Origin of the sequence: Microbacterium sp. LMC-P-041 (genome assembly GCF_030209555.1) — a bacterium.
Taxonomy (GTDB): Bacteria; Actinomycetota; Actinomycetes; order Actinomycetales; family Microbacteriaceae; genus Microbacterium.
Genome location: NZ_JARVRV010000004.1, coordinates 166,790 through 222,109, shown reverse-complemented (window position 1 = coordinate 222,109; position 55,320 = coordinate 166,790). Strand labels below are relative to the sequence as shown.

Sequence of the window (55,320 nt, the reverse complement as noted above, 5' to 3'; positions counted from 1 at the left end):
CATCCCCATGGGGATCCCCCAGGACGACTCGTCACTCCTCCGGTTCGTCGACCTCGGCGGCCTGTGCGAAAGCCTGCACCCGGAACGCGTGACCGGAATATCGCGGGTACCGCCGACGGCATCCGGCTCCTACACTGAGGTAACGCTCCACCATCGACGATCGGAGACGCCCGTGGTCGCGTCGTGGCAGGTGTCACGTGAAGGGCCGCCTGAGGCCTCTCGTCTTCTGATCGAGCGTGCACACGAAGAGCTCATCGCCGGCAATCTCGATGACAAGCGCCTGCAGGAGGTGCGACCTCTCGTCCGCGAATCGTGGGTGCGATCCTGGCGAGGGCGCGTCGGCCCCGAAGGGGCCCCGCAGATCGAACTCGTGAGCGAAGAGCTCGAGGCCTATCGACTCGCGCATCCGCTCGCGTCCGCGATGGACATGATCCGAGCCCTGCTGCTGCCGGGAACCGAGGGGGACTCCGGTGTCGTCGTCGCCGTCGGAGATCAGGCCGGACGGCTGCTGTGGATCGAAGGCGATCGCAAGCTGCAATCGCTCACCGAGGGCATGGGCTTCGTGGCCGGCGCGAACTGGGCCGAGGACGCCGTCGGCACGACAGCTCCCGGCACAGCGCTGGCGCTCGGACAGTCGGTGCAGATCCGCGGTGCTGAGCACTACAACAGGCTGGTGCATCCGTGGTCGTGCACGGCGGCTCCGGTGCGAGACCCCGAGACGCGGCGTGTCCTCGGGGTCATCGACATCACCGGAGGAGACGAGGTCGTCTCGATGCAGGCCAGGCTGCTGGTCGATGCGACAGCGCGCGCGGTCGAGTCGGAGTTGCTCGTGTCGAGACTGCGGGCCCGCAGCGAGTCGCAGCGTCCGATCACCATCTCCTCGCGAGCCAAGCCCACGACCCGGGCGACGCTGCACGTCCTGGGGCGCGATCGTGCGCGCCTCGAGACCGAGACAGAACTCGAGGAATCCGTGATCGAGCTCAGCGCTCGTCATGCCGCGATCCTCCTGATGCTCGCCGTGCATCGCCAGGGGCTGTCGGCCGAGAGACTCAGCGAACTCGTCTACGGACCGGACGCGTCGGCCGACACGCTGCGGCCGGAGATGGTGCGTCTGCGCAAGGTGCTCGAGAAGCACGCCCCCAGCCTCGTCCCCGAGTCGCGGCCGTATCGGCTGCCGGTGGTGCTCGAGACGGACGCGCACGACGTCCTCTCACTGCTCGACCGAGGTGCCCATCGGGTCGCCCTCACCGCATACCGAGGTCCGGTCCTTCCCGAATCCACATCGCCGGGAGTCGAGGAGTTCCGCGAGTCCGTCAGAGCGGCGCTGCGCGAGACGATGCTGTCGGAGGCAAGCCTCGACGTCCTCCTGGAGTACGCCGAGATCCCGGAGGGACAGAGCGATGCCGCGGCCCTGCGCCTCGCACTGGAGATGCTTCCGGCGCGCTCGCCGAAGCGCGCCGGGCTCGTCGCCCGCATCGAACGCATCGAGGAGAGCTGAACCGTCCGGTCTGTCTCGGACATCTCGCGACGGCGTGCAACCATCCGCAACGTTGCGCATCGGGGCGCAACCTCTGCCGACCTACCTTCGAGACACAGCCCGCAGCACCGACGCCGCGGCCCGTCGAAGGAGTCCCGATGACCATCGTCGAAGAAGACGTGTCCACCGCCTACGCCGCTCCCGGTCAGCCGGGCGCCCTCGCTACCTACCGTCCGCGGTACGGCCATTACATCGGCGGAGAGTTCGTGGATCCCGTCAAGGGCCAGTTCTTCGACAACGTGAGCCCCGTCAACGGCAAGCCCTTCACCGAGGTGGGCCGCGGCACCGTCGAGGACATCGACCGCGCGGTCGACGTCGCCTGGAAGGCCTTTGCCAGCTGGGGCAAGACCAGCCCCGCGGAGCGCTCCGTGATCCTCAACAGGATCGCCGACCGCATCGAACAGCATCTCGAGGAGATCGCCGTCGCCGAGACCTGGGAGAACGGGAAGCCCGTGCGCGAGACGCTCGCCGCCGACATCCCACTCGCTGTCGATCACTTCCGTTATTTCGCCGGAGTGCTCCGGGCGCAGGAGGGCGGCATCAGCCAGCTCGACGAGAACACCGTCGCGTATCACTTCCACGAGCCGCTCGGCGTGGTCGGACAGATCATCCCGTGGAACTTCCCGATCCTCATGGCCGTGTGGAAACTCGCGCCGGCGCTCGCCGCAGGCAACTGCGTCGTCATCAAGCCGGCCGAGCAGACGCCGGCATCCCTGCTGTTCCTCTTCGACATCATCGGCGATCTGCTGCCCGCCGGCGTCGTGAACATCGTGAACGGCTTCGGCATCGAGGCGGGTGCACCGCTCGCGCAGCACAAGCGCATCCGCAAGGTCGCGTTCACGGGTGAGACCACGACGGGGCGTCTGATCATGCAGTACGCGTCGCAGAACCTCATTCCGGTCACCCTGGAGCTGGGAGGCAAGAGCCCGAACGTGTTCTTCGAGGACGTCGCACGCGACACCGCCGACCCGTTCTACGACAAGGCGCTCGAGGGCTTCACGATGTTCGCTCTCAACCAGGGAGAGGTCTGCACCTGCCCGTCGCGGGCGCTCATCCAGCGCTCGATCTACGACGGCTTCCTCGCTGACGGCCTCGAACGCGTCGGCAGGGTCGTGCAGGGCAACCCGCTGGATCCGGCCACGATGATCGGAGCGCAGGCATCGAACGATCAGCTGGAGAAGATCCTCAGCTACATCGACATCGGCAAGCAGGGAGGCGCGCGACTGCTCACGGGTGGCGACCGCGTCGATCTCGGCGGCGACCTCAGCGAAGGCTTCTACGTTGCGCCGACCGTGTTCGAGGGCACGAACGACATGCGCATCTTCCAGGAGGAGATCTTCGGCCCGGTGCTCTCGGTCACCTCGTTCGATGACTTCGACGATGCGATCTCGATCGCGAACGACACCCTCTACGGACTGGGTGCGGGAGTGTGGAGCCGCAGCGGCGACACGGCCTATCGCGCGGGACGGGCGATCGAGGCCGGTCGTGTCTGGACGAACACCTACCACCAGTACCCGGCGCATGCGGCGTTCGGCGGGTACAAGCAGTCGGGCGTCGGTCGCGAGAACCACAAGATGATGCTCGACCACTACCAGCAGACCAAGAATCTCCTGGTCTCGTATGCAGAAGGCCCGATGGGCTTCTTCTGAGCTCGACCTCCGGGCGGGCGCTGCACCGGCAGCGCCCGCCCGGAACCACCTGCAGGAAGGCTCGGACCATGGTCAGCATCGGCACCTATCAGCGGGTCGACGTGACGGATGCCGCGGCATCCCTCATCCGCGATCTCACCGTGCAGCACGGACCCCTGATGTTCCATCAGTCGGGTGGATGCTGCGACGGCTCGTCACCCATGTGCTACCCGGTCGGCATGTTCATCACCGGGCCGAGCGATGTGCTGCTCGGCGCCCTCGATGTGGGGCTCGACTCCCCGGTCGAGGTCTTCATGTCGGAATCGCAGTTCGAGTACTGGAAGTACACCCACCTCACGATCGATGTCGTGCCGGGCCGCGGTGCCGGCTTCTCGGTCGAGGGTCCCACTGGAATGCGGTTCCTGATCCGCTCGCGGATGCTGAACGACGCGGAGCTGCAGTACTTCGGCCTCGCGCCTTCGGGGAGCTGAGGGAAATGTGGCCAGAAGTATGCCTCTGTTGGCAGCGCATCGGACTAGAAAGGCGAGATGCAGCGCGTATACAGGAGTGAGTTGAAGGACTGCGTATCGCCTCTCGTCGACTTTTGGTTGTCGCAGCCAGGCATCGGTCAGGATATTGAAGACGCACGAAGGCAGTCAGCGGCCGGTGAGTTGCGCACGATTGAGGAGACGATGAAGCGATACGGATTTCAGCCCCGGTGAGTGGAGTCGATTTCGCGGATCCATCCGGGCGAAACCGCGAAAGGCTGCCGGAGCAACCAGCCAAAGCATGGCCGGGATGCCGTGAGTTCTACCGTGGCCGCCCTCGCGCTTGTTTACTATGGGCCGATGTGGTGGACGGATGAGGAGTGGGCCGAACTCGTGGACCCGGAGGTCTGCGGTATGTGTGCCGACGCACATCTGCCGGAGAACGAGCACAGCATCCTGGTGGCCTCGACCGAGATGACTCACGTCCGACTGGTGCGCAACCAGGCGCATCCCGGCTACACCGTCGTGATCCTCCGCGAGCATCTCACTGACCTCGGTCAGTTGGATGCCGGTCAGCTCAGCGCGTTCTGGCGCGATGTCCAGCGCGCAGGCCGGGCCGTCGATAAGGCATTCGACCCGCGGAAGATCAACTACCTGGTGATGGGACATCGGGCCCCGCATCTCCACTGCCATGTGTTCCCGCAGCATCTGGCGGATGACCCGCTTCAGAACGTGGACATCTCCGATGGACCTGTGCATCTCCCTGACTCGGACATGACCCATTCTGTGGTCGCACTCCGAGAGGCCTGGCACGCGTCAGCCTGACACCACGGAGTCGTCTGCGGCCACCCTGCTAGACGATGTCGGCTGGCTGTAGACACCCCGACGGTCGGGCAGCCATCCGCGAAACGGCCAGCCATCCATGACGAGCGACTGCCGCGACTCAGCGGAGGAGTCGCGGAACCGCGTCGACCAGCGCCCGGGTGTACGGGTCCTGCGGTGCGTGCAGCACGGATGCGGTGGCGCCCTGTTCGACGACGCGGCCGTTCTGCAGCACCACGGTGCGGTCGCAGGCTGACGCGATCGCGGTGAGATCGTGCGACACCATCACGAGCGACAGGCCGTTCTCTCGACGCAGGCGGTCGAGCAGCTCGAGCACCTGCACGCGCGTCGTCACGTCGAGGGCGCTCACCGGCTCATCGGCGAGCAGCACGCGCGGGCGCGAGACCACGGCGCGGGCGATCGCGATGCGCTGACGCTGGCCGCCCGAGAACTCGTGCGGGTATCGGCGGGCGGTGTCGGCGAGAAGCCCGACCGACTCGAGGGCCTCGGCGATGCGGCGCTGCGCGTCGGCGCCGGAGGCGAGGCCGAGTGAACGCAGGGGCTCGCCGATGATGCGGTCGATGCGCTGACGGGGGTCGAGCGACGAGTACGGATCCTGGAACACCGGCTGCACGCTCGCGCGGAAGCGGCGCATCTGCGCACGGTCGCGCAGCGACAGGGGAGCACCGTCGAAGAGCACCTGTCCATCGCGTGGTGCCGAGAGCCCGAGCATCAGCCGCAGGATCGTGGACTTGCCCGCACCCGACTCGCCCACGAGGCCGAGCGAGTCTCCCTCGTCGAGGCTCAGCGAGATGTCGTCGAGCACCCGGCGCGATCCGTAGGCGAAGCCGGCACTGCGCAGTTCGAGGAGGCTCATACGTCAGCCTCCTTCGCATCGAGGAACGCATCGAGCGCGCGAGCGCTGTCGACCAGCATCCGCGTGTACGGCTCCGCGGGGCGCCGCAGCACCTCGGCGACCGCCCCCTCCTCGACCACCAGACCGTCGCGCAGCACGACGATGCGGTCGACCATGCGCGACACGACGGCGAGGTCGTGGCTGATGAACAGCAATGCCATGCCGCGTTCGGCGACGAGCCGCTCGAGCAGCGTGAGCACGGCATCCTGCACGGTCACGTCGAGCGCGGTGGTGGGTTCGTCTGCGATGAGCAGCTGTGGCCGGGCGGCCAAGGCGATGGCGATCGCCACACGCTGGCGCTGACCGCCCGACAACTCGTGCGGGTAGGCGCGCGCGAATCGCGGCTCCGACAGCGACACCTCATCGAGCGCCGCCGTGACGGCCGACCGCAGTTCCGCGCCGCGCAGGCCGAGATGACGACGCAGCGGCTCGGCGATCTGGCGACCGACCCTCATCAGAGGGTCGAGCGCCGTGAGCGGCTCCTGGAACACGATCTGGGCGACGGGTCCGCGCAACGGCCTCAGGTCGGCATCCCGCGCACCGACGACCTGGTGCCCGTCGAGCAGCACCGACCCGGACGAGACGAGAGAATCCGGCAGCAGGCCGGTGACCGCGAGCGAGGTGAGCGACTTGCCCGACCCGGACTCGCCGATCAGCCCCAGGCGTTCGCCGGGCTGCAGCGAGAACGAGACATCGCGCACGAGAGCCCCGGATCCGGAGCGGACGGTGAGCCCTGCGACCTCGAGAATGCTCATCGGCTCCTCCTGCGGGTCGGGTCGGCGAGATCGCGCAGGCCGTCGGCGAGGAAGTTGACCCCGAGCACGAGGGCGATGATCGCGATGCCGGGGGCGATCGCGCCGATGGGAGCGGTGAGCACGGTGCCCTGCGCCTCCTGCAGCATCCGACCCCACGAGGCGTTGGGCGGCGGGGCACCGAGCCCGAGGTACGACAGACTCGCCTCCGCGAGCACCGCGGCACCGAACTGCAGCGCCAGGCTGACCGCGAGGGTCGGTGCGATGTTGGGGAGCACGTGCTGGAACACGATGCCGAGCACACCCGTGCCGCTGGTGCGTGCGGCGGTGATGTACTGCTCCTGCAGCACGCGGCGCGAGAGGATGCGGGTGAGACGCGCGACGACCGCCGACATCGCCAGTCCGATCGCAAGCACCGCCGACCACAGCGACGCTCCCTGCACCGCGACGACGAGCATCGCGAGCAGCAGCACCGGGAAGGCGATCACGACGTCCAGTCCGGCGGAGAGCGTGTCGTCGACCCATGGTCGCGAGAAGGCGGCGATCAGTCCGACGATCACGCCGAGAACGGCGGCGATAGCGACCGAGCAGATGCCCACGATCAAGGCGATCCTCGCACCCCACATGAGCTGCGAGAGCAGGTCGCGGCCGAGCCGATCGGTGCCGAGCAGGTGCATGGCGCTCGGCCCCTCGAGACGACTTCCACTCGTGTCGGCGAGCGGATAGGGGAGCCAGAACAGCGACACCAGCGCGATGAGCACGATGATGCCGGTGAGCACGAGCCCGATCAGCAGGGTCGCCTTCGGCCGCCTCCGCACGGGGACGGATCCGGTGATCAGCTGCTCGGCGACGCGGCTCATCGGTTGCCCGAGACGCTCGTGCGCAGTCGCGGATCGATCAGGCGCTGCACGATGTCGGCGGCGAACCCGACGAGCAGCACGAAGAGCGTGCTGACGACGAGGACGCCCTGGATGACCTGGAAATCATGCTGTTCGATGGCCGACAGCAGCAGACTGCCGAGACCGGGAAGAGTGAAGACGCTCTCGACGACGACCGCGCCGAGCAGCGTGGTGGACAGCTCGATGCCGAGGACCGCGACGACCGGCACCGAGCCGTTGCGCACTCCGTGACGCAGCAGCGCCTCGGACATGCCCGACCCGCCGGCGCGCGCGGTGCGGAGGTAATCGCTGCCGATCACGTCGAGGGTGGCGGAGCGCACGTAGCGGCTGAGGGATGCACTCATCACGATCACGATCGTCGTCACCGGCAGCGCGAGAGACCGCAGCGCGTCAGCCGGATCCTCCCAGCCGTCGCGCGGGAATCCGCCGGACGGCAGCAGGCCGAGGCCGAGTGCGAAGATCCAGACGAGCACGACGCCCACCCAGAACACCGGCACGGCAACACCCAGCTGCGCGAATCCCGAGAGCGCGATGCCGTACCAGCGGTCGGACTTCACGGCGGCGGTGATGCCGATCACCAGGGAGACGAGAAGGGCGGCGGTGAACGCGATGAGTGTGAGTGGGAGGGTCACGGCGAGGCGATCGGCGATGTCGGGGCCGACCGGACGCGAGCTCAGGAACGACTCACCGAGGTCGAAGCGCAGGAGCTGACCGGCCCAGGTCGTGAACTGCTGCAGGAGGGGCTGATCCGAGCCGACCTGTGCGCGGGCGGCGGCGATCTGCTCGGGTGTCGCATTCACCGAGAGCAGGGCGTTAGCCGGGTCGCCGGGGAGCAGCCGCAGCAGCACGAAGATCGCGATCATCGCGACGACGAGCGAGACCACGAGGAACGCGAGGCGGCGCAGCAGGTAGGCGAGCATGGCTTCTCAGGATGAAAGAGGGGGATGCCGACACGCGGCATCCCCCTCGCGCGTCAGGACTTGACGATGTCGTAGGCGAAGAACTGCGAGTTCAGGCCGTTGACCGGGTAACCGCTGAGGTCGCTCGAGGCGACCACGATCTGCGGGTACAGGTACAACCATACGCTCGCGGCATCCTCGGCGATCTTCTCGTTGACCTGCTTCAGCAGAGCTGTCTGCTCGTCGGTCGTGGCGGCCTGTTCGGCCTCGGCGACCCACTGCTGCACCTGGGCGTCGTCGTAGCCCCAGTAGAAGTCGGGGTTGCCGTACCAGACCACGTCGCGGTCGTTCACGTGCTCCTGCAGGGTGGCCTCGAAGTCCTGCTCCTTGAAGACCTTGGTGTACCACTCGTCGGCGCTGATCGTGTTGATCTCGACCGTGATGCCGACCTCGGCGAGCTGCGACTGCAGGAACTCCGCGACGGCGGGGTGCGGGTCGTAGCTCGGGGTGTCGAGCGTGAAGGTGAAGCCGTCGGCGTAGCCGGCCTGCGCGAGCAGATCCTTCGAGAGGTCGACGTCGTACGGGTTCACCTGGGTGAGGTCCTCGTACCAGGGGTCGGTGGGCGGCACCATCGATCCGATGAGCGTGCCGTAGTCGCCCCAGATCGACTCGAGCAGCTTCTGGGTGTCGATGGCCGAGTAGATCGCCTTGCGCACGAGGGCGTTGTCGAACGGGGCGACCCGGTCGTTGAAGGCGAGCAGCTCCTTGGTCGTCGAGGTGCCCTCGCTGATGACGTAGTCGTCGCTGTCGAACTGCGCGAGCGAGTCCGGGCTCTGCACGCTGGTGATCACGTCGATCTCGCCGGTGGCCAGAGCGTTGTTCTCAGCGGTCGCGTCGGTGAAGTACGTGTAGACGACCTCGCCGTTCTTGGCGGGCTCGCCCCAGTAGTCGTCCCAGCGCTCGAGGGTCAGGGTCGAGCCCTTCTTCCACTCGTCGAGCGTGTAGGGGCCGGTGCCGTCTTCCGTGCCGGTGATGTCACCGGCCTCGTCGTTGACGATCCAGACGTAGCTGAGGTTGTAGAGGAACGAGATCGACCGCTGCGACAGCGTGAAGACGACGGTCTGGTCGTCTGGCGTCGCGATGTCGGCGATGGTCGTGAAGCTCGACTTGCGCGCCGACACGGAGTCCTCGGCGGTGACGGCCTCGATGCTCGACTTCACGTCGGCGGACGTGAGCGGGTCACCCGAGTGGAACGTCACGTCGTCGCGCAGAGTGATCGTGTAGGTCAGGCCGTCATCCGACACCTGGGCGTCTTCGGCGAGAAGCGGCTCGACCTCTCCGTCGTCGGTCAGGCGGTAGAGGCCCTCGTAGACGTTGCCGGTCAGTGCCTCGGTCACACCCTGTCCGCCGCCCTGCGTGTTGCTCAGGTTGGTGGGCTCGTACAGCGACCCGATGAAGATGGTGGCGTCTTCGCTCGCGGCGTCGTCGGTGGCGCCCGACGCGCAGCCGGCCACGAGGGCGAGCGTGGCGACGGCGCCGAGCGCGCCGAGGATGCGGGTTCTTCTCATGAGTGCTCCAGGGTGAGGGTGCGCGGCGTCACGCCGCGTAGATGTCGAAGCCGTCGCGGAAGACGACGTTCTTCTCGCCTGCTCGGATAGGCAGGGGGAAGCGGTTGGATGCCGGCGGCAGCGGGCAGTTGTACTGGGCGCTGAATCCGCACGGCGGCACGAAGGCGCGGTTGAAGTCGAGCACCACGGTGCCCTCGTCGTCACGGAGCTCTACGAAGAGGAAGCGGCCGGATCCGTAGGTCTCAGAACCGTTCGTCTCGTCGCCGAAGACGAGCAGCAGCGTGCCGCCGTCGTCGAAGGCCGCAAGGTCGTACGCGCGGCCGTCGAGCACGAAGTGGATGTCGCCGGGGACGACGAGCTCACGCGTGCCGCCGTTGTCGCGGATGTGCTCGAACGACACCCGACGATCGCCGGAGACCGGCGTGAAGTGTCCCTCGAGAACCCATGCCGGGTCGTACTCGTATGTGTCGATGCGGTCGAAGGCGCGGATGGCGGGGGACTCGGCATCCCACACGCGCAGCCCGTGCTCGGCCTCCCCGGTCTCGATGTTCGTGCGCTGGATCGGCGTCACGGTCACCGTGTCGGATGCGGCCTGCCGCTCGGCATCCAGATCGGGAGCCCCGCCCGTCCAGCGGGTCTCGATCAGCGCGAGGTTGCCGGTCGCAGAGGTGACGGAGGCGCGGCGATCGGCCTGCCACTGGGTGTGATCTTCGAGTTCAGACATCACCTTCCATTCTCTTGCATGCAGACGGGGGTGGGGCCGGACGCGTCACTCTGGGTAACGGAGATCACGGTGCCAGGAGGGCATGCACGAATGCGGTGTCGGAAAGGCGCCCCAGACCCTCATTTCGCACGTTTCTGGACCGGATGCAACGTGTTCGGTCGAGTCTCTCGGACGCAATGGAATGCAACGTATACCGGTATACCATTACTCATATACGCGCAGAGTCGTCAGTCCCCAGCTGACCCGCGCGTGGACGGTTCGACCGTCCTGCGGAGGGAGAGTCAGATCTTCTTCTGATCCCGAGGGGGGATGGGGTGGGAGCGCTGATCCCCAGTCAGCACCCACCCCCACAACCCACCCTCGGGGGTTCCCTCAGAACGACCTGAACCAGAACCAGATCAGTGCGAAACCGACGAGGAACACGATCGGCACCCACTGGAAGCTGCGCTTCAGCCGGCGTCCCTCACGCGCGACTCCTGGCGGGGGAGCGAGAAGACCGGCCGGCGGAGCGAAGGGCAGGCTCGCGGACGCGCCCACCGGTGCGAGGGCGGGCGACGGAGATGCCGGAGCCGCACTCTCGAGCCGCAGACGCTCATCGCGCCAGCGCTCCCACTGATCGAGCTTCGTCATCAAGGCGCCGACGGCTCCGAACAGCCACGCCCAGGTCGCAGGGTCGAGGGTCGACGCCGTGCGCTGTGTATAGAGGAACATCCAGTCGTCGACGATCTCGACATCGAGCTCGGCGGCATTGTCGATGAACCTGGCCATGATGTCGGGCGTGAACAGATACAGCGCGTCACGCTCGTACCCCTCGGGGCAGTACAGGGTGAAGTACTGATCGAAGTCGCCCTCCAGCGAGAGGCGCTGCTCGCGCTGGAACGACGCGGGCAGATTCGACCCGAAGCCGTTGTTGCCCTTGGCGTCGAGCACGATGTTCGGCAGGGGCACATCGAGCTTGACGGCGACGTAGCCCCAGCGGTGGGTGGTCGAGTTCTTCCCCGACCCGGTCGTGTATCGGTAGTTGCCGAACTCGACGAAGCGAGGCTTCGCGCCTCGCACGAGATCGGTGGCTTCTCGGGAGCGTCCGAGGCCGAACAGAATGCCCGGAAGGGCAGGGTCGGCGACCCTGGCCTCGTACGTCATCCCGTTCGCCCGGGCGAATGCGTCGAGGCGGTACCGCGCGATGCGGGATCGGCGCCAGCCGACGGTGGCGATCGTGATCCCGACGACTGCGGCGACGAGGATCCCGATGCCGGCGAACGACGACGACCCTGCATCGGTGAGCAGCGAGACCATCGTCGTGCCGACGACCGTCATGGCGGCGAGGAACACGATGCCGAAGATCACGAAGGCGACGATCGTCGTGGCCGAGCCGCCCATCTTGCCCCGCGAGCGCAGCTCGGCGTTGAAGGTGCTGACGGCCCGGGCGTCGACGGGATCGGTGAGCGGGCGGGCGTCGAACGATGCGGCCGGCTGCGGTGCCGTCATCGGTTCACCTCGTCGGAGTCCCACGTGAGTTCGGCGTTCTCGGGGATGGCGAAGACCTCGAGGAGGTCGTCGGCGATGAGCTCGGCGATCAGCTCGGCGGACCCCGCGATGATCGTCGAGTCGTAGTCGACCTCGGTGACGAGCACCCAGGCGTGATCGTCGGGCCACAGGATGCTGGGGCTCTGCGCGGCCGGCGCGAACCCGTGCTCCTCGGACTCGCGATCCCGCCACGGCACGTCGAGCACCCAGTCCCGACGCGCGAACGTGCTCGGCGCACCACGGAACAGCACGTGATCGCGGTCCCGCAGCTGCAGCCGAGGACCCTCCGAGACCTCGCGCGACAGGATGCCCTCCTGCCACGTCGGCTTGCGGAACGCGTTGTTGAGCGGATCGCGGATGCTGCGGTCGAGCATCGCCCGGTGGTTCGGGTCGTCGTCGAACGTGAGGAAGGTGCGCGAGGGGCCGTGTCCGAGGTGACCCAGCAGCCCGCCCGTGCCCTCCCAGAGCGCGGCGAATCCGGCATCCGGCGTCGCGGTGTGCGAGACGAGATGACCCACGAGGGTCGCGAGCATCTCGGACGAGACGGCGCCGTCCATCGGCGCGGTGAACTCGCGCCCGTCGGGGGAGATCCGCGCGTTCCAGTCGGTCTCCGGCGGAGTGCGCACGATCCGCTGCCATTGAGCGAGAGGATGCAGCGTCGTGCCGAAGGCGGCGGCCGTCTGCGCCCATGTCGCCGGTTCATCGATGAACCGATCGAGGAGCGACTGTCGCTCGGCCTCCGGCATCCGGTCGTAGTCGTCGTAGGTCGGCACCGGTCGGTCGGGGAGCGATCGCACGATCGCAGGGTGCAGGATGCGCGCATACGCGGGGAAGCCGTGCGGCACCACGGCGTGCATCGTCGAGTTCCAGGGGTCGTCGAGACGCTCGCGCAGCCAGTCTCCGGCAGAGGTGTCAGGCATCCAGTGCATGCGACCCACGGTACCCGGGGGCCTTCCCGACTCCCGAGGTCTCGACGGCGATGCGGCACCTCGACCCCGATCGTGTGGTCAGACGAAAGGGCGCGCCGGGGAGCCTCTCTGCGGAATTCGTCTCGCTCCGCGCGCCCGTCCGGCGGCCGACCCAGACGGTTCACGAGGCGAGATGAGAGTCGCCGCCACCCCCTCCATAATCGGAGGGTGAGCACGACTGCAACCATCCCCTCCCTCGACGGCCGCCGGTTCCTGATGGTCTCGTCGACCACCTCGGCCGTGGATCCCGAATCGCCCAGCGAGTTCGTGTACTGGGAGAAGGACGGGGCGATCTGGGGCGACTACTCCGGTGACACCGTCACCTTCGGGCGCTTCGTCGGCACCCGCACCGGCGACACCATCTGGGTCTCGTTCGTGCACGTGCTCGTCTCCGACGGCACCGTCGTGACCGGAGACGGGGAGAGCCGGCTCGAGCTCACGGATGACGGTCGCATCCGCCTCGTCGAGCACTACGAGATGCACGGACTGCCGCAGCTCAGCGTCTGCGAAGAGCCCGCAGCCGCCTGACGGCTCGTTCCGCCGCGGGTCAGCGTGGCGGGAGCATGTCGCGGCCCGGCGTCGCCGGCGTCCACCGCGTCATGCCCAGCGGCGTGGCCAGGTCGCGCTCGGGCAGGTCGCTCGGCAGCAGGAACGACCGGCGGATGACCTCGTCGAGCACGACCACGCTGACGACCGTGCGCACCTCGGGCAGCTGCGCGATGACACCCGTCGTGAACTCGTGCACGCCGCTCACGTCGACCGCACGGATCAGCAGCATGGCGTCGTGCTCGCCGGTGGTGATGGCGCACCACTCGACATCGGGCATCTCGAGCACGCTCTCGCGGAACGACGCCCAGGCCTGCGGGTGCACGGTGACGAAGACCAGCGCACCGATCGACAGCCCGGCCTTCGACTGGTCGACGCGGGCGCTGAATCCCGTGATCACTCCGTCCTGCATGAGCGTCTCGACGCGGGTATAGGCGTTGGCCCGCGAGATCCCGACGGTCTCGGCCAGTGCGGCGATCGAGATACGACCGTTATCACGCAGCGTCTCGAGGATTCTGTATCCGATGTCGTCCAGTGGGGCGGCACTTCGTCCAGATTGCCTCGTGGCTTCGTCGCTCTTGGTGGACACAATGCTCCTCACGGGCGGGGTCTTGGACAGACTGTGATGACGTCTGCATTCTTGCTGGACACATAGTCCCATACAATGCGAATCTGATCACCGGTCGTCCACCCGGCGTCGACCGAACCCGATGAAACTCCTCGCCCCTGGAGGCCCATATGTCGTCACGTCGCAGCACGTCCGTCATCGCGATCGGAGCCGTCGCTCTCTTCGCCCTCGCTGGTTGCTCCGGTGGCAACTCGGCGAACAACGGCGGAGAATCCTCCGGTTCCGATTCGCTCGTCATCGACACCGCGTTCTCGATCGAGACCGCCGACCCGGGTCACACCTACGACCCGACCGGCAACATGATCGCCAAGGCGCTCTACGAGACGCTCGTCGACTTCGAGGGCTCCGACGTCTCGACCCCCGTCCCCGGCCTCGCATCGTGGGAGCAGAACGACGAGGCGACCGAGTTCACGTTCACGCTCGAGGGGGACCGCGTCTTCTCCGACGGCTCGCCGATCGAGGCGAAGGACGTCGTCTTCACCCTGCAGCGCATCCAGGGCATGACCGATGCCAAGCCGAACTTCCTCCTGGGCGGTCTGACCATCACCGAGGTCGACGAGAAGACGATCTCGATCACCTCCGAGACGCCGCTGCTGCAGCTGCCCGCGATCCTCGCGAACCCGGCGCTCGGCATCGTCAACTCCGACGTCGTGATCGAGAACGGCGGAACCACCGACGGCACCGACAGCGCACAGGAGTTCCTCGACGGAACCTCCGCCGGCTCTGGACCGTTCGTGCTCGACACCCTCGACCTCTCGTCGCAGGTCGTGCTGACCAAGAGCGACGAGTACAACGGCGACGAAGAGTCCGAATACGGCCGTGTCGTCGTGCGCAACGTCTCGGAGAGTGCGACGCAGCTCGCGAACCTCAAGGGCGGCGACTCGATGGTCGCGATGGACCTCAACGGCGACCAGGTCTCGGGCCTCGGCGACGGACTGAACGTCGAGTCGGTGCCGTCGGGCCAGACGATCTTCCTGCTGCTCAACCAGTCCGAGGCCGTCGCGGGCGAGCTCGCGAACGTCAAGATCGCCGAGGCGATCCGCTACGCGCTCGACTACGACGCGCTGCTCGAGCTCGCGGGTGCCGGCGCCGTGCAGGCGACCGGAGTGATCCCGCCCGGATTCGAGGGCGCCCTCGACAGCGGTGTGGAGCAGGACCTCGACAAGTCGAAGGCTGCTCTGGCCGAGGCCGGCTACACGGGTCAGACCCTGAAGCTGCAGTTCCCGAACGACTACCCGGTCGGCGGTGTGGAGTTCACCCCGCTCGCCGAGCGCGTCCAGGCTCAGCTCGAGGATGCCGGCATCGCCGTCGAACTCGCGCCTGCCCCGTTCGCCACCGAGCTCGACGCGTACGTCAACGGCACCGAGGGCTTCGGCCTGTGGTTCTGGGGCCCCGACTACGCCGACTCGGCGAACTTCCTTCCGTTCGCTCCCGGTCTGAAGGTCGGCCTGCGTGCCGGCTGGGCGGCTGAGGCGAACCCCGAGATCGCAGGCATCGCAGCCGGTGCTGCCGCCGCTACCGATGAGGCCCAGCGCAGCGAGGCCTTCACCTCGTTCGCCGAGGCGATGCAGACCGAGGGTCCCTTCGTTCCGCTGATCGTCCCCGGTCGCAACATCGCCACGGCGGATGCCGTCACCGGCGCCGTGTACAACTCGGTGTGGGAGATGGACATCGCCGAGATCACGCCTGCCGGCTGATCGGAGCTGACTCATGACGACGGTGGCCGTGCGACGGCAAGCACAGCGTCGCAGGTCGCCGCTCGTCGGATACCTGCTTCGCCGGATCGGCACTTCGCTGCTCCTTCTCGTGGGGGTCACGATCGTGACCTTCGCACTGACGAACCTCGTGCCCGGCGACCCCGTGTCGGCGGCACTGGGTGAGGGAGCATCGCAGAATCCCGAGACGCGCGAGGCGTTCATCAAGGCTCAGGGCCTCGATCAGCCGCTGTTCGTGCAGTACTTCATCTACATGGGGAATCTCCTTCGCGGAGACCTCGGCACATCGCTGGTGACCGGGCGACCGGTCACCAGCGACCTGGCCACCGCGGTGCCGGCGACGATCGAGATCGCGATCGGTGCCATCATCCTCAGCCTCGCGGTCAGCGTCGTGCTCGGCACCCTCGCCGCCTACCGGCGAGGACTCGTCACCGATCAGGTGATCCGCATCGTGACGCTGATCGGTCTGAGCGTGCCGACGTTCTGGCTCGCGCTGGTCAGCTTCTACGTGTTCTTCCTCGAGCTGCGCATCGCCCCCGGCTCGGGTCGCATCTCGCCGTCGATCACGCCGCCGCCCCGCATCACCGGGCTCTACACGGTCGACTACCTCCTCAACGGAGACGGCGTCGGATTCGCCGACGCGCTCGCCCACCTGGCGCTGCCGGTGATGGTGCTGTCGCTCGTGACGATCGGCCTGCTCACCCGCTTCATCCGCACCTCCGTGCTCGAGGTGCTGGGCAGCGACTACGTGCGTGCTGCCCGGGCCAAGGGCCTTCCGGCGATGCGTGTGATCCTCGACTACGTCCTGCGCGGGGCATCCCTCCCGATCCTCACGGTCGTCGGCGTCGCCTTCGGATCCCTGCTCTCGGGCACCGTGCTCGTCGAGTCGGTGTTCGCCTGGCCAGGCCTGGGCACCTACGCCTACAACTCGGCGGCCAACCTCGACCTGCCCGGCATCATGGGAGTCGGCCTGGTCGTCGGGTTCATCTACCTCCTCATCAACTTCGTCGTCGACCTGCTCTACGGCGTCCTCGACCCGAGAGTGAGGATCGCATGAGCCGCATCGACTCGGCATCCGGCCCCTGGCGGTTCCGCTTCCGCTGGCCGCGCGCCTGGCGCACGCCCCTCGGCGTGATCGGCACCGTGATCGCGGGCGCCTGGATCATCGTCGCCTTCACCGCGCAGTGGTGGGTGCCGTACGGCCCCAACGCTCAGGTGCTGCCACGACTGCAGGCGCCGGGCATCGACACTCTGCTCGGCACCGACGGCAACGGCCGCGACATCTTCTCGCGTCTGATGACGGGTGCGACGGTGAGCCTGCCGCTCGCGCTCATGCTCGTGATCGCCGCGATGATCATCGGCACCGTGGTCGGCGCCGTCGCCGGGTACTTCGGCGGCTGGGTCGACGAGACGCTGATGCGCATCACCGACCTGTTCATGGCGTTCCCGACCGTCATCCTCGCGATGGTGGTGGCGGCATCCCTCGGCCCGTCGCTGTTCAACGCGGTGATCGCGGCGATCGTCGTCTCGTGGCCGCAGTACTCGCGAGTCACCCGCAGCATCGTGCTGGGCCTCCGCGGCCAGAACTACGTGATCGCGGGCCGCCTGCTCGGCCACTCGCCGCTGCGGACGCTGTTCATCGACATCCTCCCGAACATCGCCGGCCCCGTGCTGGTGCTCGCGACGCTCGACATCGGCGCCGCGATCCTGCTGCTGTCCGGACTCTCGTTCCTCGGTCTCGGCGCGCAGCCGCCGACCGCCGAATGGGGCTCCATGATCTCGGCGGCCATGCAGAACTTCGACGCGTGGTGGCTCGGAGTCTTCCCGGGACTCGCGATCCTCACGGTGGTGCTGGCATTCAACTTCCTGGGTGATGCGATGCGCGACATCCTCGACCCGACGGCCGAGGTCACCCACGAGAAGCAGGCCGAGCATGTGGCCTCCGCGAAGGGAGCGGCAGCATGAGCGCTTCGGCCCCCACGAGTGCTCTGAGCATCCGCGACCTGACGATCGACATCGGTCGTCCTCTCGTGCACGGCATCTCTCTCGACCTCGAGGCCGGACGCATCCACGGTCTCGCCGGCGAGTCAGGATCCGGCAAGACGCTCACCTCGTTGGCCGTCCTCGGACTCCTGCCCCGGCAGGCACGCACGGGCGGATCGATCACGCTCGCGGGGGAGGAGCTGGTGGGCATGCGCCGGCGGGCGCTCAACCGCATCCGCGGCAGGCGCATCGCGATGATCTTCCAGGACCCCTCGGCGTCGCTGCACCCGCAGCTGCCGATCGGCCGCCAGCTCACGGATCACATGCGCGTGCACCTCGGACTGCGAGGCGAGGCGGCGAAGGCTCGGGCCATCGAACTGCTCGAGACCGTGCAGGTGCCGAACCCGGATGCTGCGCTGAAGCGCTATCCGCACCAGTTCTCCGGCGGACAGCGCCAGCGCATCGCGATCGCGTGCGCCCTCGCGTGCGACCCCGAGGTGCTGCTGGCCGATGAGCCGACCACGGCACTCGACGTCACGGTGCAGGCCGGCATCCTGCGGCTGCTGCGCGACCTCGCGACCGAGCGCAACCTCGCTGTGCTGCTCGTCACCCACGACCTGGGCGTCATGAGCGCGATCGCCGACGACGTCGCCGTGATGAAGAACGGGCAGATCGTCGAGCGGGCCGACCGCGAGACGCTGTTCCGCGACCCGCAGCACGAATACACTCGCACGCTGCTCGCGGCGCTGCCGGGGTCGAAGATCGCGACCGCCGACGCGGATCCCGCGCTGCTCGATCCGGTGCTGCCGGAGTCGGCCGTGCAGGATGCCGAAGAGGAGGCCCGAGATGAGTGAAGTCGCCGTCCTCGACGCGCAGGGCGTCGTCGTGCGCTACCCCGGGAGTCCTCCGGTGGTCGCCGTCGACGGCGTCTCGCTGACCGTCGCCCCCGGAGAGACCGTCGCGCTCGTGGGCGAATCCGGCAGCGGCAAGTCGAGCCTCGCCCGCGCGGTCGTCGGCATCGAGAAGCTCGCCGGGGGAGAGGTGCGCTTCCGTGACGCTCCTGTGAAGCCGCTCGGCATCCGTCGACGCGACCTGGCGCTCACCGGCATCCAGATGGTGTTCCAGGATCCGTCGACCTCGCTGAACCCTCGTCGCCGCGTGGGCGATCAGATCGCCGACGGCATCGCCACGGCTCGGGCTCGGGGTGCCGAAGGGTCGACGGTCGCCGAGTGGCTCGAACGCGTCGGCCTGCCGACCGAAGTGGCGACGCGATTCCCGCACCAGTTCTCGGGCGGGCAGAAGCAGCGACTCGCGATCGCACGAGCGCTCGCCGCGCGGCCGTCGCTTCTCGTCGCCGACGAGCCGATCTCGGCCCTGGACGCATCGACCCAGACCAGCGTCGCGGGGCTCATGCGAGACCTCGTCGCGGAATCCGGCGCGGGGATGCTGTTCATCTCGCACGACCTCGCCGTGGTCCGCCGCATCGCGGACCGCACCTTCGTGATGTTCGCCGGGCGGGTGCTCGAAGCCGGGGCCACCGACCGTGTGTGGTCTGCGCCGCAGCATCCGTACACCCAGGCCCTGCTCGCTGCGATCCCCGAGCCCGACGGTGCGGGCCGCATCCCGGTCGCCCCCTCGACGAACGAGCGGACCGTCTGGTCGGAGATCGCCCCCGTCCTCGACTGAGCCGCGCTGTCGGCTCAGTCGTTCGGGAGGAGATCCGCTGGCGGGAGGGTGCTCCGAGCCGGATGCTCCTCCCGATCGCAGATCTCCTCCGAATCGCCGACCCCATCGCCGGCCCGGAGTCGACCCGGAACGCACTGCGGGCCGAGGCGCCAGCCCCGGCCCGCAGCATCCGCTCGTGGTTCAGAGCGGGGCGACGATGTCCTGCTCGACGTCCCACTCGGTGATCTCGAGAGAGGTCTCGATCATCTGGCCCGCGGCCTCGGTGCTGCCGCTCGTGGCCAGCACGACGTAGTCCTCGGTGACCTCGAAGACGACGTCGACGGCGACGCCCTGCGCCTCGGACGTGCCGCTCACGAGGTACACGTCCTGACCCAGGCGCGTGCCGGTCCCGGTGACGGTGAACTCGCCGGTGAGGGCGCCGGCGGCGGTGGCCGGGTCGGTGCCCGCGGCCGTGGCGGCACCGCTGCTGAGAGCAGCGACGATCGGGTCACTCGAGTTCGGGTCGGCGACCTGCCACTCGGTCGTCGGCGTCTTCACCCATGCGTCGTCGCCGATCAGGATGAGCGAGCCCATAGGCGTGATCGTCTCGACGGCATCCGTCTCGGGGTTGAACCGGGCGGTGGTGTCCATGCCCAGGATCGACGTCTTGGCGGCATAGCCGGCGGTGTCGGTCATCGCCTCGGTGATGCAGGCGCCGAGCTCGGCTCCGTCGACCGTCGCACCCTCCGACAGCTCGGGGCAGTCGGAATCGGATGCGGCACCGTCGGTCGCAGGCGTCTCCTCGGCGGCCGACGTCGGCTCCGAATCGGCGGGCTCTTCGGCACCCGCGGTGCACCCGGTGAGCAGTACGGTGGCGGCCAGGACGATGCCGACCCCCCACTTGTTGACGCGCATGGCGTTCCCCCTTCGGTCGTGTGCGCACTGAGAGTCAGCACGCACGCATTCCAGCATGCCAAGTGCGAGGTGATGCGCGTGGGGGCACTCCGAAGGTTTCTCCGCTACACTGTCAAGGTTGTCTGCCATCAGGCACCCACTCGGGTGGCTCGGCGGATGACGTGCACACACCCTCCTGCTTCCGGGAAAGTCCCGGAAGCCGTTCTAGTCCGAAGGAGGTGGGTAAGTGACGCACCAGTACGAACTCATGGTCATTCTGACCCCCGAGATCGACGAGCGCCAGGTCGCCCCTACGCTCGACAAGTTCCTGAAGGTCATCACCAACGATGGTGGCTCGATTGACAAGGTCGACATCTGGGGCAAGCGCCGTCTGGCTTACGAGATCCAGAAGAAGAACGAGGGCATCTACGCCGTCGTCAACTTCACCGCCACCAGCGAGGCCACGCAGGAGCTCGACCGTCAGCTGAAGCTGAACGAGCAGATCATGCGCACGAAGGTCCTTCGCTCTGAGGAAGCTCAGGCGATGGTCGCTTCGGAGGCCAAGCGCTCTGAAGAGAAGGCTGCCCGCAAGGCCGCCAAGGCTGCGAAGGCCTGAGTCCGATGGCCGGCGAAACAGTCATCACCGTGGTGGGCAACCTCACGGCCGACCCCGAGCTGCGCTACACGCAGAACGGACTGCCGGTGGCGAACTTCACCATCGCTTCGACGCCTCGGAACTTCGACCGCGCCGCCAACGAGTGGAAGGACGGCGAAGCGCTGTTCCTCCGCGCGTCGGTCTGGCGCGAGTTCGCCGAGCACGTGGCGGGTTCGCTGACCAAGGGCATGCGCGTCATGGCGCAGGGCCGTCTGCGTCAGCGCTCCTACCAGGACCGCGAGGGCAACCAGCGCACTGCGATCGAGCTGGAGGTCGACGAGATCGGCCCCTCGCTTCGGTACGCGACCGCGCAGGTCACCCGTGCGGCGTCGACCGGTGGCGGCGGCGGTGGCGGACAGTCCCGTCCCGCACAGCAGCAGCAGGTGTCGGAAGAGCCGTGGTCTACGCCCGGCTCGTCGACCAGCGCAGATGCCTGGAGCACTCCGGGCAGCTTCGGTGACGACACCCCCTTCTGAAACAGGATCTCCGGATGCTTCGGCATCCGACTCATAATTAAGGAAAAACAATGGCTGGAAAGTCGAGCGGCGACCGCCGCAAGCCGCGGAAGGGTGGCAAGCCCACCGCTCCCGCGAAGTCGATCCGGGTCGGAGTCATCGATTACAAGGATGTCTCCACCCTCCGTAAGTTCGTCTCGGAGCGCGGCAAGATCCGTGCCCGTCGTATCACCGGTGTTTCGGTGCAGGAGCAGCGTCTGATCGCCACCGCGATCAAGAACGCGCGCGAAATGGCACTCCTGCCCTACGCTGGCGCCGGCCGGTAAGGGGTAACGAGATGGCAAAGCTGATTCTCACGAACGAGGTCGCCGGGCTTGGTAGCGCCGGTGACGTGGTCGAGGTCAAGAACGGGTTCGCCCGCAACTACCTCATCCCCCAGGGCTTCGCTACGGCGTGGACCCGCGGTGGCGAAAAGCAGGTCGCTTCGATCCAGGCTGCTCGTCAGGCTCGCGCGATCCACGACCGCGACGAGGCCGTGGCACTGAAGAACTCCCTCGAGAACACCAAGGTGCGCCTGGCCGTCAAGGCCGGCAACGAGGGTCGTCTCTTCGGTTCGGTCAAGACCGATCACATCGCGGATGCTGTCGCAGCCGCGGGTCTCGGCTCGATCGACAAGCGCAAGGTGCACATCCCGTCGGCGATCAAGACGACCGGTGAGCACGAGGCCACGGTTCGTCTGCACGACGACGTGACCGCAGTCATCACGCTGCAGGTCGTCGCCGCCAAGTAAGGCGCGACGCTCTCGAACGCCCCCTGTCCTTCGGGACAGGGGGCGTTCTGCGTGTGCGGGGCTGTCGGGGCGCACTCGCTCGGGGGAGTGGCGGGGCACGACGGATGCCCCGCGCTGGGGACGCGGGGCATCCGTGAACTGTGCGGCATCGCCGACGCGGGCAGGTCTGGGGAACCTGCGCGGGGCGTCGCGGGACCCGCACACCGACGGTGTCGCATCTCCTCCCCCGAGGACGTCGACACCGCCGGGGTCTGCGGCTACGCCGTCACACGGCGGCGGCGCAGCATCCCCGCTCCGAGGAGGAGCAGGAGAGCGGCGAGCGACACGAAGGCGATCGAGGACGAACCACCTGTGGCGGCCAGTCCCTCGATGGGCTCGGATGCCGTCGCAGCTGTGCCGCTCGCGGCAGCGGCTGCTGTGGCGCCCGTGCCGACGGCTGTCACCGTTCCGGGATTCATGCCGATTCCGGGGGTGGTTCCGGGATCAGTTCCGGGGTTCGTTCCGGGTTCGGTGCCCGGGTCCGTTCCCGGGTCGGTGCCGGGGTTCGTGCCGGGGTCGGTGCCGGGGTTCGTGCCGGGGTCGGTGCCGGGGTTCGTGCCGGGGTCGGTTCCCGGGTTGGTTCCCGGGTTCGTTCCCGGGTCCGTTCCGGGATCAGTTCCCGGGTCCGTCGTCGGCGGCGTCACCGTGCTCTCGCCGACCACGGAGATGGCGTTGCCGCCGATCGTGATCGGTGCGGTGATGGGTGCGGTGACCTGGGTGCCGCCGAGGATTCCGTCGTCTCCGGCGGTGGTGCTGCCGGTGGTCGGGGTTCCTGCGGTGCCCGTGCTGCTGGTACCGCCGGTGGATTCGCTGTCTCCGAGGACGGCGATGGCGTTGCCGGTGACGTCGATCGGTGCGGTGATGGGTGCGACGACCTGGGTGCCGCTTGCGATTCCGTCGTCTCCGGACGTCGCCGCTCCGGTGCTGCTGCCTCCGGACGGGGTGCCGGTGCTGGTGCCGCCGGTGGATTCGCTGTCTCCGAGGATGGAGATGGCGTTGCCGGTGACGTCGATCGGTGCGGTGACGGGTGCGGTGACCTGGGTGCCGCCGAGGATTCCGTCGTCTCCGGACGTCTCCGCTCCGGTGCTGCTGCCTCCGGACGGGGTGCCGGTGCTGGTGCCGCCGGTGGATTCGCTGTCTCCGAGGATGGAAATGGCGTTGCCGGTGACGTCGATCGGTGCGGTGACGGGCGCGACGACCTGGGTGCCGCTTGCGATTCCGTCGTCTCCGGACGTCTCCGCTCCGGTGCTGCTGCCTCCGGACGGGGTGCCGGTGCTGGTGCCGCCGGTGGATTCGCTGTCTCCGAGGATGGAGATGGCGTTGCCGGTGACGTCGATCGGTGCGGTGACGGGCGCGACGACCTGGGTGCCGCTTGCGACCCCGTCGTCGCCCGAAGTGGTCGGCTCAGTCGATCCCGCGCCGCCGCCGTCCGAGGATGCCGGTGCTGCAGCATCCTGGCCCGTTGCCTCGCTGTCCCCGAGCACGGTGATCGCGTTGCCTGAGACGGTGACCGGAACGTCGACGTCCAGCAGGGCCTGGGTACCCGAGAGGACGCCGTCGGCGCCGTTCGTCGTGATCGCGGGAGCGGGAGCGGGAGCCGGAGCGGGGGCCTGGGGAGCCTCAGCCGGAGCAGCCGCCGTGTCGCTCGACGAGTCTCCGAGCACGGTGATCGCGTTGTCGGTCACCGTGACAGGCACGACGACGTCCACGACGGCCTGAGTGCCCGATGCGGTGCCGGAATCTCCACTCGTGGTGGCGGCCGGTGCGGGAGCGGGAGCGGGAGACGAAGCGGGCGCCGAGGTCTGCTGGGCGGAGGTGTCTCCGAGCAGTGAGACCGCGTTGCCGACGACCGTCACGGGCACCGAGATCGGCGCATCCGCTTGGGTGCCCGAGAGCAGCCCGTCTTCTCCTGAGGTGTCTGCCGCGTTGGCGGCTGTTGCGCCGAGCAGGGTGATCCCGCCGGCGAGAAGCGTGCCCCACAGGGCCCGCTTGATGTATGTACGCATGATGACCTTCTCCTGACTGGAAGTGGGTGTGTCTGGATGGGTGCACGCGAAGAGCATGTGCGCGCGCAGCACGGCATCTGTCGTTCACGAGGAACGACCGGACAACCCGTCAGTCAGGAGAGACGTCGGTGTCGGCGACCAGAGACGTCGGAAGGACGTCGTCGGATGCACCGGAAGTGCGCTCCACAGTGCGGAACGCAGAAACCCCCGCATCGCTGAGGCGCGCGGGGGTGAATGAGGATGCTCCGCTCGAACCGGCGGAGGAAGTAGGCGCGGAGGGGGCTCCGGCGGGCGGTGCAGAGGGGGACTCCTCGACGTCGGCTGCCGGCTCGTTCACCTCGGATGCCGCGACGGACACCGTAGGCGGGAGGTCGGACCCGGCCGACGGAATCACCGGCTGGCGCACCGCGGACGTGGAGAAGTGACCGCGTGTCGGCTCATCGGCCGGGGGGGAAACCGTTCCGAGCGGCGCTGTTCCGATCGGACCGGGGTCGGGGTCCGATCCGGAGGATCCGGGGCGTGCGGGGGTGATGGCCTCGAGTACCGGCGGGAGAGTGTTCTCAACCACCGTGCCGACAGTCGGGGTGGTCGCGTCGATGACGCCGACGACATCGTCGATCACCGGCGGCACTCCGAGATCGTCGACCAGTTCTCCGACGATCGGCAGCTCGGCGATCAGATCCTGCACAGGGGCCACGATCTCGGCGACCGGGGATCCGTCGAGCAGATCGGTCACGGGAGTGATGACGGCCCCGGCGGTGTCGGTGGCGGCGTCGACGATCGGCGACGCTGCAGGGCCGACGACGGGCACCTGAGCGATCGTCTCCGCGACGTGTTGGACGACCGGAGGTGCCACCTGCTGCACGGGCTCGACGACGTGAGTGACGACGGGCTCGACCACCTCGGTCTCGACCGGCTGGACGACGGGCTTGACGACCTCGGTCACGACCGGCTGGACGACCTGGGTGACCACAGGCTGGACGACCTCGGTCACGACGGGCTCGACCGGCGCGACGATCGGCGAGGTCACCGACGTCACGGTGTCTTCGACCGATGAGACGGTCTCGCTCACGATCGAGGAGACGCCGTCGAGCAGCGAGTCGTTCGATCCGTCGTCCGCGCTCGCGGACGAACCGCCCGTGAGGATCGTGATCGCGGCCCACGCGATCGCGCCCACGCCACCCCAGAGAGCGACGGCAGGTAGGCCGCGGCGGGTTGCCTGAGCGTTCACGTCGACTTCCCTCCCCCGAGAGCGATCGTTCGTCCTCGACGCACAGTACGTCGATAGCGGGTGACGATACTCCCGGTATATCGCCGTGTCTAGAGGGTTCCGCTCGGAAACGATGACATATCGCGCACATTTCGGAGGGTTGCGCACTGTGACGCGCCCGGTGGAATCTCGGCTTGACTTTCCCCAGGTTCTACACATCCCATCCCGGATTCGATGAACCTTCAATGCCCGGTTGAACCACGATCTCATCCACAGGGTGGGGAAACTCTAAATACCAGATCAGGTGCAAAAAGAAACTTGTGTTTCGAGGTACTCCACCGACTTATCCACATGCGTTCTGCACAGACTCTCCGGACTTGTTCGCACGCTTTCCACATAGTTATCCACAGGCCGTGTTGCGACCGAAAACCCCCGCTCGTAGCGTGGTCCAGCGACCCGATGTCGGAAGTGCCTGGTTTGCTGTGCGGACGGCCCTTCTCGAGCTGATTCGCATCGCGTGACCGACGCAGTCGGCACCGAGCACACCGGAAGAACCGTCGCATCGAAGGGAGCAGCGTGTCGATCGCCGACATCTCAGAGGAGCGCCTCGGAGGCAAGCGTCCGCAGGAGCGAACGCCTCCCCACGACACGCTCGCCGAACAGAGCGCCCTGGGGGGAATGCTCCTCTCGAAGGATGCTGTCGCCGACGTCATCGAGACGCTCAAGGGTGCCGACTTCTACATCCCCAAGCACGAGCTGATCTTCGAGGCGATCCTGTCGCTCTACTCGCACGGCGAGCCGACCGACGTCGTCGCCGTCACGGACGAGCTCATCAAGACGGGAGAGCTGAGCCGGGCCGGCGGTGCCGACTATCTGCACACGCTCACCTCGATCGTCCCCACCGCCGCCAACGCCGGCTACTACGCGGGCATCGTGTCGGAGCGGGCGATCCTGCGTCGTCTGGTCGATGCGGGAACGCGTATCGTGCAGCTCGGCTACGACGGACAGGGCGACGCGACCGACCTCGTCAACAACGCCCAGGCTGAGATCTACTCGATCACCGGCTCCGAGACCGCAGAGGACTACGTGCCGCTGCAGATCGCGGTCGACGCCGCGCTCGAGGAGATCGAGGCCGCCAGCGGTCGCGACGGGTCGATGACGGGTGTCCCGACCGGCTTCAAGGAGCTCGACGAGCTCACCAACGGCCTGCACGGCGGGCAGATGATCGTCGTCGCCGCTCGTCCCGCCATGGGTAAGTCGACGCTCGCGCTCGACTTCGCCCGCGCTGCCTCCATCGGCCACAACCTCCCCTCGGTCTTCTTCTCGCTCGAGATGGGCAAGAGCGAGATCGCGATGCGTCTGCTCAGTGCCGAGGGGCAGATCCCTCTGCAGAACATGCGAAAGGGAAACCTCGACCCGCGGGACTGGACCACGGTCGCCGCGACCCGCGGACGTATCAACGACGCTCCGCTCTACATCGACGACAGCCCGAACATGACGCTGGTCGAGATCCGGGCGAAGTGCCGTCGACTCAAGCAGCGTGAGGGTCTGCGGATGGTCATCATCGACTACCTGCAGCTGATGACGTCAGGCAAGCGCGTCGAGTCGCGTCAGCAGGAGGTCTCGGAGTTCTCGCGAAGCCTCAAGCTCATCGCCAAGGAGCTGCAGGTTCCGGTCATCGCTCTGTCGCAACTGAACCGTGGTCCCGAGCAGCGCACCGACAAGAAGCCCGCGATCAGCGACCTGCGTGAGTCCGGCTCGATCGAGCAGGACGCCGACATGGTGATCCTGCTGCATCGCGACTCGGTCTACGACAAGGACGTGCGTCCGGGCGAGGCCGACCTGATCGTCGCCAAGCACCGTAACGGCCCGACCGCGACGATCACCGTGGCCTTCCAGGGCCACTACTCGCGCTTCCACGACATGGCACCGGGCGGCGACTTCAACTGAGTCGCGCTCGCTCGCCAGGTCGGGGGAGGACGGGACGCCCCCACCACGGGGGAGGTAGCAGAAAGGGCGCCCCATCCGATGCCGCCGATGAGCGGCACCCCAGCTGTCGCGTTACAGCGCGACAGAGCTGTCACGCAAGCGTGACACCGGCCGACGCGCCGCGCAAGACCTATTGTCGACCGGTATGCCGCCGCTACTCGCGAGGCGGGTTCAGCGGCAGCCACTCTTCGAGAGTCGTCTCGAAGATGTGCGCCCCGTCGACCGGGATGAGGGTGCGCTCCTCGATCTGCGCACCGTAGTACGGCGCAGCGTCATCACGCACGACCGTGCGAGGATCGCCACGGAAGGCCAGGGCGCGGCGCGCGAACTCGTCCATGCCGAAGGCCTCCGGGCCTGCGATCTCGATGTCGCCGGTCGGCTCACCGGCCGCAGCACGGGCCACTGCCGTGGCGACATCCTCAGCGGCGATCGGCTGGATCAGCGCCCCGGGCAGCGTCAGTGTGTCGCCGTCGGTCGAGATGTCGGCGATGCTTCCCACGAACTCGAAGAACTGCGTGGCGTGCACGAGGGAGTATCGGATCCCGGAGTCACGAATCAGCGTCTCCTGCGCGACCTTCGCCGCGAAGTAGGGGATGTTCTGCGGGCGGTTCGTGCCGACGATCGTGAGAGCGACGTGGTGGGTGACACCGGCCGCGGCCTCAGCGGCGAGCAGGTTGCGAGTCGACGTGGTGAAGAACTCCAGCACCTCGTCGGGGGCGAACGAGGGGGAGTTCGACACGTCGACCACGGTGTGGGCTCCGACGAGAACCTCCGCGAGGCCCTCGCCGGTGAGCGAGTTCACGCCGGTGTTCGGCGATGCGGCGACGGCGTCGTGGCCGTGCTCCGTCAGCTTCGCGACGACCTTCGAGCCGATGAGGCCGGTGCCTCCGATGACGACGATCTCTGCCATGTCCAAACCTTTCTTCGGTGACGACGCCCGGGTGGCGTCTGCCAGGTATGACCGCTGAGTGCCCGAAGATGTGACGCCTCGGGTTCTCAGATGCTGGCGGGCGTCTTCACCCTCCAGTCGTGATACCTCGTCGGAGCGATCGTCGCGGTCATCTCCGGCAGCAGGTCGCGGGCGGCGAGATGCGCGCCGAAGTACGTTCCGAGCGGATCCGGGACGACCTCCCGATCGTCCTGTCTCGCCCGCAGGTCGAGTGCCGCGAGTTCCGTCAGGCTGAACACCTCGGGGCCGCCGAACTCGATCATCCCGACACGGGGTTCTCCCAGCGCTGCCGTTGCGACCGCGTTCGCGACGTCGTCGGCCGCCATCGGCTGCACGAGCACATCGGCGATGTGCGCGGCTCCCTCGCGCAGGGCGTGGTCGGTGATGCTGCGGATGAACTCGAAGAACTGCGTCGCATGCACGAGGGTGTACGGGCGACCGGATGCCGCGATGAGGCGTTCCTGCTGATGCTTGGCGATGAAGTATCCGCCCTGCGCGCGTGCGAGGCGGTCGGTGCCCACGACCGACAGGGCGACGTGATGGGAGACGCCCGCGGCTTCGCCGTAGGCGAGCAGGTTCATCGTCGAGGTGGAGAAGAACTCCTGCGCACCGGCCTCGTCGGTGTACGACGAGTTCGACACATCGACCACCGCGGATGCGCCGGCGAGAGCGTCGTCGAGCCCCTCGCCGGTGAATGAGTTCACCCCCGTGGCGCGGGACGCGACGACGACGTCGTGTCCCGCGCCCTTCAGGACGCGCGTGACGCGGGTGCCGATCAACCCCGTGCCGCCGATGACTGTGATCCTCATGCCGCTCCTCCGATCGAGTGATGCGGACGAGCCCGCATGTACCTGGTTGACCGGCCGGCGGACCCGGCTGTGACGGAATCGCCAGGATTCGTCACAGATCGCGTCGCTCTCCGGTCAGAGCTGTGAGTGGGAGCGCCGACGGCGCGGAAAGGGGAGTGCGCATGCGGCGACCTCTGGTGCAGAGTGAAGACGTGACCGCGACACGTGACGAGCACAGCGGGTCGATCCGAGACCTCGGCACCGCAGTCTCGGTGTTCGCCGCCCAGCGCCGCCGACTGTTCGGCATCGCCTACCGGATGCTGGGCACCGTGGCCGACGCCGAGGACATCGTGCAGGAGACCTGGATCCGCTGGCAGAACACCGACCGGACCCAGGTGCAGGAACCCGCCGCTTTCCTCACGACCATCACGACGCGTCTGTCGATCAACGTTCTCCAGTCGGCTCGCGTGAAGCGGGAGACCTACATCGGGCCGTGGCTGCCTGAACCGGTCAACACCGACGACGATCCCTCGCTCGGCGCCGAGCGCGCCGAGGCGCTGCAGTTCGCGATCCTGCTGACGCTCGAGAAGCTCACCCCGACCGAGCGTGCGGCGTACATCCTCCGCGAGGCGTTCGACTATCCGTATCCCCGCATCGCCGAGATCATCTCGTCGAGTGCGGTGAGCGCTCGACAGCTGGTGAGCAGGGCTCGCGCGCACCTGGCCTCGGCGAAGCAGATGACCGTCGAGCCCTCGCATCAACGTCACCTGCTCGAGGCCTTCCTCGCCGCCGCGCGGAAGGGCGATGCCCGGGAGCTCGAAAAGCTCTTCGCCGCCGACGTGGTCAGCTACACCGACGGCAACGGGGTGAAGCTGGCGGCGCGGATCCCGGTGATCGGTCGTGGCCGCGTGGCGCAGTTCGTGGCTGCCTTCGCGCACCACTTCTGGACGGGCAAGTCGATCGGGTGGGTGGAGGTCAACGGTCAGCCCGCCGCGACGCTCGTCGAGAACGGTGAAGTCACCACGATGGTCACCGTCACGGCGTCCGACGAAGGGATCGAGCAGTTGCTCTGGGTGATGAGTCCCCAGAAGCTCGGACACATCACCGCGGTCGCGACATGACTCGCGGGCGGCATCCGGCTCGTCTGGGCCGGCGACCTCGGGATGCCTCCGAACCGATCGCTGTGGAAGAACTCCGGCTGGCGCTCGCCGCGGGCGACCGCGCCGGCATCCGCTCGATGCTGCACCCTGACGTGGTGATGATCATCGACAGCGGAGGTCGCATGCCGCAGTCGTCGACCGCCGTCGACGGGACCCACACGGCATCCGCGGAGCTGGCGGCACTGGTGGCGACCGGCCCCACGGTCTCGATCGCGTCGATCAACGGCTCCGCTGGACTCGTGCTGGAACGAGACGGCGCAGTCGTCGCGGCGGTGTCGGTCGAGAGCAGATCAGGGCTGCTCTCGCGCATCTGGGTCGTCTGCAACCCCGACAAGCTCACCCACTGGAACCGACGCCGCGACGGCTAGAGCGTGATGTCGGATGCCGAGGCGAGCGCCCGCCACTCGGTCGATCGGGCGCTGCGCCGGTCGAGCACATCGGCATCGAGCAGCGGGCCGACATCCAGCCCCGTCACCCGGATGATCTCGGTGATCGGAACCTGGAAGGTGCGGAATGCGCCGAGCGGCGGAACCGCGAAGAGACCGTCCGGTGACTCGACGAGCTCTGACTGATCGAGCACGAACCCGGCCGCTGACAGACCGTCGGGGCCCTGCCACGCCGCGATCTTCCAGAACAGAAGAGGGATGCGGATGCCGCGGTACGGCGGATCGTCGTCTGCCAGCACAGGGGCCGTGAACACCGAGATCCGCTGATCCGTCGTCTCGGCATACTCGAGCACGTGGTCTTCCAGACCGAGCCAGAGCTCTGCGGACTGATTGAAACCGGCGGCCTGCGGGGCGGCGTTCGGATAGAAGAACGTCGCCTCGGTCGCCGCCCGAGCGTCGTCGACATCACCCCAGCCGGGGTCGCGTCGGCGCACGAGGTGGCCGCGATCGAGGTCGTTGCGCGCATACACCTCGGGTCCGGTCTGCAGTGCTGCATCGACTCGGGGGTCGAGCTGCCAGTCCCCGGTGCGGGGCAGCTCGCGCAGCAGCGCCCCGTCGATGTTCACGCCCGTCACGGCGGCCAGGCGGCGCTCGCGGTCGAGCAGCACGCTGAAGTGGGGGTAGGTCAGCTCCGTCGCATCGCGGGCCGGCCCGGGCAGGGGCACTCGCGTCGGAAGGAAGTCGAGGTCGTATCCGTCTGCCATACCGACATACTGCCTGGTTCCACCGACATCGCCGCGGCCTCGCCGCACACGCGAACGCCCCCTCCGAAGCGAGCTCGGGAGGGGGCGTCCGCGGTCAGCGACTCACGGCGTGGGCATGCCGCCGTTGACGTTGAGCGTCTCGCCGGCGACGTAGCTCGACTCCGCGGAGGCGAGGAAGACGTAGGCGGGGGCGAGTTCTGCGGGCTGGCCCATGCGGCCGAGCGGGGTGTCCTCCCCGAACTCCGGGAGCTTCTCCTGCGGCTGTCCGTCGCTCGGCTGCAGCGGCGTCCAGATCGGTCCCGGTGCCACGGCGTTCACACGGATGCCCTTCGGTGCGAGCTGCTCGGCGAGGCCCTTCGTGAACGCGTTGATCGTGGCCTTGGTCGATGCGTAGTCGACGAGGATTCCCGACGGCGAGTAGGCCTGGATCGACGTGGTGTTGATGATGGTCGAGCCTGCCGGGAGGTGCGGCAGCGCGGCCTTCGTGATCCAGAACATCGCGTAGACGTTGGTCTTGAAGGTGTCGTCGAACTGCTCGTCGGTGATGTCGGTCAGCGACTCCTTGTAGATCTGCTTGCCGCCGTTGTTGACGAGGATGTCGAGGCCGCCAAGCGCACCGACCGCCTCCGAGACGAGCGTGCGGCAGTACTCGGGGTCACGGAGATCACCGGGGATCTGCGCCACGGTCGCGCCGGCGTCGCGGAGGATGCCGGCGATGCGCGCCGCATCCTCTTCCTCTTCGGGCAGGTACGAGAGCGCGACGTCCGCGCCCTCGCGTGCGAAGGCGATCGCAGTCGCCGCGCCGATGCCGGAGTCGCCGCCGGTGATGAGCGCCTTGCGCCCGGTCAGTCGGCCGGTGCCGCGGTAGCTCTCCTCACCGAGGTCGGCCTTCGGACCGAGGTCGGCATCGAGGCCGGGCTCCGGCATGTGCTGCTTCTCGGGTTCGATGTCGGAGTAGAGCTCGGCCGGGTTGGTGAAGGTGTACTGGTCGCGAGACATGGGGGTTCCTCTCGGTCGCTGGTCTGGGGGTATGGCTCCAGCGTGCGCCGACGTCGGAATGTCGGCCAGCACCTTGCGTCTCACGCCGAGGGTCGCTAGAGAGGCCGCCGAGAAGGGGTCGACCCGTGCGGACGCCGGGAGTAGCCTCGCCGCATGGCCCGACTCATCTACTCCATGATCACGTCGCTCGACGGATACGTCAGTGGGCCGGACGGCGGGTTCGACTGGGCGCTCGACGACGACCTGCACGACTTCATCAACAAGCAGTTCGCAGACGTCGGCACCTACCTCTACGGGCGGCGCATGTACGAGACCATGGTTTACTGGGAGACCGCTCATCTCGAACCCGATCAGCCGCAGGTCGGCATCGACTACGCGCGGGTGTGGCAGGCCGCGCAGAAGGTCGTCTTCTCGAAGACCCTCGCCGAGGTGTCGAGCGAGCGCACCCGGCTCGAGCGCACGTTCGATCCGGAGGTGATCGCGCGGTGGAAGGCTGAGTCCGACAGCGACTTCTCCGTCGACGGCCCCACTCTCGCCGCCGAGGCGATCCGCGCGGGACTGGTCGACGAGTTCGGTCTCTTCATCGGACCGGCGATCGTCGGTGGTGGCAAGCCGTTCTTCCCCGACGGGGTGCACGTCGACCTGGAGCTCGCCGAGGATCGGCGCTTCGACAGCGGCGTGATGTTCCTCCGCTACACGACGCGGGGGTGACCGGAAGCGGCCCGCGTGATCAGGGGCGCACGCGAACGGTGCGGCCCTCGAAGGTGACCAGGTCGCCGTCATGCAGCTGGCGTCCGCGCCGTCGATCGACCTCGCCGTTGACCTTCACGAATCCGTCGATCACGACCTCCTTGGCGTCACCGCCCGAGTCGAGCAGTCCCGAGTACTTCAGGAACTGGCCGAGGCGGATCATCTCTCCGCCGATGGAGACATCGTCGATCGGACCGGAATTCGTCATGACTCCGATGGTATCCGGCGGTGCTCAGCTCCGAGCGAGCGCCGCGTTCACCGCGGATGCCGAGTACTCGCGCTCCACCACCATCGCCGCGAGCCCCACGGCTGTCGCCTTCTCGCCCAGTGTCGATTGGCTGATGCTCAGGTGCCGGGTCGCGCGGGGCAGGGATCGGGGATAGAGGGTCTCGCGGACTCCGGCCAGCAGCGGCGGCGATGCCAGCATCCCGCCGAGCACCACCTCCGAGGGGTTGAGGAGCGAGACGACCGTCGCGACGACCTCGCCGATCACCCGGCCCGCCTCTTGAGTGAGTCGCGCGGCATCGGGGTCGCCGTCAGCGAGGTAGGTGCCGACATCCGAGGCTGACGAGGCGGGCTTGCCGAGCTGGGTGAGCGCCCTGGCCACTGCTCGGCCTGATGCCGCGGCCGCCAGACATCCGTGCGCTCCGCACTGGCACAGCAGGTCGTCGTGCCCGGCGATCTTCACATGGCCGATGTCACCCGCCCCTCCGTCGGTGCCGCGGTATGCCCGGCCACCCAGCACGATGCCGGTGCCGATGCCCGAGGAGACCTTGATGAAGCACAGGGAGCGTGAACCGGGATGCGCTGCGCGCTGCTCACCCAGTGCGGCGGCGTCGGCGTCGTTCGAGACCAGCACGGGGACGCCGAGGGCGTCGTGCAGGTGATCGGGGATCGGGTAGGCGTCCCAGCCGGGCATGATCGGCGGCTGCGAGGGGCGCTCGGTGTCGGGGTCGACGGGACCGGGGATGCTGAGCGCGATCGCAGCCACATCCTCGCGGCGGATGCCGGCCTGCGACAGCAGGCGCTCGGCGTGCTCGGCGATCGCGTTGAGGGTCGCGTCGGGTCCGTCGGCGACGGCGACCTCGATGCGCTCCTCGGCGGTCACGCGTCCGGCGAGATCGGTCAGGGCGACGGTGGTGTGCGTGGTGTCGACGTTGGCGGCGATGACGTGCGCGTGAGCGGTGTTGAACTCGAGGCGCCGTGACGGTCGACCCGAGGTGACCTTCTCGGTTCCCGACTCGATGATGAGTCCCGCCTCGAGAAGCGCGTCGATGCGCGTGGCGACGGTCATCCGCGACATCCCGGTGACGTCGAGCACATCGCCGCGCGTGAAGGCGCGGCGCTCTCTGATGAGATCGAGGACTTCCCCGGGACCGGACATCGAACCTCCTGACGACGAGATCAGCTTAATGCTTGACAGCTAGGCGACTTATGTCTAGCTTTTAGTCTTAATGGGAGTCGACCCGACGGCTCAGTCCTGCATTTCCAGCGCAAGGAGGCGCATAGTGAATACCCGTGCGACAGCAGCAGCAATGGCCGCGGTGTGCGTGACGGCGCTCGCCCTCACCGGATGCACGAGCTCCGGCGACGACGACGGCGGCGATGCCGGCATCACCTTCTGGCTGCAGGAGGACCTTCCCGATCGGGTGGCCGCCACACAGGAGATCGTCGACGCGTTCACCGACGAGACCGGCATCGAGGTCGAGGTCGTCTCGGTCGCGGAAGACCAGTTCGCCCAGCTCATCACCTCGTCTGCCGCGGCCGGCGACCTGCCCGACGTGATCGGCGGGATCTCGCTGCCTCAGGTGCGCACGCTGTCGGCCAACGAGTTCGTCGACACGGATGCCGTCGCGGCGACGATCGACGCGCTCGACGCGTCGACGTTCTCCGAGAACGCGCTCGCCCTGACCTCCGACGGCGACACCAGTCTGGCGATCCCGAGTGAGTCGTGGACCCAGATGCTCTTCTACCGCACCGACCTCTTCGAGGCCGCGGGCCTGGACGTCCCCGACTCGTACGAATCGATCCTCGAGGCCGCGAAGACCCTCGACTCGCCCGAGGTCGCCGGTTTCGTCGGCGCCACCGCCCCGGGCGACGCCTTCACCGAGCAGACCTTCGAGCAGATCGCGCTAGGTAACGGATGCGAGCTCGTCAACGAAGACGGTGACGTCGAGCTCGACTCGGATGCCTGTGTCAGCGCGTTCGAGTTCTATGGCGAGCTGACCGGCGACTACTCGGTGCCGGGTGCGCAGGACGTCGACACGACCCGCGCCACGTACTTCGCGGGCGACGCGGCCATGTTCATCTGGTCGAGCTTCGTGCTCGACGAGCTGGCAGGCCTGCGTGAGGATGCGAAGCCCTCGTGCCCCGAGTGCCTCGCCGACCCGGCCTTCCTCGCGGCGAACACCGGCGTGGTCACGTCGATCGCCGGACCCGACTCCGATGCCGCGGCGCAGTTCGGCGAGATCACCTCGTGGACCATCACCGAGGGAGCGAACACCGACGCGTCGCAGTCGTTCGTCGAGTACATGATGAGCGATGGCTACGAGCCCTGGATCGCGATCGCGCCCGAGGGCAAGGTTCCCGTCCGCACCGGCACCCCCGAGGATCCGACGATGTTCTCCGACATGTGGGCGACGCTTCCCGCCGGAGTCGACACCAAGGCTCCTCTGTCCGACTTCTACGCACCCGAGGTCCTCGATGCTGTGGCCGCAGGGCCGGAGGATCTCGCCCGCTGGGGCATCACCCAGGGCCAGGGCTCGCTGCTCGGCGCGCTGCAGGGCGAGCTTCCGGTCGCGACGGCGGTGAGCGATGTCGCCCAGGGCGGTGACCCGGCTGACGCCGCGTCGACCGCCGCCGAGACCGTGCGCTCGATCGCAGAGTCGCTGAAGTGAGCAGAGTCGTCGAGGGGTCCGGGCTCGGGGCACAGCGCCCCGAGCCCGGCACCACGCCGCCGAGACCGACCGGCGCGGTGAAGCCGCGGCGCGGGTCGAGGCACAGTCGGGAGGAGAACCGGGCGGGGCTGCTGCTCATCTCGCCGACCTTCATCATCATCCTGGTCGCCGTCGTCCTGCCGATCATCTGGGCGATCTCCCTCGCGTTCCAGGACGTCCGCCTGATCAACATCCGCGGCACCGGGATCATCGGCGACTACACCCTCGACAACTTCATCGACGTGCTGACGTCGCCCGGCTTCTTCAGCGCGCTGTGGACCACGATCGTCTACGCCGTGTGCGGCACGGCGCTCGCGATCGGCATCGGCCTCGCCGCCGCCCTCGCCCTGCGCAAGCCGTTCCGCGGGCGCGGCCTCGTGCGCGCCTCGCTGCTGTTGCCGTACGTCGCCCCGGTCGTGGCCGCGACGTTCGTGTGGTCGACGATGCTCAACCCGCAGTTCGGCATCGTGAACTGGTTCGGCACCACCGTGCTCGGATGGGAGGAGCCGATCGCGTTCCTCTCGGACCGCGCCCTGCCCGTGAGCATCTTCGGGTGGGAGGTCGAGCTGCCGATGGCGCTGATCACCGTCATCCTGTTCGAAGCCTGGCGATCCTTCCCGTTCGCCTTCCTCTTCCTCACGGCCCGACTCGAGGCGGTCCCGGCCGTGCTCGACGAGGCGGCCAGAGTCGACGGCGCGACCCCCACGCAGCGCTTCCGGCACATTCTTCTTCCGCAGCTGCTGCCGACGATCGCAGTGCTCTGCGTGCTGCGCTTCATCTGGACGTTCAACAACTTCGACGACATCTACCTGCTGACGGGTGGCGGAGCCGGCACCGAGGTCGTCTCGGTGCGGGTGTTCGACCTGCTCACCGCTCGCGGTGACATCGGCGCCGCCGCCGCTCAGGCCCTAGTGCTCGCGGCCATTCTCGCCGTGCTCGTGGGCGTCTATCTGAAGATCTTCGGCCGACAGGAGGAGCAGGCATGAGTGCGACGACCGACGCCGTCACCGAGGCCCGGCCCGCCAGACGCGGATTCGACCGCGACGGCTTCGAGAACGCCCTCTTCCGCATCCTCCGCCCGATCGTCATCGTGCTGCTGGTGCTCGCCGCCGTCGTGCCGTTCTACTACATGGTGCTGCTCAGCTTCCGCTCGCTCGACTCGCTGCTGCAGAACCCGGGCGCGCTGTGGATCACGATCGAGGAGCTCGACTTCTCGACCTACCTCGACGTGCTGGCGCCCGTGGACGCCGGCGGGCAGGGCTTCATCGTCTTCATGCGCAACTCACTGCTGGTCGCTCTCGCGACGGTCGTGCTCACGCTCCTGGTGTCGATTCCCGGTTCGTATGCCGTCAGCCGACTGGCCTTCTTCGGTCGCCGTCAGGTGTCCGGCCTGTTCCTCGCGGTGTACTTCTTCCCTGCGATCCTGCTGGCGGTGCCGCTGTTCGTGTTCTTCACGCAGATCGGGCTGCGCGGCTCGCTCGTCGGACTGCTCATCGTCTACGTGTCACAGGTCGCGGCGGTGTCGATCTACACGCTGCGCAACTACTTCGCCACGATCCCGGTCTCGCTCGAGGAGGCTGCGGCACTCGACGGGTGCACCCGGTTCCAGATCATGCGCCGGGTCAGCATCCCGCTCGCCATGCCCGCGATCGTGTCGAACGGACTGTTCATCTTCATGATCGCCTGGAACGAGTTCCTCTTCGCTCTGCTGTTCCTCGTCGAGAAGCGCGATTCGTGGACCGTCTCGCTGGGCCTCTCCCAGCTCTCCGGCAGCATCGAGGTTCCCACCACGGTCCTCATGGCCGGTTCCGTGATCCTGACCCTGCCCATCATCATCCTCTTCTTCGCCTCCGAGCGGCTCCTCGTCGGAGGCCTCACCGCCGGTGCGGAGAAGGGCTGAGTCCCCGCTGGAAGGAAGGCCCCCCGTGCCCCACGTCGTGCAGTTCTCCGCCGTCCGAGAGGTCGAGCTTGTCGAGATCGCGCCGCAGCCGCTGACATCCGGAAGCGTGCGGATCTCCACCTGGTACTCGGGCATCTCAGCCGGCACCGAGCTCACCGCCTACCGCGGCACCAACCCGTATCTCACCTCCACGTGGGACGCCGACCGACGGCTCTTCGTGCCGGGTGAGCCCAGCTTCGGCTACCCGGTCTCGGGCTGGGGCTACTCCGAGGTCGGCGAGGTGACCGAGGTCGCGGACGACGTGAGCGGAGTGCGGGTCGGAGACGTGGTGCACGGCATCTGGGGACACCGCAGTGACGCCGTCGTGCCGGCATCCGCGGTCGTGGGGCGGCTCGTGCCCGACGGCGCCGATCCCCTGCTGGGGACTTTCGCGCGGGTGGGAGCGATCGCTCTGAATGCCGTGCTCGCCGCCGACGTGCGGCTCGGCGAGCAGGTCGCGGTGTTCGGACAGGGCGTGATCGGCCTGCTCGCGACTCGCCTCGCCACCCTCGCCGGCGGTCGGGTCACGGCTGTCGACACCCTCGCGACCCGGCTGGCGATGGCCGAGGTCTTCGGCGCACGCCACACGGTCGACGCGTTGCGGGAGGGTGGCGCCGGAGAGTCGATCCGCGAGATCACGGGCGGCGGGGCCGACAGTGCGATCGAGCTGTCCGGCACGGATCGCGCCCTGCACGAGGCGATCCGAGCGGTGAGGCCCGAGGGGCTCGTCGCCGCTTCCGGCTTCTATCAGGGCGGAGCTGCCCACCTGCGCCTGGGGGAGGAGTTCCACCACAACCGCGTGCGGATCGTCGCCAGCCAGATCTCTGGAGTGCCTGTCGCGCTCGGCGGCCGGTGGGACCAGGCTCGCCTGGTGCGCACCGTCATGGCTCTCATCTTCGACGGATCGGTGGATGCCGGGGTGCTCGTGTCCGACATCGTGCCGGCGGCCGATGTCGCCGCGGTCTTCGACAGGCTCGACACAGGCGACCCCGACATCATGCAGGCCGTGCTCCGCTTCGACGCCACCCCCGAGCGTCTCCGGTGAGCGGCATCCCCGACCATCGCCCGCTCGTCCCGGACCGGCGTCGCGCGATCGGCATCATCGGCGCGGGGGCGATCGCCCGCAGCGCCCACCTTCCCGCATACGGCGCGTGGGGCCTCCCGGTCGTGGCCGTGACGTCGCGGACTCGCGGTGACGCCGAAGCGCTCGCCGCGGACTTCGGCATCGAGACCGTCCACGATTCCGTCGAGGTGCTGCTCGCGGATCCCCGTGTCGACATCGTCGATCTGGCGACCGGGCCGACCGGTCGCGTCGAGCTGATCGCCGCGGCAGTGGCAGCGGGCAAGCACGTCCTCGCCCAGAAGCCGCTCATCAGCGACCCGGCTGATCTGCCGCGTCTGCGCGAGGTGCTCGCTGTTGCGCGTGAACGGGGGATCCGCGTGGCGGTGAATCAGAATGCGCGGTGGGCTCCGGCCTGGCGCCTCGCGTCTCTGCTGATCCGTGACGGCCGGATCGGAGAAGTGGTGGGGGTCACGCATCTGCACGACAAGCCGCTGCCGCCACTCGTGGGCACGCCGTTCGACGACGTGCCGCACATGCTCCTGAACGACTACCTCGTGCACTGGGTCGACATCACCCGCTGCTGGCTCGAAGGATCCCGGGTGGTCGAGATCGCGGCCCGCGACCACCGCGTTCCCGGCCAGCCCGCCGCCGCCCGGAACCCGTGGGGGGCAGACCTGCGGATGCAGACGTCGACGGGGGCGAGCGCATCGATCCGCATCGTGGGCAACGCGCGGACAGACGCCGGCGGGTGCCCGTTCTGGATCCACGGGACCGAAGGGACCCTCCGCGGCAGCATCCTGCTCGGCTCCGACCGGCTGGTGCTCGAGCGCGACGGAGAGAGCACCGAGTTCGACCTCGACGGCCAGTGGTTCACCGACGGATTCGCCGGCGCGATGGGCGAGCTGCAGTGCGCGATCGACGAGGAGCGCGAACCCGAGAACTCGGCCGAGCACGTCCTCGCCACGGTGCGCGCGACGTTCGCCGCCGTCGAATCCGCTGAACTCGACGGCGCACCCGTGCGCCCCCACGACCTCGAACTGACGACAGCCCTCGCCGGGCGGAGTGGAGCAGCGTGACCGTCCTCGATGAGATCCCCGTCGGGCCCGACGCCCGGGTGTACGCGGAGGGCTGGCAGAGCTGGAGCCCGACCACGTGGCACGGCCAGGGCGACCCGATCCTCCGGCCGGCCGAGCCGTGGCAGCACGCCATGCGCTTCCGGCCGGGAACCGAGGTGGCGACGGATGCCGTTCAGGGCGAAGGGCTGCTCGTCGTCGATCCGGGCGACGGTGCTCCCGCTCGGGTCTTCGGCACGCTCGAAGCCCGCCGCGAGGTGCCCACACTGCGCGCCCGCTGGCACGGCGACCGGGTGATCGTGGACGCGATCGGCGATGTCGCCGACGTCTCGTCGTGGACTCCGGATGCCGGTGGCGACGACACGGGCCCCTCTGCGCTCGCCGCGTTCGGTGACCGCTTCGGCGCAGCCGCCGGTGCCCGGACCGCCGCTCGGTCACCTCGCGTGTGGTGCACCTGGTACCAGTACTTCGAAGACGTGCGGGCTGCTGACGTGATCGAGAACCTTCGGGCGATCGACGATCGAGGGCTCGACGTCGACGTGGTGCAGATCGATGACGGCTGGAGCCTCGGCACCGGCGAGTGGACCGCGCCGCACCCCCGATTCGGGTCACTCGCCTCCGCGGTCGATGCGATCCGCGAGACCGGGCGCCGCGCGGGCATCTGGGCCGCGCCTTTCTCGGTCGGCGCCGGCTCGACCGTCGCCCGGGAGCACCCCGAGTGGCTCGTCGGCGACGCGGGGCGCAACTGGGGCGACGACCTCCGTGGGCTCGACCTGACGCATCCGGGAGTGCGCGAATACCTGGCCACCGTGTTCGGAGACATCCGCGATCTCGGGATCGACTACGTCAAGCTCGACTTCCTCTACTCCGGGGCGATCCCGGGGGCGCGGTGGGATGCCGACGCCACGCCGATCTCGGCTTACCGCTCGGGGCTCGAGCTCATCCGCGAGGTGCTCGGCGACGATGCCTTCATGCTCGGGTGCGGTGCCCCGATCCTCCCGAGCGTCGGACTCGTCGACGCGATGCGGGTCTCGGGAGACACCTTCCACGAGGGTGGCGAGGACGGCTCACAGGGACTCCGCGGGCGGATGTCGCTCGAGGCCAGGTCGTGGCAGCACGGCCGGTTCTGGGTCAACGACCCCGACTGCCTCGTCGCGCGACCGGAGTTCGCCCTCCGAGACGAGTGGGCTGAGGTGGTTCTCGCGGCGCCCGGGATCCGAGGGTTCTCCGATCGCATCGACGGTCTCGATGCACGCGGCATGCACCTCGTCCGCGAGCTTCTGAAGGAGTCGGTGGCATGAAGACCAAGATTCAGCTCGAGCAGCGCCTGGCCCCCCTGATCGCGCAGCTCTATCCGGATGCCGCGCCCGAGGTGCTCGCGGCGCTGCTCGAGCTCGCTGAGACCTGGCGTGACCGCCTGTCGCCGGCCGCGAAGGCGCGTCCGGATCAGAGCACCGCCTACCTGATCACCTACGGCGACTCGTTCCGGCGGGCCGGTGAGGCGCCGCTGCACACCCTCGCGGGAGTGCTGCGGGAGCACATCGGTGACGTCATCAGCGATGTCCACCTGCTGCCCATCTACCCCTGGACCTCGGACGACGGCTTCGGCGTGCTGGATCACCGTGAGGTGAACCCGGCGCTGGGCACGTGGGATGACGTCGCCGACCTGCGTGAGGAGTACGCCCTCGCCCTCGACTTCGTCGCCAACCACATCTCGAGCTCGTCGCACTGGTTCCGCCGCTGGCTCGAGCGGGACGAGCGGTTCGCCGGGTACTTCCTCGATCCCTCTCCCGACTTCGACGTCTCGCACGTCGTGCGTCCGCGCACCACCCCGCTCGTCCACGAGTACACGCGGCCCGACGGCTCGACGGCCCGTGCCTGGACGACCTTCGGGGACGACCAGATCGACGTCGACCCGAGCACGCCCGCGGTGCTGCTCGACCTCACCGACATCCTGCTCGGCTACCTCGCTCATGGGGCGACGACCGTGCGCCTCGACGCGATCGGCTACCTCTGGAAGGAGTCGGGCACCACCTGCATCCACCTGCCGCAGACTCACGCGATCATCCGCATCTGGCGCGCACTGGTCGACGAGCTCGCACCGGGCACGATGCTGCTCACCGAGACCAACGTCCCCCACGCCGACAACATCACCTACTTCGGCGACGGTGGTGACGAGGCGAACATGGTCTACCAGTTCGCTCTGCCGCCTCTGGTGCTGCACGCGTTCGTGACCGGACGGGCGACGGCGCTCGCCGCCTGGGCGAGCAGGGTGGGACCGGTCAGCGACACCGCGACCTGGTTCAACTTCCTGGCCAGTCACGACGGCATCGGGCTGCGCCCCACAGAAGGACTGCTGACCGACGACGATCGCGCCCTGCTCGTGGAGCGCACCCTGGCCCGCGGTGGCCGGGTCTCGATGGCACGTCGCCCCGACGGGAGCGAGGGGGTCTACGAGCTGAACACGAACTACCTCGAGGCACTCGTCGATCCGCAGGACCCCGACCCCGACGCATCGGCTGTGACCCGCGGCCTCGCGGCGCACGCGATCCTGCTGTCGCTGGTCGGAGTGCCCGCGATCTACCATCACTCGCTCTTCGGGTCCGAGCAGGACCACGCGGGAGTGCAGGAGAGCGACATCGCGCGTCGCATCAACCGCGAGGTGCTCGACGCCGACCGTCTGCGCGAGGAGCTGCAGGTCTCGGACCGTCGAGCGGGCATGCTCGACGGCGTGCGGGCGATGCTGGCGGTACGACGCGAGATCGCCGCGTTCTCTCCGTTCGCGTCGCAGCACATCGAGTCGCTCGACGACCGCGTGCTCGTGATCCGTCGGGCGGCCGGCACCCCGGATGAGGTGACGGCGGTCGTGAACGTCAGCGACGCGATGGTCGATCTGCCGTCGGTGAGCGGCACGGATCTGCTCACCGGCACGCGTCACGAGGGGCTTCGCATCCCACCCTTCGGATACGTCTGGCTCGCGGTCAGCCCAGCGCCTTCTGAATCCGCACGCTGAGGCGGTCGGCGGCCCTGGTGGTCAGCGACCGGCGGCTCGCCGTCCGCCGGGTCGTCGTCTGCAGCGCGATCCTCACATCCGATCCGCCGGTCGTCAGGGGAGTCGTCACGATCGTCACGTCGGCCGGTGCCTCGAACAGCGACCCGCGGGTGCTGAACGCGACCGAACGGCTGTCGAAGTATCGCCGCTCGACGTGCTTCAGGTCGGTCACGAGGTGCTGCAGTGCCTGCACGACGGAGTCCGCTCGAGCGGGTGTGTAGAAGTAGGTGTGCGCCGTGACTGGCATGGATCCCCCCGGTGTCCGCATCGTCGGCGCGCGATGGCGACCGAACTCACTGAGAGAGACCCGACGAGTGACGGATCATGACGCTACGCGGGGGAATCGCCTGCGGGAGCCGGGTTCCGCGGCCGGGACGTCTGGCTGAAAACGCGTCGAGCCGCCGACCCCAGAGGGCCGGCGGCTCGAAGAACGACGAGGGCGATCAGTCGTCGATGTCGGTGCCGACGACCGCGTAGTCGGCGCTGAAGTCGATGTCGATCGAGCGGCGGTCGCTGGTGAGCACCGACGCGTCGTAGGGGCTGACCTCGTCGTTGTCGGCGTCGAGGTCGGTGATCATCCCGTCGGCCTCGGCCAATGCGGCATCTACGAGGGCACGGATCGCGGCCTCGTCGAGGGTGTGGGTCGGAGCCGTGTCGTCGTCCTCCTGCTCGGTCGAGATCACGGTGGCGGCGAGGTCGGCATCCACTCGCACCTCGGTCTCGCTGCCGTTCGCGGCGGTCAACTGGACCTCCCAGGTGCCGTCGCGCTTCGCGTCGATCGAGGTGACGTCGCCTTCGGCGGCTCCGCGGGCGGCATCCGCGATGTCCACGAGCTCGTCGGCCGAGTCCGTGCCGATCCCGGTCACGGGGCCGCCGCCCTGCGGTGCGCCCTGATCGTCGCTGTCGCTGTCGTCACGGTCGTCGCCGGGCTGTCCACCGCGGTCTCCGTCGTCGTCGCGGGGTCCGTCCGAGACCGAGGGGCGGTCATCGTCGTCGCCGATGTCGTCTCCGATGGCTGCTCCGACGGCCACGCCTCCACCGGCGAGGATCAGGGCAGCCGCGACTCCGCCGCCGATCAGCAGAGCGCGCTTGCGACCGCGCTTCGCGGGAGCTGCGGACGCGGATGCCGGGGCGGCGTTCTCAGCCGCGAGCGGCGCGACGGGAACGGTCTCACCATCGTGGGACGGCGTCGCGGTGGGCGCGGGGGGTGCGGGCGGCGCTGGGGGAGTCGCGTTCGTCGGGAGGTTCTCGGGCGTCTGGTCGGGGGTCGGGTTCTTGTCGTTCATGTCTCGATGCTCTCGCGGCAGTGCTGAAGCCACCCTGAAGCGTCCTGAAGGCGTCTTCAGGAAGCAGGGGCGTCTCGGCCGCAGTGACACGTACCGCCTGCAGGATCCGGGCACGGATGCAGGACGAGACATGGATCCTGTTCCCGCATCCGTGCGCAGGTCCTGCAGACGGCCCGGATGCTGAGGTGCCAGGTCCTGCGGACGGCCCGGATGCTGAGGTGCCAGGTCCTGCGGACGGTCCGGATACCGAGGTGCCAGGTGCTGCAGACGGTCCGGATACCGAGGTGCCAGGTGCTGCAGACGGCCCGGATGCTGAGGTGCCAGGTCCTGCGGACGGCCCGGACGCCGAGAGAGTGTCAGTCCGAGAGGGGCAGGGCCACGACGAAGCGCGCGCCGCCCCAACGGGAGGCGTCGACCGAGACGGTGCCGCCGCCGGCCACGGCGATGCCCTGCACGATCGCGAGGCCGAGACCGCTGCCTCCGGCATCCCGGCTGCGCGCCTCGTCGAGCCGCACGAACCGTTCGAAGATGCGCTCGCGCTCGTCGGGCGGCACGCCGGAGCCGTCGTCCTCGACGGTCACGAACACCCACGAATCCTGCGGGATCACGCTGATGGCCACGCGGGCCGCACTGTGCCGGACGGCGTTGTCGGCGAGGTTGCGCAGCAGCTGACCGAGCAGGCGGGGGTCTCCGGTGACACGGGCCGCACGGATGCCGGAGCCGTCGACCTCGACGCCGCGAGACCTCAGCCGCCTCACCTCAGCGAGCGCGAGGTCGTCGAGATCGATCGCCTCGTCGTGCGTGCCGCCGCCCTCGTCGAGCCGGGCGAGCAGCAGCAGCGATTCGACGATGCCCTGGAGCCGGAGTCCTTCATCGGACACGACCTCCGCGAGCTCGCCGATGCTCGTGGTGGCCGGGTGGGCCTGCGCGAGCTCGGCGTGCTGTCGGATCGTCGCGAGCGGGGAGCGCAGCTCGTGCGACGCATCGGAGACGAAACGGCGCTGCGCCGTCGCCGAGGCGTCGAGGCGATCCAGCATCCGGTTCATGGTGGTCGCGAGCGCCGCGATCTCGTCCGATGACGGCGGCACCTCGACGCGCCGATGCAGGTGCTCGGCGGTGATCCCGTCGACCTCTTCGCGGATGCGGGTGACCGGTCGGAGGGCCCGCCCGACGACCAGCCACGTGGTCACGGCGACGAGCAGCAGCAGTAGCGGCACGGCCACCGCGAGCAGCAGCGCGACCGTCGACAGCGTCTCGACCCCGTCTTCGATCGACACCGCCAGCACGAGGGTGTCGTCGTCCTCGATGCCGTCGGAGACTACGAGCATGGGCTCGCCGCCGATCGTCAGGGTCTGCGCGCCGTCGGAGACCGGCAGAGCGGTCGACCCCAGTTCGTCGCGCGCATCCTCACTGGCGGCGCGCACCGATCCGTCGCCGCCGATGATCTGCACGATCTCGTCGTCGAGGGTGTCGATCCCGCGTTCGCCGCCTGGTCCGCCGCCGGGGCCGTCGAAGCGATCGGCGAGTTCGTCGAGGCGCTGCTCGGCGGCACGCTCCGCGCTCGCGTGGATGCTGGAGCTCAGGATGCCGTAGAACGAGAACGCCCCGATGAGCAGGGCGACGGCCACGACGAGCGTCGCGCCGAGGGTCGTCCGGGCGCGCACCGATCGGAATGAGCGCCTAGCCACCGTCGGCCGCCAATCGGTAGCCGGCACCGCGGATCGTCTCTATCGCCTCGCGTCCGAAGGGCTTGTCGAGCTTGCGGCGCAGGTGTCCGACGTAGACCTCGACGATGTTGGGGTCGCCGTCGAAGTCGTCGTCCCATACGCCGTCGATCAGCTCGCGCTTCGAGAGCACCTGACCTCGATGACGCATCAGGTGCTCGAGCACGGCGAATTCGCGGGCGGTCAGCGTGACCGGGGTCTCGCCCCGCCAGACATGGTGCGACGAGGGGTCGAGCTTCAGGTCTCCGGCTTCGAGGACGGCCGGGCGGGCCACGGCTCCGCGGCGCACGAGGGCGCGGATGCGGGCGACGAGGATCGCGAAGGAGAACGGCTTCGTCACATAGTCGTCGGCGCCGGTCTCGAGGGCCTCCACCTGATCCCACTCGCCGTCCTTGGCGGTGAGCATCAGCACGGGCGTCCAGTTCTCTTCGGCGCGCAGGGCCTCGCACACCTTCCAGCCGCTCATGCCGGGCATCATGAGGTCGAGCACGATCGCGTCGTATCGGGTCTCGCGCGCACGCCAGAGCCCGTCGACGCCGTTGTTCGCCACGTCGACCGCGAAGCCCTCGGCCTCGAGTCCCCGGCGGACGGCGTCGGCCAACCGCACCTCGTCGTCAACCACCAGGATCCGCATTCCTCCAGTGTGGCGGGCGCACGCTGAATCCGGGCTGAAGCGGGGTCGTCGCGCCTCATCGCCGCATCCGGCCTGCACCCGGGGGCGTTGTCGCGGTGAGCGGAGGCGCACACGGAATGACCATTGGCCACTGAGCTCCCGTGTGGTTGCATGAGGGAATGACCGGACTCCGGGGGGACAGGTCGAGAGGTGCACGGCTGCTTCTCGTCGTTGCGACGACCATGATGCTCGCAGGGTGCGCGACGGCCACCGCCGGCCCGCCTGGCGCATCGCCATCTGCATCTCCGAGTCCCACTCCCACGGCAGCGTGCCCGCAGATCGAAGGCGTCGATCTGCCTCCGGACTGCGCGCCCTACGACCCCGACGACGCGATGGCGCAGAACGAGCGCTACCGCGATCGCGTCGACCTCTCGGAGGAGAGCCGAGCCGCCGCCGAGAAACCGGCGAACGACATCCGCGCCGGCCTCGAGTCGCTCCGCACTTCCGGCGGCCTGTCGGTCGCGGCTGTGGAGGAGGTCTTCGCCGACGCCGGCCTCGCCTACGTCCAGACGCTGGGCGACGAGCGGGCCGTGGCCTTCGGTGCAGCTGCTCCCGAAGGGGGATGCATCTTCGGCGAGGTCTCGGCAGACGTGCTCACGGTCGAGATCGGCGGCGTCATCATGGACGGCGGATGCCTGCCGGCAGTCGGGCACTGACCGACGGGTTGAGATCAGGCGTCGGTGCGGAACCCTGCGGCCTTGTGGGTGCCGTCGCAGAACGGCTTGATCGTCGAGAGGCCGCAGCGGCACAGCGCCACGGTGCGGCGCGTGACCTCGATCGGCTCGCCGTCGGATGACTCCAGCACCGCCGCGCCCCGCACGAGCAGCGGTCCGTCGGGGTAGGCGGTGATGGTGACGGCATCCTCGCGCGCGCTCATCGTGCGTCCCTCGGCCGCAGCGAGGATTCTCCACGCGTCCACGAGTCGAGCATGTGGCCCGCTGCCCAGCCGTCCACGGTCAGGCAGGCGGCCGCGCCGAACATGATGTCGGGCAGCAGCTCGGGGTGATCCTCGGCCAACCCGCCGGCGAGGTCACGCGCCGCGATCTGCTCATGCACGGCATCCGCTTCGACGTGCTCATCGAAGTAGTCGGTCACGTCCTCACCGAACCCGAGGCGCCGCAGGCCGTCGGCGTACAGGCGGTTGGGGATCGACGAGGTCATCTCGAACGCGGCGAGGTGTCCGACGATGGCGCCGAGGAGGCGCCGGTTGACGCCGAACATCGACATCGAGTTCAGCGAGGCGAGCGTGATGGCCGGCACGTCGTCGACGTATCCGCCGTAGGTGTCGTCGAGTCCGGCGCCGCGCATCGCGCGAGCGAAGATCGTCGCGTGCACGCGGTCGGGCCGCCCGCCGCCGTACTCGTCGGACTGGATCTCGACGAGCGCCGCCTTCGCACGCCCGTGCAGGCGCGGGATCGCCCACGAGTGCGGGTCGGCCTCGCGCAGCGTGTAGATCGAGCGCTGCATGAAGAACTCGTGCATCTGCTCTTCCGTCGCCTTCTTCGCGACGTAGCGCGACAGGCTGGGACCCGTGTCGGCCTCGGCGAGGGCGAAGAGGGCCCGCCCGACGGCATCGACGGTCGGCTCGGGGAGTTCGGGCATCGGGACACTCGCCCGCAGTGCCCGCTCGAACGCGTGCTCGAGGATTCCCCGTGTCGCGATCAACGCCGGATCCCACTCGAGGGCGGGGTCGAGCTCGGGAAGAGACCCGTACGACGAGGCGTAGAGCACGAAGAGCGCGAGCTGGATGTCGTCGTCGCGCACGACGTCATCGGTCGAAGCGAGCGCAGCCTCGGCCCTGGCACCGAGATCGTCGGCGTCTTCGCCGGTCAGTCGGCGGATGACGGCGTCGCTGAGGGGACCTCTCGCGGTGATGCCGTGAACGGCGGACGAAGTGAGTGCTGGCGCAGACATGGAGATGCTCCCAAGAGTCGGATGCTTGCAGTCTCACCCCGGTGATCAGCGCACGGGAAGGGGATTGACGGCGACGCATCGGATGCGGAAGGGCGGATGCCGCAGCGTTCGGATCTGTGACGTCGCCGCGCCGCCTAGGCTGGAACCATGAACAAGAACTCGCTCTGGACCATCGTCGGCGTCGTCCTCGCCGTGGTGATCGCCTGGTGGATCGTCAGCGCGCTGTTCTCGATCCTGTGGTTCATCGCCAAGCTGGCGATCGTGCTCGTCGTCGCGGTCGTGGTGTTCCTCGTGCTGCGCGGGCTCTTCACCTCGAAGGCCGACTGACCGCGCCCGACCGAAGGTCGCTGAGGGTCAGGCGACCGGGACGTTCGCCCCGATCCGATACCTCGCGGCGCGGTGCGTGTCCTGCACGCGGTCGCCCTTGCCCTGCAGCTTGTTGCGGAGGGTGCCCGGCGTGTACTCCTCGGGGTAGACGCCGCGTTCGCGCAGCACCGGGATGACGTGCTCGATGACGTCCTGCCAGGTGCCGGGAGTGACCGCGTAGGCGAGGTTGAAGCCATCGATGTCGGTCTCCTCCACCCACGACTGCAGCTCGTCGGCAATCTCGACGCCCGAGCCGACGATGGTCGGGCCGAGGCCGCCGATCGCGTTGTGGCGTCCGAAGTCGCCGACGGTCCACTCGCGTCCGAGGTCGGCCTCCTCCTTCAGGTGCTGCAGCACCGACTGGATGGCGTTCGACTCGACGTTGCCGACGGGCTCGTCCTCGGCGTACTGCGAGAGGTCGACGCCCATCCAGCCCGACATGAACGTCAGCGCGCCCTCGGGGCTCGCATACGAGAGGTACTCGGCGTGCTTCGCCGCGGCATCCTCGCTCGTCGCCCCGGTGATGACCGTGAGCAGCGTGTAGATCTTCGCGTCGTATCGGTCGCGGCCCGCCTCTTCGAGTGCGTCGCGGATGCGCTTCACGGTGCCGGCGAGCACCTCCTTCGACGGGGCGGCGACGAAGATCGCCTCGGCGTTCTCCGACGCGAAGCGCACGCCGCGGGGGCTCGCTCCGGCCTGGTAGATGACCGGCGTGCGCTGCGGTGACGGCTCGGAGATATGGATGCCGGGAACGCTGAAGTGCTTGCCCTCGTGGCCGATGGGGTGAACCTTCGACGGGTCGGTGAAGATGCCGCGCTCACGGTCCTCGACGACCGCGTCGTCTTCCCACGACCCCTCCCAGAGCTTGTAGAGCACCTCGACGTATTCATCGGCATGGTCGTAGCGGTCGTCGTGCGCGAGCTGGTCCTCCTGGCCCATGTTGCGCGCGGCGCTGGGCAGGTAGCCGGTGACGACGTTCCAGCCGACGCGTCCGTTGGTCAGGTGGTCGAGGGTGCTCAGACGGCGCGCGAACGGGTACGGGTGCTCGAAGGCGGTGCCGGCGGTGATGCCGAATCCGAGGTGCTCGGTGACGGCGGCCATCGCGCTGACGAGCAGGATCGGATCGTTGACCGGAACCTGGGCGCCGTTGCGGATCGCCGCCTCGTTCGTCCCGCCGTAGACGTCGTAGGTGCCGAGGACGTCGGCGATGAAGATGCCGTCGAAGGTCGCGCTCTCGAGCAGCTTCGCGAGGTCGGTCCAGTACGAGATGGTGTTGTACTGGCGCGATCGATCGTCAGGATGCCGCCACAGGCCGGACGACTGGTGGGCGACGCAGTTCATGTCGAAGGCGTTGAAACGGATCTGACGGGTCATGGGGACCAGCAAACCCGTCGATCGACCTCCCGGCCACCCCGGTGACATGCGCCGACACATTCGCCGAGTGGTCGGGGCGGGTCAGTCGCGGTCGCGGTCGACGGTCTTCATGGTGGAGGTGATGGGTCGGGGATCCGGCATGATCGTGTCGACCTGCGGTTTGGCATTCGCCTGCGCGCGGCACCACACGACGAATCCGACCGCGGTGAAGACGCCGTAGAACACGTACATCAGGCCCGTGGCGTAGAAGCCGGAGCTGAACAGCAGCGGCACGCCCACGATGTCGACGGCTATCCAGATGAGCCAGAACTCGGTCCAGCCCTTGGCCATACCGTAGGTGGCGAGCAGCGAGCCGACGAAGGTCCAGGCATCCGCCCACACGGGCTCCCAGGAGCCGAGCGCGCGGAACAGGGGAGTGAGGGCGATCGTGCCGATCACCATCACGAGCACCAGGCCGATGCGGGCGCTGTTGGGCGCCCATCGCGGGGTCACGCGCCCACCGTTCGAGGCGGCCTGGCGCCAGCGCACCCAGCCGTAGATCGCGACGATGATGAACATGATCTGACGCCCGGCCTGGCCGAGCAGATGCGGCAGCTCGTGGTCGGGATTCAGGATCGACCCGAGGAAGACCGTGAGCAGCAGCAGATTGCCGACGATGCCGACCGGCCACGCCCAGATCTTGCGCTGCATGCCGCCGAGGGCGCTCGCCAGGCCGAACGCGTTGCCGACCACTTCGCGGATCAGCAGCACCTGACCGCCGGGGAGCACCCACTGCGAGTTGAAGGCGTCAGCGAGCCAGAGCAGCGGGTTCACGGGCGCTCGTCCGGGAACGGCCGCTCATCGAGCACCAGCTGCAGGAAGGTGAGATCGAGCCAGCGATCGAACTTGGCGCCGACCTGCGGCATCCGTCCGACCTGCATGAAGTCGAGGCGCTTGTGCATGATGATCGACCCCGTGTTGCTGCTCTCGATCGCCGCGACCATGACGTGCTTGCCGAGGCGTCGCGCGCGGTCGATGAGCTCGATCATGAGCGCCTTGCCGATGCCGCGCCCGCGCTGCCCCTCGCGCACATAGACGGAGTGCTCGACCGTATGGCGGTAGCCGCTGTGCGGGCGCCAGTCGCCGAATGTCGCGTAGCCGAGGACGCCGGTGTCGTCGACGGCGACGATCACGGGGTAGCCGCGCTCGGTGCGCTCGGCGAGCCAGGCGGTGCGGTCATCGACCGTGACGGCCTCTTCGTTCCAGATGGCGGTCGTGGTCAGCACCGCGTCGTTGTAGATGGCGGTGATCGCCTCGACGTCGGCGGTCTCGGCATCCCGGATCTGGTGGTCGCTCATCGGGTCTCCTGCATCTGCGCTCGGGTGCGCACGGGACGACGGTAGCAGGATGCCGGGGTGGGGTCGGTCTCCGAGGGCTCGCCGCGGCTTCCCTCCTGTGCCGCGTGCAGGACCGGGGCACGTCTGCAGGGCGAGATCCCTCAGATCCTCCTGCATCCATGCGGCGGCCCTGCAGACGGTCCGGGTCCACGGAGTCTCGGAGGGCTCGCCACGTCGGTTCAGGTGTGAAGTTACCGACCGAGATTCGAACAGCGGCGTCAGTGTCAGACGTGCACGTCGGCGGGCGATTCCTCACCCTCGTGGAAGCTCGGCTTCTTGCCGATCAGGCGACCGATCCCGAGGATGATCCCCACGATGATCAGACCCGCGATCAGACCCGCGATGGCCGAGAACAGCGTGTCGCCGATCCAGACGATGACACCGCCGGCCGGCTCGAGGAAGTGCTCGATGCCGTGCAGGATGTCGGCGCCGAAGTGCACGCCGACCTCGCCGAGGTTCACGAGCAGCAGGTGCCCGCCGACCCACAGCATCGCGACGGTGCCGAGGATGCTGATGAAGCGGAAGACCGCCGGCATCGAGCGCACGATGCGCGTGCCCGTGTGGCGAACTCGCTGGGACGGGTTCTTCGCCATCTTCAGACCGATGTCGTCGATCTTCACGAGCAGGGCGACTGCACCGTAGACGACGCCGGTCATGAGCAGCGCGATCACGGCGAGGATCGCGAGGGTCGTCCAGATGTCGAGGCCGGCCTCGAGGTTGGCGAGCGAGATCAGCATGATCTCCGTCGACAGGATCAGGTCGGTGCGCACCGCGCCCCACACGAGCTTGTTCTCGTTGCGGGCGCTCTCATCGGCATGGCCGTGCTGCACGCCGAACCATTCGAGCACCTTCTCGGCCCCCTCGAAGCAGAGGTAGGCGCCACCGAGGATCAGGAGATACGGCAGCACCCACGGCGCGAAGGCGGTGAGCAGCAGCGCGATGGGGATGATGATGACGAACTTGTTCGCGAGAGATCCGAGGGCGATCTTCGCCACGACCGGCAGCTCGCGCGCGGGCGTGATGCCCTGCACGTACTGCGGGGTCACGGCGGCGTCATCGATCACGACGCCGGCGGCCTTGGCCGAAGCCTTCATCGCCGCGCTGAGAATGTCATCGACGACGGCGAGCAGTCCAACCGACATGTGTATCTCCCTGGTGTGTATGTAGCGGAGCAACTCTATCGACTGCGCACAAACTCACAGCGCGCTCACAGTCCCGCGGGACCAAAACCGGCATCCTCCTGGTTCTCTTCTATGACGCTGCAGCCAGCCGCGTCGGACAAGGAGACAGACCATGTCGAACGAGTACAGTAAGACCCCCGAGGCCGTCAGCGACCTCACGCACCTGCAGTACGAGGTCACGCAGGAGGATGCGACCGAGCCGCCCTTCCGCAACGCGTACTGGAACACTCACGACGACGGCATCTACGTCGACGTCGTCTCGGGCCAGCCGCTCTTCGCGTCGACCGACAAGTTCGACAGCGGCACCGGATGGCCGAGCTTCACCAAGCCCATCGAGGCCGACGCCGTGACCACGCGCACCGACCGCACGCTGTGGATGAAGCGCACCGAGGCGCGTTCCAGCGGCGCGGACAGCCATCTCGGGCACGTCTTCGACGATGGACCCCGAGACGCAGGAGGACTCCGGTACTGCATGAACTCCGCCGCCCTGCGCTTCATCCCGGCTGACAGCCTGGAAGATGAGGGGTACGGTCGCTACCGTCACCTCTTCCCCACCCCCAACTCCGAGGAGAACTCATGACCGACACCGGAACAATCACCCGCACCCCCGGGACCGAGACCGCCGTGCTCGCCGGCGGCTGCTTCTGGGGCATGGAAGACCTCATCCGCCGCCAGCCCGGCGTGCTCGACACCCGCGTCGGCTACACCGGCGGCAGCAACGACCACGCGACCTACCGCAACCACCCGGGTCATGCCGAGGCTGTGGAGATCGTCTTCGATCCCACGAAGACGACGTACCGCGACATCCTCGCTTTCTTCTTCCAGATCCACGACCCGTCGACCAAGGATCGCCAGGGCAACGACATCGGCTCGAGCTACCGCTCGGCGATCTTCCCGCTCAGCCCCGAGCAGGAGGCCGTCGCGCGCGACACCATCGCCGACGTCGACGCCTCGGGTCTCTGGCCGGGCAAGGCCGTGACCACGATCGAGCCCGTCGGCCCGTTCTGGCAGGCCGAAGAGGAGCACCAGGACTACCTGATCAAGTACCCCAACGGCTACACCTGCCACTTCCCGCGTGCGGGATGGGTGCTGCCGAAGCGCGAAGAGAACGCGACGGTCTGACCGTCACCCCGAGAGCCCTTCGTCTCCCCGAGACGAAGGGCTCTTCTCGTGCCCGCGGTCAGTGCTCGGGCAGACGGCTGCCGCTCCTGCAGTGAAGGAGATCTCGCGGATCGAAGGAGCGGATGCTGAGAAGCATCCTTCGTTGCCTGAGATCTCCTCCGCTACGAGTGAGCAGGCGTGGCGCGCCGCGGTCAGCTCTCCGACAGGAAAGCGAGCGCGGCTTCCTTGAAAGCGCGCGATCCCGGTGCGTTGAAGTGGTTGCGATCGGGGATCTCGAAGAACTGTCCCTGCGGGGCAGCTGACGCCAGGGCGCGAGAGCCCTCGATGATGGCATCCTTCGACCCCGTCGCGAACAGGATCGGGCTCGCCGGCGCGTTCGACGGGTCGGGATCGATCGTCCGAGACGACCGCATCCCCTCGGCCAGCGCCACGAGCGCGCCGAGGTCGTTGCCGGGCACGCGCTCGGTCAGCGCGATGTAGTTCTGCGTCGTCGGATCCGCGACGGGCGTCCCGTCGGCGAGATACGCGCGCACCTGGTCGAGATCGAGCCGCGCGAGAGGGATGCCGTCCGGCACCCCTCCGAGCACGGCGCGGCCGATCCGGTGGGGCAGATCGCGCACGACCTCCCAACCGACCCGGGCCCCGAGCGAGTATCCGACGTAGACGGCCTCGTCGACGAGATACATGTCCATGACCGTCTCGACGTCGGTCGCGAGAGTGCGGATGCCGTAGGCGTCGGCCTGGTGCGGCTTCTCGCTGAGCCCATGGCCCCGCTGATCGAGCGCGAGCACCCGATACCCCGCCTTCGTGAGCTCGCGCACCCACCCCGTGAGCACCCAGGTGTCGCGGGCGCTCGACGCGAACCCGTGCACGATCACCGCCACGGGAGCATCCACATCACCCCAGGTGTACGTCGCGAGGCGAGTGCCATCGGCGGCGTGCACCTGCTGGGGTTCGGGCATCTGGGTCAGGTCGGAGAGAGGAACAGCCACGGCGTCCATTGTGCTCCCCCTGCGATGCCCGGAGACGCCGAGACCCACCGGCCCCGAAGGGACGGTGGGTCTCGGTCCTCAGCGGAGGCGGCTCAGAAGCGAGCGCGCAGAGCGTCGCCCAGCGAGGCGTCGACGTTCGTCCAGTACTGG

The 55,320-nt window shown here is 68.3% G+C and carries 59 protein-coding genes (1 of these 59 running past the window's edge); 29 read left to right on the top strand and 30 right to left on the bottom strand.

From position 1 onward, the window contains the following. Positions 1 to 172: 172 nt before the first annotated feature. From QRN21_RS07485 to QRN21_RS07470, 4 genes are all read left to right on the top strand, one after another. Complete coding sequence (locus QRN21_RS07485; RefSeq protein WP_285363552.1) at positions 173 to 1,498, top strand: transcriptional regulator; 1,326 nt, start codon at positions 173 to 175, stop codon at positions 1,496 to 1,498. A gap of 137 nt (positions 1,499 to 1,635) precedes the next feature. Further along, on the top strand, positions 1,636 to 3,186 hold the full coding sequence (gene exaC / locus QRN21_RS07480; RefSeq protein WP_053098219.1) for an acetaldehyde dehydrogenase ExaC: 1,551 nt from the start codon (positions 1,636 to 1,638) through the stop codon (positions 3,184 to 3,186). 68 nt (positions 3,187 to 3,254) lie between these two features. Further along, positions 3,255 to 3,656, top strand: coding sequence for a DUF779 domain-containing protein (locus tag QRN21_RS07475; protein ID WP_187249170.1), 402 nt, complete (start codon positions 3,255 to 3,257; stop codon positions 3,654 to 3,656). 231 nt (positions 3,657 to 3,887) lie between these two features. Next, the gene (locus QRN21_RS07470; protein ID WP_285363550.1) at positions 3,888 to 4,478 is read left to right on the top strand and encodes an HIT family protein; all 591 of its coding nucleotides are present in this window, start codon (positions 3,888 to 3,890) and stop codon (positions 4,476 to 4,478) included. Between the two features lie 118 nt (positions 4,479 to 4,596). Here QRN21_RS07470 and QRN21_RS07465 read toward each other — a convergent pair whose 3' ends face one another. The 8 genes from QRN21_RS07465 to QRN21_RS07430 all read right to left on the bottom strand — a co-directional run bounded on the left by QRN21_RS07465 (position 4,597) and on the right by QRN21_RS07430 (position 12,680). Beyond that, on the bottom strand, positions 4,597 to 5,352 hold the full coding sequence (locus tag QRN21_RS07465) for an ABC transporter ATP-binding protein (protein WP_285363548.1): 756 nt from the start codon (positions 5,350 to 5,352) through the stop codon (positions 4,597 to 4,599). Next, positions 5,349 to 6,146, bottom strand: coding sequence for an ABC transporter ATP-binding protein (locus QRN21_RS07460; protein WP_285363547.1), 798 nt, complete (start codon positions 6,144 to 6,146; stop codon positions 5,349 to 5,351). Before QRN21_RS07460 ends, QRN21_RS07465 begins: the two co-directional genes overlap by 4 nt. After that, a complete protein-coding gene (locus tag QRN21_RS07455; protein ID WP_285363546.1) occupies positions 6,143 to 7,003 on the bottom strand; it encodes an ABC transporter permease in 861 nt (286 codons plus the stop codon). Before QRN21_RS07455 ends, QRN21_RS07460 begins: the two co-directional genes overlap by 4 nt. Then, positions 7,000 to 7,962: an ABC transporter permease gene (locus tag QRN21_RS07450; RefSeq protein WP_053098213.1), complete on the bottom strand. Its 963-nt coding sequence runs from the start codon at positions 7,960 to 7,962 to the stop codon at positions 7,000 to 7,002. Before QRN21_RS07450 ends, QRN21_RS07455 begins: the two co-directional genes overlap by 4 nt. A 53-nt stretch (positions 7,963 to 8,015) precedes the next feature. Continuing rightward, positions 8,016 to 9,509, bottom strand: coding sequence for an ABC transporter substrate-binding protein (locus tag QRN21_RS07445; RefSeq protein ID WP_187249175.1), 1,494 nt, complete (start codon positions 9,507 to 9,509; stop codon positions 8,016 to 8,018). Between the two features lie 28 nt (positions 9,510 to 9,537). Beyond that, positions 9,538 to 10,233, bottom strand: a complete 696-nt coding sequence (locus tag QRN21_RS07440) for a DUF1684 domain-containing protein (protein WP_285363545.1) — start codon at positions 10,231 to 10,233, stop codon at positions 9,538 to 9,540. Between the two features lie 372 nt (positions 10,234 to 10,605). After that, positions 10,606 to 11,721 carry a hypothetical protein gene (locus tag QRN21_RS07435; RefSeq protein WP_285363544.1) on the bottom strand — a complete coding sequence of 372 codons (1,116 nt, stop codon included), beginning with the start codon at positions 11,719 to 11,721 and terminating at the stop codon, positions 10,606 to 10,608. Continuing rightward, positions 11,718 to 12,680 (bottom strand): hypothetical protein, encoded by a 963-nt coding sequence (locus QRN21_RS07430; RefSeq protein WP_285363543.1) that lies wholly within the window; start codon positions 12,678 to 12,680, stop codon positions 11,718 to 11,720. Before QRN21_RS07430 ends, QRN21_RS07435 begins: the two co-directional genes overlap by 4 nt. 216 nt (positions 12,681 to 12,896) lie before the next feature. Between QRN21_RS07430 and QRN21_RS07425 the strand changes: the two genes are divergently transcribed. Continuing rightward, positions 12,897 to 13,256, top strand: a complete 360-nt coding sequence (locus QRN21_RS07425; RefSeq protein ID WP_230101268.1) for an avidin-fold protein — start codon at positions 12,897 to 12,899, stop codon at positions 13,254 to 13,256. Between the two features lie 19 nt (positions 13,257 to 13,275). Here the strand turns inward: QRN21_RS07425 and QRN21_RS07420 are convergent, their stop codons facing one another. After that, positions 13,276 to 13,863 (bottom strand): Lrp/AsnC family transcriptional regulator, encoded by a 588-nt coding sequence (locus tag QRN21_RS07420; protein WP_230101269.1) that lies wholly within the window; start codon positions 13,861 to 13,863, stop codon positions 13,276 to 13,278. A gap of 149 nt (positions 13,864 to 14,012) precedes the next feature. Here QRN21_RS07420 and QRN21_RS07415 point away from each other — a divergent pair, with 149 nt between their 5' ends. Genes QRN21_RS07415 through QRN21_RS07395 form a run of 5 tightly spaced genes read left to right on the top strand, consistent with a single transcriptional unit; the run spans position 14,013 to position 19,286 of the window. After that, complete coding sequence (locus tag QRN21_RS07415; protein WP_053098209.1) at positions 14,013 to 15,599, top strand: ABC transporter substrate-binding protein; 1,587 nt, start codon at positions 14,013 to 14,015, stop codon at positions 15,597 to 15,599. A gap of 13 nt (positions 15,600 to 15,612) precedes the next feature. Beyond that, on the top strand, positions 15,613 to 16,674 hold the full coding sequence (locus QRN21_RS07410) for an ABC transporter permease (protein ID WP_053098208.1): 1,062 nt from the start codon (positions 15,613 to 15,615) through the stop codon (positions 16,672 to 16,674). After that, on the top strand, positions 16,671 to 17,582 hold the full coding sequence (locus QRN21_RS07405) for an ABC transporter permease (RefSeq protein WP_053098207.1): 912 nt from the start codon (positions 16,671 to 16,673) through the stop codon (positions 17,580 to 17,582). Before QRN21_RS07410 ends, QRN21_RS07405 begins: the two co-directional genes overlap by 4 nt. Then, a complete protein-coding gene (locus QRN21_RS07400) occupies positions 17,579 to 18,454 on the top strand; it encodes an ABC transporter ATP-binding protein (RefSeq protein WP_285363541.1) in 876 nt (291 codons plus the stop codon). The genes QRN21_RS07405 and QRN21_RS07400 overlap by 4 nt, the downstream gene beginning before the upstream one ends. Further along, the gene (locus QRN21_RS07395) at positions 18,447 to 19,286 is read left to right on the top strand and encodes an ABC transporter ATP-binding protein (protein ID WP_285363540.1); all 840 of its coding nucleotides are present in this window, start codon (positions 18,447 to 18,449) and stop codon (positions 19,284 to 19,286) included. The genes QRN21_RS07400 and QRN21_RS07395 overlap by 8 nt, the downstream gene beginning before the upstream one ends. A gap of 180 nt (positions 19,287 to 19,466) precedes the next feature. Here the strand turns inward: QRN21_RS07395 and QRN21_RS07390 are convergent, their stop codons facing one another. Then, the gene (locus tag QRN21_RS07390) at positions 19,467 to 20,180 is read right to left on the bottom strand and encodes a hypothetical protein (RefSeq protein WP_230101270.1); all 714 of its coding nucleotides are present in this window, start codon (positions 20,178 to 20,180) and stop codon (positions 19,467 to 19,469) included. A 226-nt stretch (positions 20,181 to 20,406) separates the two neighbouring features. Here QRN21_RS07390 and rpsF point away from each other — a divergent pair, with 226 nt between their 5' ends. The 4 genes from rpsF to rplI are packed head-to-tail and all read left to right on the top strand — an operon-like array spanning position 20,407 to position 22,059. Continuing rightward, entirely contained in the window at positions 20,407 to 20,775 is a 369-nt protein-coding gene (gene rpsF, locus QRN21_RS07385) for a 30S ribosomal protein S6 (protein ID WP_029264265.1), read from the top strand. Between the two features lie 5 nt (positions 20,776 to 20,780). Beyond that, positions 20,781 to 21,290 (top strand): single-stranded DNA-binding protein, encoded by a 510-nt coding sequence (locus QRN21_RS07380; RefSeq protein WP_053098204.1) that lies wholly within the window; start codon positions 20,781 to 20,783, stop codon positions 21,288 to 21,290. 50 nt (positions 21,291 to 21,340) lie between these two features. Next, complete coding sequence (rpsR, locus tag QRN21_RS07375; protein WP_042541518.1) at positions 21,341 to 21,595, top strand: 30S ribosomal protein S18; 255 nt, start codon at positions 21,341 to 21,343, stop codon at positions 21,593 to 21,595. Positions 21,596 to 21,606: 11 nt separating this feature from the next. Further along, positions 21,607 to 22,059, top strand: a complete 453-nt coding sequence (rplI, locus tag QRN21_RS07370) for a 50S ribosomal protein L9 (RefSeq protein ID WP_053098203.1) — start codon at positions 21,607 to 21,609, stop codon at positions 22,057 to 22,059. 257 nt (positions 22,060 to 22,316) lie between these two features. Here rplI and QRN21_RS07365 read toward each other — a convergent pair whose 3' ends face one another. Next, a complete protein-coding gene (locus tag QRN21_RS07365; protein ID WP_285363538.1) occupies positions 22,317 to 24,104 on the bottom strand; it encodes a beta strand repeat-containing protein in 1,788 nt (595 codons plus the stop codon). A gap of 109 nt (positions 24,105 to 24,213) precedes the next feature. Next, a complete protein-coding gene (locus QRN21_RS07360; RefSeq protein WP_285363537.1) occupies positions 24,214 to 25,335 on the bottom strand; it encodes a hypothetical protein in 1,122 nt (373 codons plus the stop codon). Between the two features lie 555 nt (positions 25,336 to 25,890). On the opposite strand from QRN21_RS07360, the gene dnaB reads away from it, so the two are divergent. Further along, a complete protein-coding gene (dnaB, locus tag QRN21_RS07355; RefSeq protein WP_053098201.1) occupies positions 25,891 to 27,264 on the top strand; it encodes a replicative DNA helicase in 1,374 nt (457 codons plus the stop codon). A gap of 193 nt (positions 27,265 to 27,457) precedes the next feature. Here dnaB and QRN21_RS07350 read toward each other — a convergent pair whose 3' ends face one another. Then, entirely contained in the window at positions 27,458 to 28,213 is a 756-nt protein-coding gene (locus QRN21_RS07350; protein WP_285363536.1) for an SDR family oxidoreductase, read from the bottom strand. An 86-nt stretch (positions 28,214 to 28,299) separates the two neighbouring features. Next, positions 28,300 to 29,061: an SDR family oxidoreductase gene (locus tag QRN21_RS07345; protein ID WP_285363535.1), complete on the bottom strand. Its 762-nt coding sequence runs from the start codon at positions 29,059 to 29,061 to the stop codon at positions 28,300 to 28,302. Between the two features lie 191 nt (positions 29,062 to 29,252). Here QRN21_RS07345 and QRN21_RS07340 point away from each other — a divergent pair, with 191 nt between their 5' ends. Together QRN21_RS07340 and QRN21_RS07335 are read left to right on the top strand one after the other, a co-directional pair. Next, on the top strand, positions 29,253 to 30,161 hold the full coding sequence (locus QRN21_RS07340; protein WP_285363534.1) for an RNA polymerase sigma-70 factor: 909 nt from the start codon (positions 29,253 to 29,255) through the stop codon (positions 30,159 to 30,161). Between the two features lie 62 nt (positions 30,162 to 30,223). After that, positions 30,224 to 30,568, top strand: a complete 345-nt coding sequence (locus QRN21_RS07335) for a sigma-70 family RNA polymerase sigma factor family protein (protein WP_056275539.1) — start codon at positions 30,224 to 30,226, stop codon at positions 30,566 to 30,568. Here the strand turns inward: QRN21_RS07335 and QRN21_RS07330 are convergent. Continuing rightward, positions 30,565 to 31,350: a DNA/RNA non-specific endonuclease gene (locus QRN21_RS07330; protein WP_285363533.1), complete on the bottom strand. Its 786-nt coding sequence runs from the start codon at positions 31,348 to 31,350 to the stop codon at positions 30,565 to 30,567. The two genes, QRN21_RS07335 and QRN21_RS07330, sit on opposite strands and share 4 nt — an antisense overlap. Positions 31,351 to 31,452: 102 nt before the next feature. Next, positions 31,453 to 32,349: an SDR family oxidoreductase gene (locus tag QRN21_RS07325; RefSeq protein ID WP_053098197.1), complete on the bottom strand. Its 897-nt coding sequence runs from the start codon at positions 32,347 to 32,349 to the stop codon at positions 31,453 to 31,455. Between the two features lie 153 nt (positions 32,350 to 32,502). Here QRN21_RS07325 and QRN21_RS07320 point away from each other — a divergent pair, with 153 nt between their 5' ends. Further along, complete coding sequence (locus tag QRN21_RS07320; RefSeq protein ID WP_187249187.1) at positions 32,503 to 33,060, top strand: dihydrofolate reductase family protein; 558 nt, start codon at positions 32,503 to 32,505, stop codon at positions 33,058 to 33,060. A 19-nt stretch (positions 33,061 to 33,079) separates the two neighbouring features. On the opposite strand, the gene QRN21_RS07315 is transcribed toward QRN21_RS07320, so the two are convergent. Then, positions 33,080 to 33,307 (bottom strand): RNA-binding S4 domain-containing protein, encoded by a 228-nt coding sequence (locus QRN21_RS07315; RefSeq protein WP_053098195.1) that lies wholly within the window; start codon positions 33,305 to 33,307, stop codon positions 33,080 to 33,082. Between the two features lie 24 nt (positions 33,308 to 33,331). Further along, the gene (locus QRN21_RS07310; RefSeq protein WP_285363532.1) at positions 33,332 to 34,483 is read right to left on the bottom strand and encodes an ROK family protein; all 1,152 of its coding nucleotides are present in this window, start codon (positions 34,481 to 34,483) and stop codon (positions 33,332 to 33,334) included. Between the two features lie 124 nt (positions 34,484 to 34,607). Between QRN21_RS07310 and QRN21_RS07305 the strand changes: the two genes are divergently transcribed. The 7 genes from QRN21_RS07305 to QRN21_RS07275 are packed head-to-tail and all read left to right on the top strand — an operon-like array spanning position 34,608 to position 43,123. Then, entirely contained in the window at positions 34,608 to 35,996 is a 1,389-nt protein-coding gene (locus tag QRN21_RS07305; protein WP_285363531.1) for an ABC transporter substrate-binding protein, read from the top strand. Further along, complete coding sequence (locus tag QRN21_RS07300; RefSeq protein ID WP_053098192.1) at positions 35,993 to 37,021, top strand: carbohydrate ABC transporter permease; 1,029 nt, start codon at positions 35,993 to 35,995, stop codon at positions 37,019 to 37,021. Before QRN21_RS07305 ends, QRN21_RS07300 begins: the two co-directional genes overlap by 4 nt. Continuing rightward, a complete protein-coding gene (locus tag QRN21_RS07295) occupies positions 37,018 to 37,935 on the top strand; it encodes a carbohydrate ABC transporter permease (RefSeq protein ID WP_082297926.1) in 918 nt (305 codons plus the stop codon). The genes QRN21_RS07300 and QRN21_RS07295 overlap by 4 nt, the downstream gene beginning before the upstream one ends. A gap of 25 nt (positions 37,936 to 37,960) precedes the next feature. Then, positions 37,961 to 39,019: a zinc-dependent alcohol dehydrogenase gene (locus QRN21_RS07290; RefSeq protein WP_285363530.1), complete on the top strand. Its 1,059-nt coding sequence runs from the start codon at positions 37,961 to 37,963 to the stop codon at positions 39,017 to 39,019. Next, positions 39,016 to 40,113, top strand: a complete 1,098-nt coding sequence (locus tag QRN21_RS07285) for a Gfo/Idh/MocA family protein (RefSeq protein WP_285363528.1) — start codon at positions 39,016 to 39,018, stop codon at positions 40,111 to 40,113. The genes QRN21_RS07290 and QRN21_RS07285 overlap by 4 nt, the downstream gene beginning before the upstream one ends. Beyond that, a complete protein-coding gene (locus QRN21_RS07280; RefSeq protein WP_285363526.1) occupies positions 40,110 to 41,411 on the top strand; it encodes a glycoside hydrolase family 36 protein in 1,302 nt (433 codons plus the stop codon). Before QRN21_RS07285 ends, QRN21_RS07280 begins: the two co-directional genes overlap by 4 nt. Further along, complete coding sequence (locus QRN21_RS07275) at positions 41,408 to 43,123, top strand: sugar phosphorylase (protein ID WP_072592128.1); 1,716 nt, start codon at positions 41,408 to 41,410, stop codon at positions 43,121 to 43,123. The genes QRN21_RS07280 and QRN21_RS07275 overlap by 4 nt, the downstream gene beginning before the upstream one ends. On the opposite strand, the gene QRN21_RS07270 is transcribed toward QRN21_RS07275, so the two are convergent. From QRN21_RS07270 to QRN21_RS07255, 4 genes are all read right to left on the bottom strand, one after another. Next, on the bottom strand, positions 43,092 to 43,409 hold the full coding sequence (locus QRN21_RS07270) for a hypothetical protein (RefSeq protein WP_053098188.1): 318 nt from the start codon (positions 43,407 to 43,409) through the stop codon (positions 43,092 to 43,094). The two genes, QRN21_RS07275 and QRN21_RS07270, sit on opposite strands and share 32 nt — an antisense overlap. Positions 43,410 to 43,605: 196 nt before the next feature. Beyond that, positions 43,606 to 44,448, bottom strand: a complete 843-nt coding sequence (locus tag QRN21_RS07265; RefSeq protein ID WP_285363524.1) for a PepSY domain-containing protein — start codon at positions 44,446 to 44,448, stop codon at positions 43,606 to 43,608. Between the two features lie 356 nt (positions 44,449 to 44,804). Next, entirely contained in the window at positions 44,805 to 46,136 is a 1,332-nt protein-coding gene (locus QRN21_RS07260) for a sensor histidine kinase (protein WP_056275530.1), read from the bottom strand. Next, positions 46,129 to 46,806 (bottom strand): response regulator transcription factor, encoded by a 678-nt coding sequence (locus tag QRN21_RS07255; protein ID WP_072592125.1) that lies wholly within the window; start codon positions 46,804 to 46,806, stop codon positions 46,129 to 46,131. The genes QRN21_RS07260 and QRN21_RS07255 overlap by 8 nt, the downstream gene beginning before the upstream one ends. Positions 46,807 to 46,964: 158 nt before the next feature. On the opposite strand from QRN21_RS07255, the gene QRN21_RS07250 reads away from it, so the two are divergent. Beyond that, complete coding sequence (locus QRN21_RS07250; protein WP_056275524.1) at positions 46,965 to 47,501, top strand: hypothetical protein; 537 nt, start codon at positions 46,965 to 46,967, stop codon at positions 47,499 to 47,501. Positions 47,502 to 47,515: 14 nt separating this feature from the next. Here QRN21_RS07250 and QRN21_RS07245 read toward each other — a convergent pair whose 3' ends face one another. Both QRN21_RS07245 and QRN21_RS07240 read right to left on the bottom strand, forming a co-directional pair. Further along, positions 47,516 to 47,722: a CDGSH iron-sulfur domain-containing protein gene (locus tag QRN21_RS07245; protein ID WP_053098184.1), complete on the bottom strand. Its 207-nt coding sequence runs from the start codon at positions 47,720 to 47,722 to the stop codon at positions 47,516 to 47,518. After that, entirely contained in the window at positions 47,719 to 48,759 is a 1,041-nt protein-coding gene (locus QRN21_RS07240) for an iron-containing redox enzyme family protein (RefSeq protein ID WP_056275521.1), read from the bottom strand. Before QRN21_RS07240 ends, QRN21_RS07245 begins: the two co-directional genes overlap by 4 nt. A gap of 147 nt (positions 48,760 to 48,906) precedes the next feature. Here QRN21_RS07240 and QRN21_RS07235 point away from each other — a divergent pair, with 147 nt between their 5' ends. Further along, on the top strand, positions 48,907 to 49,086 hold the full coding sequence (locus QRN21_RS07235) for a hypothetical protein (RefSeq protein WP_053098182.1): 180 nt from the start codon (positions 48,907 to 48,909) through the stop codon (positions 49,084 to 49,086). A 27-nt stretch (positions 49,087 to 49,113) separates the two neighbouring features. Here the strand turns inward: QRN21_RS07235 and QRN21_RS07230 are convergent, their stop codons facing one another. From QRN21_RS07230 to QRN21_RS07215, 4 genes are all read right to left on the bottom strand, one after another. After that, a complete protein-coding gene (locus QRN21_RS07230) occupies positions 49,114 to 50,499 on the bottom strand; it encodes an LLM class flavin-dependent oxidoreductase (protein ID WP_053098181.1) in 1,386 nt (461 codons plus the stop codon). A gap of 81 nt (positions 50,500 to 50,580) precedes the next feature. Continuing rightward, positions 50,581 to 51,312: a nicotinamide riboside transporter PnuC gene (gene pnuC, locus QRN21_RS07225; protein ID WP_187249190.1), complete on the bottom strand. Its 732-nt coding sequence runs from the start codon at positions 51,310 to 51,312 to the stop codon at positions 50,581 to 50,583. Then, entirely contained in the window at positions 51,309 to 51,836 is a 528-nt protein-coding gene (locus QRN21_RS07220; RefSeq protein WP_056275511.1) for a GNAT family N-acetyltransferase, read from the bottom strand. Before QRN21_RS07220 ends, pnuC begins: the two co-directional genes overlap by 4 nt. Positions 51,837 to 52,099: 263 nt before the next feature. Then, on the bottom strand, positions 52,100 to 53,017 hold the full coding sequence (locus QRN21_RS07215; RefSeq protein WP_053098178.1) for a DUF808 domain-containing protein: 918 nt from the start codon (positions 53,015 to 53,017) through the stop codon (positions 52,100 to 52,102). 151 nt (positions 53,018 to 53,168) lie between these two features. Here QRN21_RS07215 and msrB point away from each other — a divergent pair, with 151 nt between their 5' ends. Both msrB and msrA read left to right on the top strand, forming a co-directional pair. After that, positions 53,169 to 53,636 carry a peptide-methionine (R)-S-oxide reductase MsrB gene (msrB, locus tag QRN21_RS07210; protein WP_053098177.1) on the top strand — a complete coding sequence of 156 codons (468 nt, stop codon included), beginning with the start codon at positions 53,169 to 53,171 and terminating at the stop codon, positions 53,634 to 53,636. Next, positions 53,633 to 54,178 carry a peptide-methionine (S)-S-oxide reductase MsrA gene (msrA, locus tag QRN21_RS07205; protein ID WP_053098176.1) on the top strand — a complete coding sequence of 182 codons (546 nt, stop codon included), beginning with the start codon at positions 53,633 to 53,635 and terminating at the stop codon, positions 54,176 to 54,178. Before msrB ends, msrA begins: the two co-directional genes overlap by 4 nt. Before the next feature lie 191 nt (positions 54,179 to 54,369). On the opposite strand, the gene QRN21_RS07200 is transcribed toward msrA, so the two are convergent. Further along, positions 54,370 to 55,179, bottom strand: coding sequence for an alpha/beta fold hydrolase (locus tag QRN21_RS07200; RefSeq protein WP_072592122.1), 810 nt, complete (start codon positions 55,177 to 55,179; stop codon positions 54,370 to 54,372). Between the two features lie 83 nt (positions 55,180 to 55,262). Further along, a protein-coding gene (locus tag QRN21_RS07195) for a catalase (protein ID WP_053098174.1) crosses the window boundary here: on the bottom strand, positions 55,263 to 55,320 show its 3' portion. 1,394 nt of this gene lie beyond the right edge of the window; the window shows 58 of its 1,452 coding nt (coding positions 1,395–1,452); its start codon lies off the right edge, out of view — the gene reads right to left on this strand; it ends in the stop codon at positions 55,263 to 55,265.

Excerpts from the sequence above, each read along its gene's own strand:
- QRN21_RS07475 (WP_187249170.1), top strand. The coding sequence starts at position 3,255 with ATGGTCAGCATCGGCACCTATCAGCGGGTCGACGTGACGGATGCCGCG.
- QRN21_RS07200 (WP_072592122.1), bottom strand. The coding sequence starts at position 55,179 with ATGGACGCCGTGGCTGTTCCTCTCTCCGACCTGACCCAGATGCCCGAA.
- QRN21_RS07240 (WP_056275521.1), bottom strand. The coding sequence starts at position 48,759 with ATGTCTGCGCCAGCACTCACTTCGTCCGCCGTTCACGGCATCACCGCG.
- QRN21_RS07245 (WP_053098184.1), bottom strand. The coding sequence starts at position 47,722 with ATGAGCGCGCGCGAGGATGCCGTCACCATCACCGCCTACCCCGACGGA.
- msrB (WP_053098177.1), top strand. The coding sequence starts at position 53,169 with ATGTCGAACGAGTACAGTAAGACCCCCGAGGCCGTCAGCGACCTCACG.
- QRN21_RS07325 (WP_053098197.1), bottom strand. The coding sequence starts at position 32,349 with ATGTCTCGCGACCAGTACACCTTCACCAACCCGGCCGAGCTCTACTCC.
- QRN21_RS07350 (WP_285363536.1), bottom strand. The coding sequence starts at position 28,213 with ATGGCAGAGATCGTCGTCATCGGAGGCACCGGCCTCATCGGCTCGAAG.
- QRN21_RS07465 (WP_285363548.1), bottom strand. The coding sequence starts at position 5,352 with ATGAGCCTCCTCGAACTGCGCAGTGCCGGCTTCGCCTACGGATCGCGC.
- QRN21_RS07380 (WP_053098204.1), top strand. The coding sequence starts at position 20,781 with ATGGCCGGCGAAACAGTCATCACCGTGGTGGGCAACCTCACGGCCGAC.
- QRN21_RS07445 (WP_187249175.1), bottom strand. The coding sequence starts at position 9,509 with ATGAGAAGAACCCGCATCCTCGGCGCGCTCGGCGCCGTCGCCACGCTC.
- QRN21_RS07450 (WP_053098213.1), bottom strand. The coding sequence starts at position 7,962 with ATGCTCGCCTACCTGCTGCGCCGCCTCGCGTTCCTCGTGGTCTCGCTC.
- QRN21_RS07270 (WP_053098188.1), bottom strand. The coding sequence starts at position 43,409 with ATGCCAGTCACGGCGCACACCTACTTCTACACACCCGCTCGAGCGGAC.
- QRN21_RS07215 (WP_053098178.1), bottom strand. The coding sequence starts at position 53,017 with ATGTCGGTTGGACTGCTCGCCGTCGTCGATGACATTCTCAGCGCGGCG.
- QRN21_RS07275 (WP_072592128.1), top strand. The coding sequence starts at position 41,408 with ATGAAGACCAAGATTCAGCTCGAGCAGCGCCTGGCCCCCCTGATCGCG.
- msrA (WP_053098176.1), top strand. The coding sequence starts at position 53,633 with ATGACCGACACCGGAACAATCACCCGCACCCCCGGGACCGAGACCGCC.
- rpsR (WP_042541518.1), top strand. The coding sequence starts at position 21,341 with ATGGCTGGAAAGTCGAGCGGCGACCGCCGCAAGCCGCGGAAGGGTGGC.
- QRN21_RS07395 (WP_285363540.1), top strand. The coding sequence starts at position 18,447 with ATGAGTGAAGTCGCCGTCCTCGACGCGCAGGGCGTCGTCGTGCGCTAC.
- QRN21_RS07295 (WP_082297926.1), top strand. The coding sequence starts at position 37,018 with ATGAGTGCGACGACCGACGCCGTCACCGAGGCCCGGCCCGCCAGACGC.
- QRN21_RS07345 (WP_285363535.1), bottom strand. The coding sequence starts at position 29,061 with ATGAGGATCACAGTCATCGGCGGCACGGGGTTGATCGGCACCCGCGTC.
- QRN21_RS07220 (WP_056275511.1), bottom strand. The coding sequence starts at position 51,836 with ATGAGCGACCACCAGATCCGGGATGCCGAGACCGCCGACGTCGAGGCG.
- exaC (WP_053098219.1), top strand. The coding sequence starts at position 1,636 with ATGACCATCGTCGAAGAAGACGTGTCCACCGCCTACGCCGCTCCCGGT.
- QRN21_RS07315 (WP_053098195.1), bottom strand. The coding sequence starts at position 33,307 with ATGACGAATTCCGGTCCGATCGACGATGTCTCCATCGGCGGAGAGATG.
- QRN21_RS07320 (WP_187249187.1), top strand. The coding sequence starts at position 32,503 with ATGGCCCGACTCATCTACTCCATGATCACGTCGCTCGACGGATACGTC.
- rplI (WP_053098203.1), top strand. The coding sequence starts at position 21,607 with ATGGCAAAGCTGATTCTCACGAACGAGGTCGCCGGGCTTGGTAGCGCC.
- QRN21_RS07230 (WP_053098181.1), bottom strand. The coding sequence starts at position 50,499 with ATGACCCGTCAGATCCGTTTCAACGCCTTCGACATGAACTGCGTCGCC.
- QRN21_RS07440 (WP_285363545.1), bottom strand. The coding sequence starts at position 10,233 with ATGTCTGAACTCGAAGATCACACCCAGTGGCAGGCCGATCGCCGCGCC.
- QRN21_RS07400 (WP_285363541.1), top strand. The coding sequence starts at position 17,579 with ATGAGCGCTTCGGCCCCCACGAGTGCTCTGAGCATCCGCGACCTGACG.
- QRN21_RS07330 (WP_285363533.1), bottom strand. The coding sequence starts at position 31,350 with ATGGCAGACGGATACGACCTCGACTTCCTTCCGACGCGAGTGCCCCTG.
- QRN21_RS07310 (WP_285363532.1), bottom strand. The coding sequence starts at position 34,483 with ATGTCCGGTCCCGGGGAAGTCCTCGATCTCATCAGAGAGCGCCGCGCC.
- QRN21_RS07265 (WP_285363524.1), bottom strand. The coding sequence starts at position 44,448 with ATGAACGACAAGAACCCGACCCCCGACCAGACGCCCGAGAACCTCCCG.
- QRN21_RS07415 (WP_053098209.1), top strand. The coding sequence starts at position 14,013 with ATGTCGTCACGTCGCAGCACGTCCGTCATCGCGATCGGAGCCGTCGCT.
- QRN21_RS07435 (WP_285363544.1), bottom strand. The coding sequence starts at position 11,721 with ATGACGGCACCGCAGCCGGCCGCATCGTTCGACGCCCGCCCGCTCACC.
- QRN21_RS07250 (WP_056275524.1), top strand. The coding sequence starts at position 46,965 with ATGACCGGACTCCGGGGGGACAGGTCGAGAGGTGCACGGCTGCTTCTC.
- QRN21_RS07455 (WP_285363546.1), bottom strand. The coding sequence starts at position 7,003 with ATGAGCCGCGTCGCCGAGCAGCTGATCACCGGATCCGTCCCCGTGCGG.
- QRN21_RS07235 (WP_053098182.1), top strand. The coding sequence starts at position 48,907 with ATGAACAAGAACTCGCTCTGGACCATCGTCGGCGTCGTCCTCGCCGTG.
- QRN21_RS07430 (WP_285363543.1), bottom strand. The coding sequence starts at position 12,680 with ATGCCTGACACCTCTGCCGGAGACTGGCTGCGCGAGCGTCTCGACGAC.
- QRN21_RS07410 (WP_053098208.1), top strand. The coding sequence starts at position 15,613 with ATGACGACGGTGGCCGTGCGACGGCAAGCACAGCGTCGCAGGTCGCCG.
- QRN21_RS07390 (WP_230101270.1), bottom strand. The coding sequence starts at position 20,180 with ATGCGCGTCAACAAGTGGGGGGTCGGCATCGTCCTGGCCGCCACCGTA.
- QRN21_RS07255 (WP_072592125.1), bottom strand. The coding sequence starts at position 46,806 with ATGCGGATCCTGGTGGTTGACGACGAGGTGCGGTTGGCCGACGCCGTC.
- QRN21_RS07405 (WP_053098207.1), top strand. The coding sequence starts at position 16,671 with ATGAGCCGCATCGACTCGGCATCCGGCCCCTGGCGGTTCCGCTTCCGC.
- QRN21_RS07365 (WP_285363538.1), bottom strand. The coding sequence starts at position 24,104 with ATGCGTACATACATCAAGCGGGCCCTGTGGGGCACGCTTCTCGCCGGC.
- QRN21_RS07460 (WP_285363547.1), bottom strand. The coding sequence starts at position 6,146 with ATGAGCATTCTCGAGGTCGCAGGGCTCACCGTCCGCTCCGGATCCGGG.